Genomic DNA, 54,722 nt, shown 5'->3' with positions numbered 1-54,722 from the left:
TCGGCGACGGATGCCACGTCGATGTCGCGTTCGATGGGGGTGTCGCTGCGCGGCACGAGCAGCACGATGAGCGCGACGACGGCGACGCACGCGACGAGCGAGCCGATGAGGTTGCGCAGCGTCTGTCGCTCGCGGTGCTTGCGTGACTGCTCCGCCTTGCGGTCGGCGGTCTCCTGCGGGGTCTCCGGGCGGCCGAGCTCGGCCACGACCCTCGGGGCGCGCGCGGCCATCAGGCCTCGCCGCCGTCGAGGTCGAGCGCATCGGGCGCGGTGGCTGCGCCGGTGGCCCGGTTGCGGGACGTGCCGTCCGCCCCGGCCGCCGCGCCGGCGCGCGCCGCGTCGAGCCGTGCCTTGGCGCCGACGAGCCACTCCTCGCACCGCTGCGCGAGCGCTTCGCCCCGCTCCCAGAGCGCCAGCGACTGCTCGAGCGTCGCGGAACCCTGCTCGAGCTCGGCGACGACGCGCACGAGCTCGTCGCGTGCCTGCTCGTAGCTCAGCTCGGCGACATCCGTGGAGGTGGGGGGCATGGAGGGCATTCTATTCGGCGTCGCCGAGCGCTCCCCGAGATGTCGCCGCGAGACGGCCCTCGGCGAGAGTGATGCGCAACGCCGTGCCCTCCGGAGCCTGCCCGGGGTCGGTCAGCACGCCGTCGTGCTCGCGCTGCACGATCGCGTACCCGCGCTGGAGCGTCGCGAGCGGCGAGAGGGCTCGAAGCTGCGAACGCAGCTCGGCGGTGCGGACGGCGGCGCGTTCGATCGCGCGCTCGGCGAGTTCGCTGCCCCGTGCCACCCATCGGGTGACCTCCTCGGCGCGGCGGTCGATCATCCAGCCCGGGTCGGCGAGCGCGGGTCGGCTGCGCAGGTGCCCGAGCCGGTCGATCTCGTGGTTCACGAGTGTCGTCACGCGCATGCGGAGGCGCGCCCGCGCCTGTTCGACCCGGATGAGCTCCTCGGCGACGTCGGGGACGACGCGCTTCGCGGCATCCGTCGGCGTCGACGCCCTGAGGTCGGCGACCTCGTCGAGCAGCGGCCGATCGGCCTCGTGGCCGATCGCGCTGACGACGGGGGTGGATGCCGCGGCCGCGGCCCGCACGACGCGTTCGTCGCTGAAGCCGAGCAGGTTCTGGAAGTCCCCGCCGCCGCGCGCGACGATGATCACGTCGACCTCGGGGTCGACGTCGAGGCGACGGATGGCACCCGCCACCTCGGGAGCGCACCGGTCGCCCTGCACCGCCGCATACGCCATCCGGAACTCGACGGCGGGCCAGCGCAGGCGGGCGTTGCGCACCACGTCCTTCTCGGCGTCGCTGTCCCTGGCGGTGACGAGCCCGATCACCCGCGGCAGGAACGGCAGCGGTCGCTTGCGGTCGGCGGCGAACAGGCCCTCGGCCGCGAGCTGCGCCCGCAGCCGCTCGAGCCGTTCGAGGAGGTCGCCGAGCCCGACATGGCGGAGGTCGAAGACCTGCATGGTGAGCGAGCCCCCCTTGACCCACCAATTGGGCTTGACGAGCGCGACGGCGTGGTCGCCGGCCTTGAACTGCTCGGTGAGCTTCGCCCGCGTCGACGACCAGATCGTGAAGGACACCGTGGCATCCGTCTCGAGGTCCTTGAGCTTGCCGTAGACGTTGCCGGCGGACACACCCCACTGCGTGATCTCGCCCTCGATCCACACCGTGCCGAGGCGATCGAGGTACTCCTTCAGCTTCGCCGAGAGCACCGAGACGGGCCAGGGCCGCTCGCGGGTCGTCGGTCCCTCGGCCATGCGCCTCCCAGCAGCCCGTCATCATCGCCCGCGTAGGATGGCATCCGTGACGAGCTTGACGGATGCCCCGCGAATCGACCTCGGCATGCCTCGGATCCCGAGCGTGCGCGGCCGGCTCAAGGATATCCCCGTCCAGGGGCGCAAGAAGGTGCTGCTCGCGGCGCCGCGCGGCTACTGCGCGGGGGTCGACCGGGCCGTGATCGCCGTCGAGAAGGCGCTCGACCACTACGGCGCACCCGTGTACGTGCGCAAGCAGATCGTGCACAACATCCACGTCGTCACCGAGCTCGAGAAGCGCGGCGCGATCTTCGTCGACGAGGTCGACGAGGTGCCCGAGGGCGCACACGTCGTCTTCAGCGCGCACGGCGTCTCGCCCGCGGTCGTGAACTCGGCCGCCGAGCGGGGCCTGCATGCCATCGACGCCACCTGCCCGCTCGTGACGAAGGTGCACCGCGAGGCCGTGCGCTTCGCTCGCGACGACTACGAGATCCTGCTCATCGGCCACGAGGGGCACGAAGAGGTGGAGGGCACCGCCGGTGAGGCCCCCGACCACGTCACCCTCGTGAACAGCCCCGACGACGTGCCGAACATCGAGGTGCGCGACCCCGAGAAGGTCGTGTGGCTCTCCCAGACCACGCTCTCGGTCGACGAGACCATGGAGACCGTGCGTCGCCTGCGCGAGCGGTTCCCGAACCTCCAGGATCCGCCCTCCGACGACATCTGCTACGCCACGCAGAACCGCCAGGTCGCGATCAAGAAGGTCGCGCAGGGCGCCGACCTCGTGATCGTCGTCGGGTCGGCGAACTCGTCGAACAGCGTCCGCCTCGTCGAGGTGGCCCTCGAGTACGGCGCGAAGGCCGCGTACCGGGTCGACTACTCGACCGAGGTGAAGCAGGAGTGGCTGGAGGGCGTCGAGACGGTCGGCGTCACGAGCGGCGCGTCGGTGCCCGAAGGGCTCGTCAAGGAGGTGCTCCTCGAGCTCGCCGACGCCGGCTTCGGCGACGTCGAGGAGGTCAAGACGGCTGAGGAGGACCTGATGTTCTCGCTGCCGAAGGAGCTCCGCAAGGACCTCGCGGGAAACCGCGACACGCGCGCGCTCGGCGGTCGCAACCGGGCGGGCGCGACCGCCTGAGCCGGCGGCGCGGTCCGGCGCGACCGAGCGTCGACGCGCCGGGCGCCGCACCGGACCGGCGGCGTCAGCCGCCCGTCATCCGCTCCAGGTACGACTGGAACGTCGGGTCGGTGAAGAACACGATCGACGTGAGCACCATGGTCGCGAGGAACGCCACCGCGCCGCCGACGAGCGGCACCCAGAACGCGAGCTTGCGAGCACGCAGGCGCATGATCGACCAGCCGAGCACGGCCGCATAGAGCGCGAGCATGAACACGGTGCCGATGAGTGCGAGCGTCGGCAGCCACGGCTGCGGCGAGTAGGTGCCGACGCCCTGGTCGGTGTAGACGCTCTGGATGGCCCCGGGCAGCTGCTGCAGGCTCACCGACGTGTTCCACGCGCCGATCGCGCCGAGCGCGAGCAGCAGGATCGTGAAGAACCGGTCGGTCGTCCGCGGCGGCCGGGCGGTCGCGTCGACCGCGGGCGAGCCGGTCTCACGGGTCGGCGCGGGGGCCGCCGGCGGTGGCGGCGGTGCCGGGGCGGATGCCGCGGCATCCGTTCGCTCATCGCCCGGCGGTTGCCACGACCAGCCCTCGGGGGCGTACTCGCCGTACTGCGGGCGAGGCCGCTCGTCGCGCGGCGGGGGAGCAGCACCGTCGTCGGGCTGCCCCTGCGTCTCGTTCCGAGCGGCCTCGTCCTGCGTCATCCGTCGCCCTACGCCGTGAGCGAGTTGCCGGCCGAACCGAGCTGGCGGGTCGACTCGCCGACACGCACCGCCATGGCGGACTCGGCGACCTTGCCCCAGGCACGCGGGTCGTACTGCTTCTTGTTGCCGACCGAGCCGTCGACCTTCAGCACGCCGTCGTAGTTCTGGAACATGTAGCCCGCGATCGAGCGCGTGAAGGCGTACTGGGTGTCGGTGTCGATGTTCATCTTCACGACGCCGTTCGCGACCGCCTCGGCGATCTCGGCGTCGGTCGAGCCGGAGCCGCCGTGGAAGACGAGGTCGAGCGGCTTCTCGGCCGTGCCGTACTTGGCGGCGAGGCCGTCCTGGATCTCCTTGAGGAGCGCAGGGCGGAGCTTGACGTTGCCGGGCGCGTAGACGCCGTGCACGTTGCCGAACGTGAGCGCGGCCATGTAGCGACCCTGCTCGCCGAGGCCGAGCGCCTCGACCGCCGCGATCGCGTCGTTCAGGGTCGTGTAGAGCGCCTCGTTCGACCCCTCGTGCTTGACGCCGTCCTCTTCGCCGCCGACGACGCCGATCTCGACCTCGAGGATCGCGTTGATGTTTCGGAGCTTCGGGAGGATCGCCTTCGCGATCTCGAGGTTCTCGTCGAGCGGCACGGCCGAGCCGTCCCACATGTGCGACTGGAAGATCGGGTTGCGGCCCGCCTTGACCTCCTCTTCGGAGGCGGCGATGAGCGGGTACACGAAGTCGTCGAGCGCGTTCTTCGGGCAGTGGTCGGTGTGGAGCGCGACGGTCACGGGGTAGGACTTCGCGACCTCGGTGGCGAACTTCGCGAACGCGAGCGCGCCGGTCGCACGGGCCTTCACGGTGTGGCCGGCGAAGTAGTCGGCGCCGCCGGTCGTGACCTGGATGATGCCGTCGGAACCCGACTCGGTCAGGCCCTGCAGCACCGCGTTGAGGGTCTGCGAGCTCGAGACGTTGAATGCCGGGAAGGCGAACCCCTTGGCCTTGGCGGTGTCGAGCATCTCGGCGTACTGCTCGGGCGTTGCGATGGGCATACCTTGCTCCTTCGGAGGTGAGTGGGATCGGCACGAGTCTACCGACGTGTCGAGCACGCCTCAGGTGCGATGACGCAGGGGGTGACGGATGCCGCGGCGCGCGCGGCAGGATGGATCCGTGACAGAGGATGCAGAGCCCGTCGGCGGCGATCACGGGCCGGCCGCGGCGGTCGACGACGCGCTGGCCGACGGCGTCGCCGCAGCGGTGCGCGACGCCGCGCTCGCGGCGGTGCCGTTCGTCGGCCGCGGGGATCGCGAGGCGGTTGACGGCGCCGCCGTCGCGGCGATGCGCTCGGCGCTCGCGAGGCTCGCGGTCGACGGGCGTGTCGTCGTCGGCGAGGGTGAGAAGGACGAGGCTCCGATGCTGCACCTCGGCGAGCGGTTCGGCACCGGCGCCGGTCCGGCGGTGGATGTCGCGGTCGACCCCGTCGACGGCACGAGCCTCGCCGCGGCGGGGCGGCCCGGAGCCATGGCGATCCTGGCGGTCGCACCGCGCGACGCGTTCCTCGACATCGGCCCGGCGCACTACATGGCCAAGCTCGTGTCATGGCTGCCGGGCCTCGAGATCGACGCGCCGGTGTGCGAGACCGTCGCGCGGATCGCCGAGGCGCGGGGCGTGCCGATCGAGGAGGTGCGGGTCGCGGTGCAGGAGCGGCCGCGCAACTCGGCGGTGGCGGATGCCGCCGAGGCGACGGGCGCGCGGGTCGAGCGCTTCGAGCACGGCGACATCGAGCGGTGCCTGCGGGCGGCGCGCCCCGATGGCGACCTCGACCTCGTCGTCGGCATCGGCGGCGCGCCCGAGGGCGTGCTGACCGCCGCCGCGGTCCGGGCGCTCGGCGGGTGGATGCAGGCGCGGCTCGCCCCGCAGTCGGCCGGCGAGTCCGAGCGGCTCGCCGAGGCCGGCATCCCGCTCGGGCACCTGGCCGACCTCGCCGATCTCTGCGGCGACCGCGTTGCGGTGTTCCTCACGGCGGTGACGCCGTGCGATCTCGGCCCCGGCGTCCGGCTCGAGCCCGGGCAGTCGTGGCGCGCCGGGTCGGTCGCGTCATTCGGCTGAGCACGTGGGGTCCGCGCGCGCCGTTAAGAATGCACGAATTTTCACGCCGGATCGCGCTCCCACAGGTCCGGCCGGACGGCCCCGTCAGTAGGCTCGGAACAGGCGCCCCGGCCGTTCGGAGTCACGCGGGCGCAGCGCCCACGAACCAGGAGGACCCCTCGATGGCGAGCAGCGAACACGACAGCCTGTACCTGCACCCCGACCGCAACATCGCGCTCGAGCTGGTCCGGGCGACCGAGGCGGCCGCCATCCGCTCGTACCCGTGGATCGGTCGTGGCGACAAGCTCGCCGCCGATGGGGCGGCGGTCGACGCGATGCGCGCCTTCCTCGGCACGGTCAACTTCGACGGCGTCGTGGTCATCGGCGAGGGCGAGAAGGACGAGGCGCCCATGCTCTTCAACGGCGAGAAGGTCGGCAACGGGCGCGGTCCGGCGTGCGACATCGCCGTCGACCCGATCGACGGGACGTCGCTCACGGCAGCCGGCCGCCAGAACGCGCTCTCGGTCATCGCCGTCGCCGACCGCGGCACGATGCTCGACGCGTCATCCGTCTTCTACATGGACAAGATCGTGACGGATGCCTCGGGCTTCGGCGTCGTCGACATCCGCAAGCCGATCGGCGAGAACCTTCGGGCGCTGGCGAAGGCGAAGGGCAAGGAGGTGGGCGAGCTGCGCGTCGCGGTCCTGAACCGTCCGCGGCACGAGCAGCTCATCGCGGAGATCCGCGAGGCCGGTGCGGGCACGCGCCTCATCTCCGACGGCGACGTGGCCGGCGGCATCAACGCGGCCCGATACGAGTCTCGGATCGACATGTGCGTCGGCATCGGCGGCAGCCCCGAGGGCATCACGACCGCGTGCGCGATCAAGGCGCTCGGCGGGTTCATGCAGGGCCGCCTCGCCCCGAAGGACGACGAGGAGCGAGCGCGCGGCGAGGCCGCGGGCCTGGACTGCGACCAGGTGTACGAGCTCGACGACCTCGTGCGCAGCGACAACACCTTCTTCGTCGCCACCGGCGTGACCGACGGCGAGCTCGTCGACGGCGTCCGCAAGAAGGGCCCGATCATCCGCACCGAGTCGATCGTGCTGCGCGGCAAGTCGGGCACGATCCGTCGCATCGTCGCCGATCACCTCGTGGAGAAGTGGCTCGACGACGCCGACCGCTGACCTCTCGGTCGCGGTCGCGATGATCGCATCGCCCGCCGCACTGCCGTGAGCGGACGGGCCTGTCCGATTCCGGCGCGGTGCCGCAGACTGGTCGGGTGACCTCCGAGACCCGGATGCCGCGGGCGCTGCGGCCGTTCTCCTCGGCCCAGTACCGACGGCTGGTGGTGGCGCTCGCCGCATCGCTGCTCTCGGCGGGGGCGTGGATCGTCGCCGCCGCCTGGCAGGTCATCGAACTCGGCGGAACACCGATCGACCTGTCGATCGTGGCCGTCGGGGCGAGCCTCGGCCTCGTGCTGGCGGTGCTCGTCGGCGGCGTCGTCGCCGATCGCGTGCCGCAGCGGCGGATCCTCCTCGTCATCGAGTCGGCGCGAGCCGTGGTCTTCACGGTGGCGGGCCTGCTCGCCGCGTTCGGGGTCATCGAGGTGTGGCATCTCGCGATGCTCTCCTTCGTCCTCGGCGTCGCCGACGGGTTCTTCTATCCGGCGTACTCGGCCTGGCTGCCGGCGCTGCTGCCCGCCGGGCAGTTGCTCGCGGCCAACGGCGTGGAGGGCGTGCTCCGACCCGTGGCGCAGAACGCCGCGGGACCGGCGCTCGCGAGCCTGCTCATCGCGATGCAGGCGCCGTGGCTCGCGTTCGTCGTCGTCGGCGGGCTGCAGGTGGTCGCGATCGTCGCCCTCGCGGTCATGCAGACGACGCCGCTGCGGCGCGAACTCGAGGCATCCGAGGCGCACCCGTTGCGGCAGATGGCGGTCGACCTGCGCGACGGCTTCGCCTACCTGCTGCGCACGAGGTGGCTCTTCGCGACCCTGGCGTTCTCGATCCTGCTGGTGCTCGTCGTGATCGGCCCGATCGAGGTGCTGATCCCGTTCGCGGTGCGCGACCAGACCGGTGGTGGTGCGGGGGAGTTCGCGCTGGTGCTGGCGTCGTTCGGCATCGGCGGCGCGGTCGGGTCGTTGCTGGTGTCGTCCTTCCGGCTGCCGCGGCGCTACCTGACGCTGATGATCCTCGCGTGGGGATTCGGCTGCCTGCCGCTCGCCGTGATCGGCGTGACGCCCTGGCTCTGGGTGATGGTCGTCGCGACGTTCGTGGTCGGGTTCCTGTTCGACGCGGCCCAGGTCGTCTGGGGCACGCTGTTGCAGCGGCGCGTGCCGCCGGCGATGCTCGGGCGCGTGTCGAGCCTCGACTTCTTCGTCTCGCTCGCGCTCATGCCGTTGTCGATGGCGATCGCCGGGCCCGTCGGCGAGTGGCTGGGCCTCGCCCCCGCATTCCTCATCGCGGGCGTGGTGCCGCCGCTCCTCGCGATCGTGACGCTCGCGACGGCGCGACTCGGACAGGACGAACTCGCGCACCCCCTCGACGACGGGCCGATGGATGCCACCCAGACGACGGGTGCCGAGGCGGCCGCGGGGTTCGCACCGCCGGTCGACGAGCATCACGCGCCGCCGGAGCCCGAGCAGGCGCCCTGACCGCGCCGCGAGCGGCCGCCCGGGTCAGGAGGACGCCGAGCGACGGATGTGCTCGTCGAGGTCGGCGCCGTCGAAGTCGTCGTCGATCTCGAGCACGAACTCGTCGGTCGCACCCGCTTCATGGTCGGTCGCGTCGGTACCGCTGCCGGCCGCGTCGGTCGTCGGTGCATTCGTCGCGCCGGCATCGAACGGGTCGCCGTCGGTCAGCTCGGGCGCCGACAGGCGCCGAGGGGACTCGTGGATCGGCGTCGGCTCCTCGACGAGCGAGAGCTTGGTCTCGTTGATGCCCGGGAACTGGCGAGCGGTCACGAGCACGCGCGACTCGAGCGAACTGGCGAACTTGTTGTAGCTGTCGACGGTGCGCTCGATGGCCTTGCGCAACGAGTCGGCGTGGCCCGCGAGCACGCCGATCCGCTGGTAGAGCGTGGTGCCGAGGTCGAACAGCTTCTTCGCCTCGTCGGAGACCGCCTGCTGCTGCCACGCGTAGTCGATCGTCTTCAGGACCGCGAAGAGGTTCACGGGGGACGCGAGCGCGACCCGCCGTTCGAACGCGTAGTTGAGCAGCCCGGCGTCGGCTTCGAGCGCCGCCGAGAGCAGCGACTCGTTCGGGATGAACGCGATCACGAACTCCGGGCTCGCGGCCAGGCCCTCCCAGTAGGACTTCTTGCCGAGCGCGTCGATGTGCGACCGCATGGCCTTGACGTGCTTCTCGATGAGCGACGTGCGTCGCGCGCCCTCTTCGCCGGTGGCGGTCTCGGGGATGCTCGACGCCTCGAGGTAGTGCTCGAGCGGAACCTTCGAATCGAGCGGGATGTACTTGCCGCCGGGGAGGTTCACGACCATGTCGGGGCGGCCGCGGCCCCGGTCGGTCGTGACCTGGGTCTGCAGTTCGAAGTCGACGTGCTGGGTGAGGCCGGCGGCCTCGACGACGCGGCGGAGCTGGGTCTCGCCCCAGACGCCGCGCGTGCTGTTGTTCCGCAGGGCGCTGGCGAGGGACTCGGTCGTGGCACGGAGCTCGGCGTCGGAGAGCTGCGCGCGCTTCAGCTGCTCGGCGATCGAGCCGTACTGTTCGCTGCGCTGCTGCTCGAGTTCGGACACCTTGCGCTGCATCGTCGACAGCGTCTCGCGCACGGGGCTCAGCGCCTGCAGCACCGCACTCTCGCGGCGCTCGCGCTCGCTCCGCTCGGCCTGGTCGAGCCGCTGCTGCTCGAGGAGCTCTCGCTGACGCTGCCCCTGCTGCTCCACCTGCTCGCGCAGGCCCGCCGCTGCCGCCTCGGCGGCGGCGAGTTCGGCGCGCAGCGCCGACTGCACGGCCTGCTGATCGGCGAGCAGCCGAGCTCGCTCGGCGTCGGCGGCCGCGCGCTGCTCGAGCAGCGCGCGCTCGTGCCGTGCCTCGACGAGCGCCGGGTCCTCGATGGCGGACGACTCGTCGACCGGGCGACGCTGTGCGACGACGTGCATGACGAGGGCGCCGAGCGTGCCGCCGACGACGAGCCCGATGACGAGGAGGAGGAGGTCCATGTCGGCCAGTGTGGCAGCGGCCCCCGACATCCGTCGGCAGGTCGCCCGGCAGGGCGGCGAGCCGCCGGGCGAGCGGGCCGCCGTCTACTGGAGCGCCATCGGCCCGTGCACGGCGGAGCGCTCCCGCGACGCGCTCGCGCCGATCGCCCCGACGCGGACCCGCGTGACGTGCGCAAGTCGTTCGAGGTCGCCCGCCTCGTGCCGCTTCGCGGCGTGCACGACGATCGCCGCACAGGCCTCGGCGTCGGCCAGTGCGTCGTGGTGGGCGAAGTCGTCGAATCCCGCCGCCGCCGCGGCGGAGGTCAGCCGGTACGACTCGAGGTGGTAGGTGCGCCGCGCGATCTGGAGGCTGCACACGTACCGGAAGTCGGGCACCGGCAGGCCGATCGCCTCGGAGGTCGCCCGGATCACCCCCATGTCGAACCCGGCGTTGTGGGCCACGAGCCAGTCGTCGCCCGCGAACTCGCGGAGGAGGGGCAGGTGCGTCTCCCACCCGCCTGCGCGTTCGACCATCTCGGGCGTGATGCCGTGGATCCGGATGTTCCAGGGCGAGAAGTCGCCGTACGGGAACGGCGGACGGATATAGCGGTGCTCGCGCTCGACGACGCGGCCGTCGACCACCTTCACGAGTCCGATCGAGCAGGCCGAGGCGGCGGACGGGTTGGCGGTCTCGAAGTCGATCGCGGTGAAGCTGACGGGCACGCGGGCATCCTCGCACGCGCCGCCGACGCGTTCCGACGGCCCGATCGGCGCGCCGCGAGCACCACGGCATTGACGTGCGTGCCCGCAGGGCGTGGAATGTCGGGTGGGCGGCATCCGGGGGTGGGCGATGGCTGGCGAGGACGACACGGCGCACGTGCGTGGCGGGCTCGTCGTGGACCCGGCCGACCCCGACACCCGTCGGGCGGCGCGATCGTTCGGCGCCGTGGCATCCGTCTACGGATCGGCCCGGCCCGGCTACCCCCTCGAGGCCGTGGAATGGCTGGTCGGCGACGCCGGCCGCGTGCTCGATCTCGGCGCGGGCACCGGTCGACTGACGGAGGCGCTCGTCGCGCTCGATCGGGAGGTGGTCGCGGTCGACCCCGTCGAAGAGATGCTGGACGAGCTCGAGATCAGGGTGCCGGGCGTGCCCCGCATCCTCGGCACCGCCGAGGACCTGCCCGTCGCGGACGCCTCGTTCGACGCGGTCGTCGTGGGCCAGGCGTGGCACTGGTTCCTGCGCGAGCGCGCCGTGCCCGAGATCGCGCGCGTGCTCCGCCGCGGCGGCATGCTCGGTCTCGCCTGGAACCGGCGCGACGAGAGCCCGGACTGGCTGAGGGCGGCCGGGGCGATCATGCACGAGCAGGACGACCCGTCGGCGTCCTTCGCCTCCACGGTGCGCATCGGGGGGCCGTTCGGCGCGGTCGGATCGCAACGGGTCGAGTGGGTCCAGCGGATGTCGCGAGCGAGGTTCCTCGACCTGGTCCGGTCGCGCAGCCGGTGGATCACCGCGCCGCCCGACGAGCAACGGGCGATGATCGCCGCCATCGAGACGCTCCTCGTCACGCACCCGGATGTCGCCGGCGCCGACGAGCTCGCGATCCCGTACGTGACGCACTGCTTCCGTGCCGTCCGAGGCTGAGGTACGACCTTCGAGGGCCGCGGTCCCGGCCGTCCGTCCGAGCGTCGTCCGTCGGCGCCCGCGTGCTCAGGCCGCGAGCGCCCGCGCGTCGGGGTGGCCGTAGACCGCGTACGCGAGCGCGCACGCCTCGCCCGCCGCCCGGGCCGCCTCCCTGGCCAGCCGGGAAGCGTGGTCCACCGGCGACCCGCCCGCCAGTTCCGCCGAGAAAGCCGCCAGGAACGTCTCCGACAGCGCGCTCCGGCCGCCGCTGCCGCCGCACTCGACGACCACCCCCGCTCCGTTGCGCATCGCGGCGGCGGCGCCGCCGTCCGCGGCCCCGATCCAGCCCGAGCCGAGGGCGACGACGGACGCCGAGGCGACCCTCGTCGCCGCGCGCTGCGCCGGGGCATCCGTCGTCGACAACCGCACGGATGCCGGTGGCGAGACGTCGTAGAGCCAACGGGTGAGGCCGAGCTGACCGAGGAACGGGTCCGCGTCCGTCGGCGCCGCGCCGGGGCGGCGGACGACGAGCAGTTCCCACGGCAGTTCGACCTCGCCGGTGGTCTGGAGGACGAGTCCGTCGAGATCGGCACGACGGGACCAGAGCAGGTCGCGGGCGCGCCGGTCGAGCACCCGATCGGCGAGGCGGGCGCCGACCTCCCTGAGCGCCCGCTCGACGGCGGCCGCACGGTCGGCGGCGGACAGTTCCGCGCCGACCTCCTTGGCCCGGGCGAGCGAGGTTCGCACGTCGTGCACGAGGCGGGACTTGTCGGCGAGCCGGACGCGGAACCGGTGCACCTCGGGTCCGACGCGGAGCGCGAGATGGAGGATCGAACGGCCCCGGGCGTGTTCCTCGTCGACGCGCAGCGTCGGGCGAGCGGCGATCAGCGGGTCCGCGGTGCCGATGCGCACCGTCGCCCGGACCAGTCCGGCCTGGTCGTGGTCGTCGGACGTCACGACCTCGCTCGTCAGTCGAGCCGTCGCGAGCGGCAGTTCGCCGTCGCCGCGCACCAGCACGGTCACCTCGGCGGGACCGCGGTCGACGGCGAGCATCGGGAATCGGATCTCGGCGGGTGCCGTCGCGGAGAGCCGGACCTGCCGACTGCGCCGCCCGCCGACGAGGAATCGCAGGCCCCGCGGCACGACGGTGACGGTGACGGTGCTGCTGCCGTCGCCGACGGGACGCGCCGACGATTCCGAGCTCGTCGCGGCTGCGGCATCCGCCCTCGCGAGCCGGACCGTCAGGGTCGCGATCGACCCGACCGTCACGATCGGCGTGAGCTCCGCCTGCAGGTGCGCCGCTGCGGCCCCCTCTGCGACGACGCGCCCATCCTGCGGCATCCGTTCCCCCTTCGACGGCATGGTCGCCGTACAGACATCGGGGCACCCGAGTGGGCGCCCGCGGAGCGACACTACGCAGCGCGTTCCCCGCCCGCCTCAGGGCGTGCACCGAACCTCGACGACCCGGTTCGCGTCCTCCCGGCGTCCGCACAGCCTCCGAGGCCGTAGCATTCCCCGGTGCCACGTCGCCGCGCGTTCCTCCTGCTCTCCCTCGCCAACCTCTTCTGGGCGGGGAACTTCGTGTTCTCGGCGATCATCTCCGAGCAGGTCGATCCGGTCTCACTGACGTTCTGGCGGTGGTCGCTCGCGGCCGTCCCGCTGCTCGTCGTCGCGTGGATCGCGGAGCGGCCCGACTGGCGCGCCGCCGCACGCGAGTGGCGCTGGCACCTCGTGCAGTCGGTGTTCGGCCTGACCGGGTACGCGCTGCTCCTCTACGCGGGCATCGGCATGACCGGCTCGGTGACGGCATCCGTCATCAGCGCCATCAACCCGGCGACGATCGCGCTCGCCGCAGCGGTCGTGCTTGGCGAGCGGATGTCGCGGACGCAGGGCCTCGGTATCGTGCTGGCGTTCGTCGGCGTCGCGGTGGTGCTCACCGGCGGCGACCCGACCGCGGCCTTCGCGCAGGGCTTCGGGCTCGGCGACCTCCTGGTGCTCGGCGCCGTGGTCGCGTGGACCGTCTACTCGATCATCGCCCGGCGCCTGACGACGCCGCCGATCACGGCGACCGCGCTGCAGGCCGTGTTCGCCACGGTCACGATGCTGCCGGTGATCGCCGTGACCGGGGTCGCCGCGCCATCCGATCTCGGCGGCACGCTCGCCGTCGCCTACATCGTCCTGCTGCCGTCCGTCGCGGGCTACGCGCTCTGGAATGCCGGCTCGGCGAGCGTCGGGCCCGCACGCGCCGGGGTCTTCCTCAACCTGCTGCCGGTCTTCACGGTGATCATCGCCCTGCTGCTCGGCCGCCCCATCGACCCGGCCGCGATCGTCGGCGGCGCGGTCGTGCTCGTGGGCGTGTACCTGACGGTGCGCGTGAGGCGACCGCGCCTCGCGGACGCACCGGTCGAGCCTGCGCTCGGTGCGGCCACGGGACCGATCGATGCGCCTCCGACCGGGCCGGTCGGCGGGCCGTCGACCGGCCCGGTCGTCAGGCCGTCCTAGGACCGCGACCGCGATGGCGTCCGAACCGTCAGAACGGCGACCACGAGAGTTCGGGTGCCGCGAGCTTGACGATCGTCAGGTCGGCCGCGTCGGCGACGAGTCCGACCATGGCGACCGGCTCGGCGGGCGGCGAGAGCTGATCGAGTCCGAGCGACGCGTCGACCGCATCGACGCGATACACGGCCGGCGTCGCCGCGTCGACCTGCTCGCGGACCACGGGGTCCAGCGCCGCGACCTCCTGGACGCTCGAGCCGACGCCGACGCCGCTGCGGGACCGGACCGCGACCTCGCCGACGGCCGCCGTCTCGACGCGAACCCATGAGGGAAGGAAGTACTCCGCTCGAGGCTTCGACAGTCCGACGGCGTCTCCGAAGGCCAACCCGGGCCACGAGTACACGTCGTAATCGGCGAAGTGCGTGTTCGTGTTGTCCTCGAACGACGTGGTCGGCTCGGCGCCGAAGGCCTCCGTGAGTGCGTCGACCGCCGGGTCGGCCTCATCGGCCCATGCGTGCGCGAACGTCACGGCGCCCGTCGAGTCGACGATCTCGAACCCCCCGCCGTCGACCACGAGCGCCACGGCGACCGGACTCGTGTCGGGGGACGGGGTGGGCGTGGTCGCTCCCGTCGAGGGTGCCGCGGATGGCGTGGCCGTCGAGGTCGGCGCGCACGCGGCGAGCACGGCGGCGACCGCGAGCGCGATCCCGACGAGTGGCATGTGACGAGACATCCGCATGGCTACAGCATGGGGCAGCGGATGCCTCGGGGCGCGCTGCCGGACGTCACGAATGCGCAACGACCGGCGCGGGAGCGCAACGGCCCGCGCGTCGGCGCCGGTCTCGCCGCCGGTAGACTGGTCGCCCGTGGCACTCACCATCGGAATCGTCGGACTCCCGAACGTCGGCAAGTCGACCCTCTTCAACGCCCTCACCAAGAACACGGTGCTCGCGGCGAACTACCCGTTCGCGACGATCGAGCCGAACATCGGCGTGGTGAACCTGCCCGACCCCCGCCTCGAGACGCTCGCTGGCATCTTCGGCTCCGAGCGCATCCTGCCCGCGGCCGTGTCGTTCGTCGACATCGCGGGCATCGTGAAGGGCGCGTCCGAGGGCGAGGGACTCGGCAACAAGTTCCTCGCGAACATCCGCGAGGCCGACGCCATCGCGCAGGTGGTCCGCGGCTTCGAGGACTCCGACGTCGTGCACGTCGACGGCAGGGTCGACCCGAAGAACGACATGGAGACGATCAACGCCGAGCTGATCCTCGCCGACCTCGAGACGCTCGAGCGCGCCATCACGCGCTACGAGAAGGAGGTCAAGGGCAGGAAGCTCGACCCGTCGGTGCTCGCCGCGGCGAAGGAGGCGCAGGAGGAACTCCAGAGAGGCACGCCCCTCTCGGCCTCGAAGGTCGACCTCGCACCGATCGCCGAGCTCGGCCTGCTCACGGCGAAGCCCTTCATCTACGTCTTCAACGTCGACGAGGCCGTGCTGACGGATGCCGCCCGCAAGGCGGAACTCGCCGCACTCGTCGCTCCCGCGGAGGCGGTCTTCCTCGACGCCAAGATCGAGTCGGAACTGATCGACCTCGACCCGGAGGATGCCGCGGAGCTGCTCGCCTCGACCGGGCAGGAGGAATCGGGCCTCGACCAGCTCGCGCGCGTCGGCTTCGACACGCTCGGCCTGCAGACCTACCTCACCGCCGGCCCGAAGGAGTCGCGCGCCTGGACGATCCGCAAGGGCTGGAAGGCCCCGCAGGCGGCCGGCGTGATCCACACCGACTTCGAGAAGGGCTTCATCAAAGCCGAGGTCATCTCCTTCGACGACCTCGTCGAGACCGGTTCGGTCGCCGAGGCCCGCGCGAAGGGAAAGGCCCGCATGGAGGGCAAGGACTACGTCATGCAGGACGGCGACGTGGTGGAGTTCCGCTTCAACGTTTAGTCGCGTTGCGCTCTTGCATCTGATGCGTGGCGAGATCTCGATGGTGCGCACGGTGTCTGGGCCCTAGCGTTATCCCGTGTTGCTCTCAGCCTTGCCGCCGCGCCGCATTGGGGTTCCTGAAGACCGAGCGCCGTTGCGGTTCGGGCGTGCTGACTCAGAGTCCTCGTTGTCGGCCCGGTATCTCTACATGTCGGGTCAGCCTGCTTTCGAGCTGAGCCTCTGGTGCGGCACGTGCCCGTTCCTATTCGAGCGACAGGAAGGAGCGAACGGCACGCTGTCCTCGGCGGTTCCGCCCGTGGAGCGACTCGAGCGAGGCGTATCTGACGTCCCGGAAGCGGTTGTAGAGGCTTTCGCGGGTCTCATCCCTATGGGCGACTACCTGCCTCTGCTCCTTGAGGTCAACCCGGAGCTCGTAGCGCCGCATGACGAGCGCGACTACTTCACTCACGAGCAGGTAGCGACCTGGGGAGTGGACAGCTTCTGGGGTCTGCCCGAGAACCCGCGCACCTTCTACTACCGGACCTTTGAGACCGCGGTGGCCTCTGACGAGCACCTGTACGAGTTCGTGGTTCCGATGGTTCCTCCCCGCTGGAATGACCGTGAGCGGGTGGAGCACTACGCCGATCTCATGGCTGGAGGTGTCACGCCGACGGCGGTCGCGCTCTCGACCCTTGATGTCTGCCAGCCTGCGACGGATGACGAGTCGACGGACTACTACGCGCATTGGGGACTGACGCACTTCCTACTGGACGGGCACCACAAGATGGAAGCGGCCGCCAAGGCGGGGGAGAAGGTGCGCCTTATTGCGCTGGTCAGCATCCAAGGAAGCGTTGCCGGAGGGGACGACCTCATGCGGCTGCCTGAGGTGCTCTCGCGAGTTCCCCAGGCGCGCACACCTGCTGCGTGAGATGCCTAGCTCTGACGTAACGTGGTGGAGTTCCGCTTCAACGTGTGACCCGACCGGAAGGCGATCCCGGCGCAGGCGGCAGCCTCGGATGGTCCGTGGGGTAGATCCCGATGGCGAATCCGTACGTGGTGTCGCCCGCACGCGGCATCCGGTCGAATTCATCGACCAGCTCGGCCATCCGTCCCCAGAACTCCGACGCCTGCTCGTCTGAGATCCGCGCGTGGCGGATGAATCCCCGGAGCCGACCCTGCTCGAACGCGGTCGCGGATTCGCGCGCCGCCACCTCGAAGTCGTTGAAGTCGCCCGTCGCCGCATGGTTGCCCGACGGGTGCTCGAGCGCGATGGTGAACATGCGCGCCGTTCGGCCGTAGAAGCGCTCCTCGATCGCCCGCACCTTCCGGGTGCGGACGACGTGGAGCAGTCCGTTGCTGACCAGCACATCGACGTGATGAGCGACCGTGCTCTTCGGGCGCCCGACGGCGGCCGCGAGCTCGGTGACTGTGGCGGCCCGTTCGTGGAGGAGCTGCAGGATCGTCGTGCGGAGCGGGTGGCCGATCGCCTGCACCTGCGACGGCTGGGTCAGTACGATCCGATCCGCGAGCTCGTAGTCAGGGGGGTTGTCGGCCATGGTCGATCAGACTAGCATCGCGGAATGTTCGGGAATAGTCGATCAATGAGTCGAGGGGACGGCTGACGCATGGCCGAAGTACTGCTGTACCACCACATCCAGGGCCTGACCGACGGGGTGCGTGCCTTCGCCGACGAGCTGCGACGCGACGGCCACACGGTGCACACGCCCGACCTGTTCGGCGGCCGCACGTTCGGAAGCATCGACGAGGGATCCGCGTTCGTGCGGGAGACGGGCTTCGACGTCTTCTGGGAGCTCGGCAGCGCCGCAGCCGACGAGCTCGGCGAGGGGCTCGTCTACGCCGGTCTCTCGTTCGGTGTGATGATCGCCCAAGGGCTCGCGCAGACGCGACCGGGCGCCCGCGGCGCCCTGCTCCTGTACTCGTGCATCCCCGTCTCCGAGTTCGGGGAGGCGTGGCCGGAGGGCGTGCCGGTCCAGATCCACGGCAAGGAGGGCGACGAGTTCTTCGATGAGGACCTGCCTGCGGCCCGCGAACTCGTCGCCTCCACGTCGGACGCCGAGCTGTTCCTCTACCCCGGCGACCAGCACCTCTTCGCCGACTCCTCGCTCGACGCGTACGACCCCGAGGCATCCGCCCTGCTCATGGAGCGCGTACGGGCCTTCCTCGCCGCTCAGGTGCCCGCCTGAGAGGTCATTCGAGTGCGCGGACCACGGTCACCCGGAACGGCGCCGCCATGAGCTCGGTCAGCGGGCCGAAGGCATTCGTCGCCATCGCTTCCTCGAGATGCTCCATTCGCGCCTCGACCGAGTCCCAGTCCGCCATCTCGACGAGCAAGTCGGGGTCGTCGAGCACCTCGTAGCGGGTGCTGCCGATGAACCCGCGTCGATCGGTTCCACGAGTCGCGACGAGGTCGTCGAGCAGGCGCTTGAGGTCGTCCCGCCGACCCGGCTGGGCCTGCATCTCGATGATCACCTTGATGGGCATGTCGTACCGCCTTCTCCTGCTCGAGATCTGCGCCGACGGAGGCGCCGTCCAGAGGCTACGCCGGTCGCGCGCGGTCCGGCAGTGCCGATCCTCGGCGTCGCGTGCAAGACTCGCACCAGTCGCGACACAGACAGGGCGTGAGGATCGCCAGCACCGACGCCGCAGACGCCGACACGACCCGGGAGGTGGCGATGCCCGATGCAGCCGAGCCGCCCGCTGGGCCGGAGCGAGGCGATGACCTCGCCTGGTTCACCGACGTCGTGCACGAGCACTCGAGCGCACTGGTGAAGTACTTCGCCCGGCGCGGGCCCAGGCAGGACGCCGAAGACCTCGCCGCCGACGTGTTCGCGACCGCCTGGCGCCGCCGCGCCGACGTGCCGCGTGAGGCGGTACTGCCGTGGCTGTACCGCACTGCCGGGTTCACGCTCGCCAACCACCGCCGCAAGGTCGTCGACCTCCCCGTCGAGCACGTGCCCGACGCGGGCAGCTCACGTGTCGGCGACGATCCCGAGCTCAGCGCCCTCTTCGACGCGGAGCTCCGCGGGGCGCTGCAGAGCATCGGCGAACGCGACCGGCGCATCATCCTGCTCCACGCCTGGGAAGGCCTCGACGGCGAGGCGCTCGCCGCGGTGCTCGGCATCTCGCGATCGGGGGCGGATGCCGCGCTCTCACGCGCCAGGAAGCGACTCCGCGAGGCGTGGGGCGAGCGCACGACGTTCTGAGACTGCAAGGTTCCGCGGACGCGGGACACATGCAGGGTGAGACAGTCCGGCAGGAACACGAACGAGGTGGGCGACATGGACGAGCGCGAGGACCGCCGCGATCCGATGGATGAGCTTCGGGCCGCCGATCCGGCGGAGGGCGTCGAGCCGCACGCCGGCTTCGCCGACGAGGTCGTGGCGCGCGTCACCGGGGAGGTGACGGGGGAGACGTCGCCGACGACCGGGACATCCAGCGGGATCGACACGACGGATGCCGCGGCATCCGCCCGCCCGCCGGTCGCCGACCTCGCGGCCGAACGCACCCGCCGGCGCCCGCGCTGGCTCCCGGTCGCCGCTGTTGCGGCGTCGCTCGCCGTCGTCGGCGCGGTCGGCTACGGCGTCGGTGCCGCGACCGGGATGACGACGAATCTCGCGGATGCCGCCGCCCCGCCGATCTCGCTGCAGGGTCAGGCCGGCGCGGGGACGACCGAAGGCGGGCCCGTCGCGCCCGGTGCGGCGGCCGACTCGCGGATCGCCGGCGCCGGTGCCGCCGACCTGTCGTACCCGTACGGCTTCGGGCGCAACGCGTTCCACGCGAGCGGGCTGTCGACGGAGGGCGGCACGGCCGCCGCGTACGCATTCGACGCGCCCGCGGCATCCGACCCGGCCGCCATCGCGGCGCTCGCCGCCGCGCTCGGCGTCGAGGGGGAGCCCGTGCTCGCCGACGGGGCCTGGACGGTCGGCCCGTCGGACGGTTCGGCGCCGACGCTGTGGGTGTCGCTCGACGGCACGATGAGCTTCTCGTACAGCGATCCCGGGCTCGACCCCTGGGTCTGCGAGGAGGGCTCCGACGTGTGCGAGCCGTCCGGAGAGATCCCGAGCGAGCAGGTCGCGATCGACGCCCTCCGGCAGGTGCTCGCCGATGCGGGCCGCGACCCGGGCGCCTACGAGTACTCCTCGGAGACCTGGGAGGGAGCGGTCACCCGCACGGCGACCGCCTGGCCGGTCGTCGACGGTCAGCGCATAGACACGGGCTGGTCCGTCGAGGTCACGAACGACGGCCTCTACAGCGCCTATGGCGGGCTCGCCGAGCTCGTGCCGCTCGGGGACTACGCGGTGGTGAGTGAGCAGGAGGCGTTCGAGCGGCTCTCCGACCCGCGCTTCGGCGCGCAGATGACGATCATGCCGTTCGCGGTCCGCGAGCAGGTGAGCGACGAGATCGCGGAGTGGGTTCCGCCAACCGCGCCGCCCGCGGTGCCCACGGCGGGCACGTCCCTCGCCTGGCCGGTGAACGATGTCGAGATCGTCGAGGCGCGCCTCGGGCTCGCGAGCCAGTGGCAGCCCGACGGCAGCGTGCTCGTGGTCCCGGCGTACGAGTTCACCGACTCCGAGGGCGGAGCGTGGTCGGTCATCGCGGTCGCGGACGAGCAGCTCGACTTCTCGACGGAGTAGTAGGCCCGCGCTAGGGTCGAGGCATCCCGCGCCGGTGCGGGAGGGGGAGCCGAAGCACATGAGCGATCACGTCTACCGCGTCACCGAGATCGTCGGGAGCTCGCCGGAGGGCACCGACACCGCCATCCGCAACGCCATCTCACGAGCCACGTCCACGCTGCGTCACGTCGACTGGTTCGAGGTCGTGTCGACCCGCGGCGTCGTCGAAGACGGCGGCGTCGCGCACTTCCAGGTCACCCTGAAGGTCGGGTTCCGGCTCGAGGAGTAGGCGCCCCGGCGCCGGCCGCCGTCACGTCGTGACGGCCGTGCAGGCTCAACCGAGACCGGCGGTCGCGTCGTCGCTCGGCTCGTTCCGCAGTCGGGGCTCGGTGCGCAGTTCGGGCCGGACTCCGGCCTTGTCGGCGTAGAACGCGCGGACGCGGTCCATGTCGGACGCCACGTTCCCGGTGAGCTCGAACGTCGGGCCGAGGCCCGTGGTCATGGTCGTCCGGTCGACGAATCCCAGCGTGACGGGCATGCCGGTCTCGCGGGCGATGCGGTAGAAGCCCGACTTCCAGTACTCGTTCGAACCGCGCGTGCCGTCGGGCGTCACGACCAGGCCGAACACCTCGCCTGCGCGGATGCGCTCCACGACCTCGCCGACGACCCGGCTCGGGTCGTCTCGATCGACGGGGATGCCGCCGAGGCCGCGCATGATCGGACCGCGCCAACCTCGGAACAGGCTCTTCTTGCCGAGCCACCGCACATCGATCCCGTAGTGCCATGCGATCGCGAGCATGAGCACGAAGTCCCAGTTCGACGTGTGCGGGGCCCCGATCAGCACGGAGGGACGGCCTGGAGCGGACTCGCCCGCGAGGGACCACCTGCTGAGGGCCCAGTAGACGCGGGAGGCGAGTCGTCGGAGCATCCGGCAACCCTATGCGAACTCGCATGCGCCGATCGGCATGCGTCGACCGCCCGGGCTGCGGACGGCGGGTCGTGCTCGTTCGCCGACATATCGATCGCGTCTCGGTCGGCCGCGACGGACTCGCCGAGGGGTGCCGCATGCCTGCGCGATGCCTATGATCGCGCCGTGGACCCGAACGCCGCACGCACGATCCTGCAGATCCCGATCGACCAACCGCTGTCCCTCGACCTGATCGATGCCGCGTACCAGCGCGAACTCTGGCTGCGGCATCCGTCGCGGTATCCGGATGCCGAGGGCCGTCGCGCGGCGGAGGCGTGGCAGGACTCACTGGGTCGGGCGAGGGCCGTGCTCGCGGCCGAGGTCGCGGCACCGAGCTCGCCGTCTCCGCATCCGACGGCACCGATCGCGTCGACGTCGTCACCGCGGCGTCTTCCTGCGGCGGCGGTCGCGGGCATCGTGGCCGGTGGCGTTCTGCTCATCGGTGCGCTGGTCGCGGGTGGGATCGGGCTCTTCACGTTCGTGCAGGACGTGGCCGAGACGGCGATCGCGGAGTCCGAAGGGTCGGCGGGGCCCGGCGCGGGCGGCTCGGGTGACCAGGAGCCCGTCGTGCCCGGTACCGATGACATCGGCCGGTACGAGTCGTTCGAGACCGGCTACGAGTTCCCGGCAGCCCTCGAGATGTACGGCGACGGTCGCTACGACGACCGGTGTGCGACCGGATTCGTGGAGGGGTGCTGGCAGGCGGCACTGTTCACCGAGGCCGACTGCGACGCGCTCGAGATCACACTCGCGTTCAACGACGACGCCGAATCGTGGGTCGCCGACGAGACGGAGACGCGGACGATCGCGGACGTGCGTGCCGACGTGGCCGTGCCCGTGGTGTTCGGCAACGACGACCGGGAGTTCGGCTGGGTCGACCAAGTGCGCTGCACCGACGGCGCGAGCACGTGAGGCATCAGAGCGCCGCCGGCGGCCGGAGCGAGCGCCCATCCCGTTCGACCTGAGGCCGACCGAGGAGCCCGGCGTCGTCCTCAGGGACAGTGCAGGTGAGTGGGCGTCGTGGCATCGCCGCGATCGATGCGGTGATCGGCCATCAGCGCGCCGCAGAGCGGGCAGGTCGGGTCGGCGGGCGGCACGTAGGGCGCCTCGGGGCGGCCGATCCCGACCTGTGCCGGTCCTGCCACGGGGTAGAGGAACTGGTTGACCCGCGACCAGAATCCGGGAACGCCCTTCCACGGGTTCGGCAACTTCTGTTCGTGCACGAATGATTAGTGTACAGACTATTCTCGACGCATGATCGATCCGCTCGAGCTCGACCGACAGCTCTGCTTCGCGCTCGCGGCGACGAGCCGCGAGGTCGTGCGGCTCTACCGGCCGTCCCTCGAGCCGCTCGGTCTCACGCATCCGCAGTACCTCGTCATGCTCGCACTCTGGGAGCAGAGCCCGCTGCGGCTGCGCGAGGTCGCCGATCGCCTCCACCTCGAGCCCGCGACCGCGAGTCCGCTCATCGGCCGGCTCGAGTCGCTCGGGCTCCTCACTCGGCGGCGCAGCACCGCCGACGAGCGAGCCGTCGACATCGCGCTCACCGCCGAGGGGGAAGCGCTGCGGGAACGCGCACTCGCCGTTCCCGGCGAGGTCGTCGAACGACTCGGATACCCCGTCGAGCGGCTCGAACGCCTTCGCGATGAGCTCACCGCCCTCCTCCACGCCGCGCACCGCGTCGACTGAATCGGGGTACCCCGACAGGTGAACCCCGGGGAGGTATGCAGCACGAGGGCCTACCCCGTGTCAAGTCCCTCCCGCGATCCGTGAACAGTCCGTACAACTGACTTCGCGGGTCCCCGAAGCCCGCGACAGGCCGTCGGTCACCGCGCGGAGTTCGACCTCGCGGGCGTCCCGGGACCCCCGGGCGATCGGCGGCCTGACCCGTTCCATCGCCATGCCGGAAGGACCCTCGCCCGTTGGGAATGCTCCACGTCGGCCGCATCACGCGGATCGACCTCCCCGACGCCGTGCTCGCCCACGTGCACGCCGTCCTCATCGCCAAGCTCCGAGTCCACGAGCCGGTCCTCGTCGGATGGACCGGGCCCGACGGACGACGAGACGAGGTGTTCGTGCACCCGTCGATGTCGCTCGTCGTGCGGTACGACGCCGACGACGCGCTCGGCCTCGACCGCGCGTGGCTCGAGCGGCTCATGCGCTCCGCGAACGGCGTCGGCGGGCTGCAACTGACCGACGAGATGATCGACGCGATGCGCGCCCTGGGCGCCGACGTCGGCGCGAAGGGGAGTGCGGTCGAGCCTGCGGGCTGACGAGCGGGCATCGCGGATGTCGGCCGCGGATGCCACCATGGACGCGTGCCCGAGATGCCGGAGGTGGAGGCGCTCGCCGGGTTCCTCGCCGAGCGCACCGTCGGGCACGCGATCTCCTCCGCCCGCGTCGCCGCGATCGCGGCGCTGAAGACGTTCGATCCACCGCTGCACGCGATCGAGGGCCACCCTATCGTCGCGGTCGGTCGGCACGGCAAGTTCCTCGACGTCGAGCTGGGTGGGGTCGAGGGGCCGGCCGCGAGCTCGACCGACGGGTCGCTGCACCTCGTCTTCCACCTCGCCCGCGCCGGATGGCTGCGCTGGTACGACGAGCTGCCGACGACGGTGCTCCGGCCGGGCCGTTCCCCGATCGCGCTCCGCGTCCGGCTCGACGACGGCGCGGGCTTCGACCTGACCGAGGCCGGCACGAAGAAGTCGCTCGCGGTGTACGTGGTGCGAGACCCCGCGCAGGTGGCCGGCATCGCGCGACTCGGTCCGGATCCGATGGCCGACGATTTCACGCTCGAACGATTCGCCGAGATCCTCGGCGAACGTCGCACGCGGATCAAGGGTCTGCTCCGCGACCAGGCCGTCCTCGCAGGGATCGGCAACGCCTATTCCGACGAGATCCTTCACGCCGCGAAGATGTCGCCGTACAAGATCGCAGCGACCCTCGATGCGGCCGAGGTCGAGCGACTGTTCGCCGCGATGCGCGGCACCCTCGGCGAGGCGCTGGCCGAGGCATCCGGAAAGCCCGCCGCGGAGCTCAAGGATGCCAAGCGGCGTCACCTGCGCGTGCATGGGCGCACCGGGCAGGCGTGCCCGGTGTGCGGCGACACGATCCGCCAGGTCGAGTTCCACGACTCGACCTTCCAGTACTGTCCGACGTGCCAGACCGGCGGCACGCCGCTCGCCGATCGCGTGCGTTCCCGGCTCGTGAAGTAACTCCTCCGAGCGGGCTGTGGGGATGCCGCGAGGCAGCTGTGGTCGACGCGCGGCGCCCCGCTGGCGTGGTTGCATGCTGGCATGGGCTCGTTCGCGATGTTCCCGTTGGGCAGCGTGCTCTTCCCGCACATGCCGCTCGCCCTGCGCGTGTTCGAGCCGAGGTACCTGGTCATGATGTCCCGCGTCCTGGACCAGCAACCGTGCGAGTTCGGCGTCGTGCTGATCGAGAGCGGTCGCGAGGCGGCCGGTGCCGAGGCGCAGCGACGGTTCGGCGTCGGCACGGTCGCACGCGTGACCGAGCTCGGCGCGGCCCACGGCGACCTCGCGGTCATCGCTCGGGGCGGGCGCCGCATCGAGGTCGTCGAATGGCTGCCCGACGACCCGCACCCGGCAGCCGTCGTCCGCGACCTGCCCGAACTGGAGTGGGATGAGCGCCTGCGGCCGCTGCTCGAGAAGGCCGAGCTCGTGGTCCGCCGCACGATCGCACGGGCGAGCGAGTTCGTCGAACTCCCATGGGATGCCGACGCAGAGCTGAGCGAGGATCCGTCCGTCGCCGCGTGGCAGCTCGCCGGGATCGCGCCGCTCACGCCGCTCGACCAGATGCGGCTGCTCGCATCGACGAGCCTTCGCTCGCTGCTCACCGAGCTCGTCGAGCTCACGCTCGGCGCCGGTGAGGTCCTCACCACGTCCTGGGCGTCGACCGACGACCTGGACGCCGAGATCGCCGAGGCGCTCGACCGCCGGGACGAGGATCAGGCCGCATCGGGCGACGACCCGAGCGACCCGAGCGACGACCCCGAGGACGGCGAACCGTCGCCCGGGACCGAGGGGAGGGATCCGTGACCGACCGCTGGAACCGCATCCGCTGCCCGCGCTGCGGCGAGACGTCCGCCGTGCTCGTCACGGTCGTGCCGACGATGGGCGACGCGGGCCTGGCGGTGACCGACTACCGATGCCCGAGCGGATGCCGCCTCGACGACCTGCACGATGAGATCGACGAGGCGCTCGGCATCCGGCACGTCTTCGGCTGACTCGACCCGCTCAGGCCTCCCGGGCGTGGCGCGGAGCGTGCTCGTCGGTGTCGGCCCGGTCATCGTGTCCCGCGGCGACGGTCGTCGGAGGCGACGGCTCCGTACGGTCGGCCGCGTCGACCGCGTCGGCGCGCGGACGCCCCGGGAGCGAGTCGCCCTCGGCGGCGGTCGGCCCTGCCGGTGCCGCCGCCGGCTCCTGTGCCGCCGCCGGCTCCTGTGCCGGCTCCGTCGACGGTGCCGGTTCCGCATCGGCCCGCGTCGCATCCGGGTCGATCTCCATCGCGCGACGCTCCTGCTCGGCCTGGGTGTCGCGCAGTTCCGCGGCCTCGTCGCGGTGTTCGCGGCTGGACTCGGCCAGTCGCTCGGCCTCCAGTCGGGCCTTGGCGGCGTCGGCCTCGGCGGCGCGGGCCGCGGCATCCGCCTGCATCGCCTTCGCCTCGCGCTCGCGCGCCTCGCGATCGGTCTGCGCGGCCTGCTCGCGGATCTCCGCCGCGTGGGCGCGCTGAGCCTCGGCGCGGGCCTCGCGCCGTCGGCCCGCGGTCGCGACGAGCACGATCGCGGCGACCACGACCAGGAGGGCGATCACGCCCACGACGATCCAGATGGTGGTGCTGGTGTCCACGTTCGCACGTCCCTTCGTCAGTTGAGGTCACTCAACCGCAGGCCGCGGACCCGCGAACAGGGGTTGCGGTCGAGGGCGCGGTGTGGTTCGCGCGACCGGTGGATGCAGAATTCGCTGATCGCTCACGTTCGCTTACACTGGCAGCACCCTTCCCCCTGAACGGGGGAACCCGTTCAGACTGGGATCGGCGCCCCCCGACAGTGCCGGTCGGCTTGGAGTGTCCGTGGGACGTCATAGCGTCGCGGCTCCGGCGAAGGCGCCGAGCCGCAGATTCATCCTGTCCATCGTCGCCGGGGTGGCCGTCATCGGCATCGTCGCGTCCGGCGTGTACCTGTGGGTGGGGGGTCACCTCAATCCCATCTTCGCCTCGGCCGGCGAGCCGGCGTGCGACGAGATCGAGGAGCTCTCGATCGTGGCCGACACCTCGATCGCTCCGGCGATCGAGGAACTCGCCGCCGACTTCGACGCCGACCCGACGCGATGCGTCGAGACGTCGGTGCGCGCGCAGGACTCGGCCGACACCGCGGCCGAGCTCGCGTCGGGCACCCTGTCGGCCGATGCCTGGGTTCCCGACTCGAGCAGCTGGCTCACGCGGACCGCATCCACCGCGGCCTCACTCGGACTCGGCGAGCCCGACGCGACGGTGGGCGACTCCGTCGCGACGTCCCCCGTCGTGTTCGCGGCGCCCGCGAGCGAGGCGCAGGAACTCGCGGCCGAGCCGGTGAGCTGGGCGCGCGTGCTCAACGGCACGCTGCCCGCGCTCCTGCCCGACCCCGAGGCATCCGCGGCCAGCCTCGCGAGCCTCTACGCGCTGAAGGGGCAGTCGTCGCCCGACGACCCGCGGCAGTTCGCCGGCGCGCTCATCGCGCTCGGCAAGTCGATCCCGGCCTCGGCCGACGCCGCGATGACGACGGTCGCCTCGGCGAGCTCGCCGACCGTCGTGCTCACCAGCGAGGCGAGCGTCGCCGCCCACAATGCGGACTCCTCGGCGGAGCCGCTCGTCGCGGCCTACCCGCAGGAGGGCACGATCGCGCTCGACTACCCGTTCGTCCGCATCGGCGGCGCCGACTCGGCGAGCCTCGACAGCTTCGAGGCCGCGCTCGGCACGGCGACCGAGCACTTCCTCGAAGCCGGGTTCCGAGGCCCCGACGGAACGGGCGAGATCGACTCGCCCGGCGTCGCCGCGACGGCGCCGCCCACCCAGACCGAACTCGATGCCGCGGCCCAGATCGAGATCCTGCGCTCGTGGGGCGTCCTGACGCTCCGTTCCAGGATGCTCGCCGTGATCGACGTGTCGGGCTCCATGGAGGAACCGGCCGGGAACGGCCTGCGCCGCATCGACATCTTCCAGCAGGCCGCGGTCGGCGCCATGTCGAAGTTCTCGGGCGAGGTCGAGCTCGGCGTGTGGGTGTTCTCGACGGCGCGCAACGGCGACCTCGACTACGAGGACCTGTCGCCGATCGCACCGCTCGCCGATGCCTCGCACACCCAGCAGATCCAGCAGATCATCGGGTCGCTTCCCGCCCGTCTCGGCGGAGCCACGGGCCTGTACGACACGACGCTGGCCGCCTACAAGCGTGTGCAGGAGTCGTACGACCCCGACAAGGTCAACTCGGTGCTCGTCATCACCGACGGCAGGAACGAGGACGAGAACGGCATCGACCTCGACCAGCTCCTCGCCGAGCTGAAGAAGCTCGAGGACCCGACCAAGCCCGTCGCCGTCATCATGATCGGGTTCGGTCCTGACACCGACCTCGACGCCATGAAGAAGATCGCGAAGGCGACGAGGGGCGGTGCCTATTCGGCGACGAAGCCGGAGGACCTCGGGACGGTGCTCGTCGACGCGCTCTCGCAGCGGACGTGCCGGCCCGACTGCGGCTGAGCATCGACCGGACCAGACGACGAAGGGCGCCCTCCTCGGAGGGCGCCCTTCGCCGTCGGCCCGGCCCGGTCAGTGCGCGGGTGCCCCGCCCGCCGCCATGTCCGCCGGTCGTCGCACGAACGTCGCACCGACGATCGCGAACAGCGAGACGATCGCGCCGACGAGGAACGCGCTGCGCACGCCGGCGGCCTGCGCGACGATCGCCTCGGCGCCACCCGCCGAGGCGCCGACCGCGGTCGCGGTCATCACGGTGATGAAGAGCGCCGTGCCCGCCGCGCCGGCGACCTGCTGGAGCGTGCCCACGATCGCCGACCCGTGCGAGTAGAGGTGCGGCTCGACCGAACCGAGGGCCGTCGTGAAGAGGGGCGTGAACATGAAGGCCAGCGAGATCGAGAGCACGACGTGCGCGATGAGGATCAGCCACGGCGGCGTGGTCTCGGTGACGAGCGTCAGCGACCAGAGCACGGCGCTGACGCCGATGCTCGCCGGGACGAGCAGCGGTGTCGGGCCGACCCGGTCGTAGAGCCGGCCGACCGTCGGCCCGAGCAGGCCCATGACGAGGCCGCCGGGCAGCACGAGCAGGCCGGTCGCGAGCGGCTCCAGTCCGAGCACGTCCTGGAGGTAGATCGGCAGCAGGATGATCGTGCCGAACAGTGCGGCCATCATGACGGCCATGAGGGCGATCGAGACGGCGAAGTTCCGCGAGCGGAACGTGCGCAGGTCCAGGAGGGCGCGATCCCGGCGCTGCAGGAACAGCTGGCGGACGATGAACACCGCGATGCCGAGGGCGCCGACCGCGAGGGCGATCCACATGGGAACGGCGTCGCCGGGCGCGCGGCCGCTCGCGACCTCGCCGACCAGGCTGAGGCCGTACACGAGGCCGCCGAAGCCGAATGCGGAGAGCACGACCGAGAACAGGTCGATGGGGAAGACCCGCGTCTCGCTGACGTTCTCGACGCGTCGGAGCCCGATGACGAGCATCGTGACCGCGATCGGCAGTACCAGCCAGAACATGTAGCGCCAGCCGAGGGTGTTGAGGATCAGGCCCGAGATGGCGGGGCCGATCGCGGGCGCGACCGACATCACGATCGAGACCCGCCCCATGAAGCGGCCGCGATCGGCCGGGGCGACCACGGTCATGAGCGTGGTCATGAGCAGCGGCATCATGATCGCGGTGCCGGTGGCCTGGATGATCCGGCCCCCGAGGAGGACCTCGAATCCGGGCGCGAGCGCGGCGAGCAGCGTTCCCGCCGAGAAGAGCGTCATCGCCGCGCCGAAGATCGGCCGCGTCGGGAACCGCTGGAGCAGGAAGCCGGTGATCGGGATCACGACGGCCATGGTCAGCATGAACGCGGTCGTCAGCCACTGCGCCGCAGAGAGTGTCACCCCGAGGTCGTCGACGAGCTCGGGGATCGCGACGCTCATGATGGTCTCGTTGAGGAACACCGTGAAGGTCGCCGCGAGCAGCAGCCAGATCACGCGGGTGTTGCGCGCGCCGTGCTCGGGACGGGCGTCGACGATGTGCCGGTCGATCGCGCGGTCGGTCGCCTCGGCCTCGGCGGTCGCGGCGAGGTCGGGCTCGGGCACGGTGATCGAATCGGTGTGGGGTGCGGATCGTTCGCTCACGGTGCGTCCTGTCGTCTGTTCGTCTCGTCGTCGTTGCTCGATTCGCCGGGCGCGGCAGGGCCGCTCCCGGCTGGGCGAACGAGGAATGCAACCCGCGGTCACGCGAGCGCTATTCCCGATGCGCACGATGCATGCGAATGCATGCGGGGCGCAGTGGTTCCCCCGGATGAGCCGGCGGCGTCGCGCGGCCCGATCAGGGGACGATACCGCGGACCGCCGACACCGCCTCGGCGAGCGCGGACGCCGCGGTCGCGGCATCTGCGTCGGCGACCTCGCCGCCGAACGAGAACCGCACGGCCGTCTGTGCGACCTCGGGCGCGAACCCCATGGCGGTCAGGACGTGCGAGGGCTCGTCGCTGCCCGCGGCGCACGCCGATCCGCTCGAGACCACGACCCCCCGCCGCTCGAGCTCGAGCAGCACCGCCTCGCCGCTCGTGCCGGGGAAGACGTACGATACCGTGCCCGGCAGTCGCCGCGTCGGATGGCCCGTCGGAACGGCTCCGGGCACCGCCGCCGCGACGAGTTCGCGGAAGCGCGTCGTCGCCGCGGACACGCGCGCTGCGACCTCCGCTCGCTCATCGTCGGCGAGCCGCAGCGCGGTCGCGAACGCGACGGCACCGGCGACGTTCTCGGTCCCCGATCGGCGCCCGCGCTCCTGTCCGCCGCCGTGCAGCACCGGCTCGATCGCCAGTCGACCGCGCACGATCAGCGCGCCGGTGCCCTTCGGCGCACCCACCTTGTGGCCGGCGAGCGAGAGCGCGTCGACGCCGAGGTCGTCGATCGCGAGCGGGAGCCATCCGGCCGCCTGCACGGCGTCGGTGTGCATGAGCGCACCTGAGGCGTGCGCGATCGCCGCGAGTTCCGCGATCGGGTTCACCGTGCCGACTTCGTTGTTCGCGAGCTGGACCGAGACGAGCGTCGTATCCGGGCGGATGACACGGGCCAGCGCCTCGGGCGCGACGCAGCCCGTCGCGTCGACCTCGACCTCGTCGACCTCGAACCCGTGCAGGCGCCGGAGCGCGTCGGCGGACGCGAGCACGGCCTCGTGCTCGACGGGGGAGACGACGACGTGCCGGCCGCGCGGGTTCGCGAGCGAGAGGCCGAGCACGGCGAGGTTGTCCGCCTCGGTGCCGCCGGAGGTGAACACGACGTCGCCGGGGCGGCATCCGACGACCGACGCGACCTCGTCGCGCGCCCATGCGAGCGCCCGCGCGGCCTCCTCGCCGACCCCGTGCCGACTCGACGGGTTGCCGAACGCGCCCGTGAGGTACGGCCACATCGCCTCGAGCGCCTCGCGGCGGACGGGCGTCGTGGCGGCGTGGTCGGCGAAGATCACTCGGGCTCCCGTGTGGCCGTCGCCGCGCCGGCCTCGATGACGACGTCGAGTCCGAGGTCGAGCGCGCGCGCCGAGTGCGTGAGCGCGCCCACCGAGATGACGTCGACGCCCGTCGCGGCGATGCCGGCGACCGTGTCGAGGTTCACCCCGCCCGACGCCTCGACGATCGCGCGCCCGTAGATGAGGGCGACGCCCTCGCGCAGCGCGTCGAGGTCGAAATTGTCGAGCATGATCGTGTCGGCGCCGCCCGCGAGCACGGCGGGGATCTGCTCCACGCGGTCGACCTCGACCTCGAGGTGGGCGGTGTGCGGCATGCGCTCGCGCGCTGCGCGCAGCGCCTCGGCGAGGTCGGCGCCGCCCGCGGTGAGCACCGCGAGGTGGTTGTCCTTGGCCATGATCGCGTCGGAGAGCGAGCGCCGGTGGTTGCGGCCGCCGCCGTCGCGCACGGCCTGCCGCTCGAGGCTGCGCAGGCCCGGCGTGGTCTTGCGTGTGTCGACGATGCGCGCACGGCTGCCCGCGACGGCGGCGACGTAGCGGGCGGTGAGCGTCGCGACGCCCGACATGCGCTGCACCAGGTTGAGCGCGACTCGCTCGGCGCGCAGGATGCCGCGGGCCGGCCCGGACACGCGCGCGAGCACGTCGCCCGCGCTGAACCGGTCGCCGTCGGCGACGAGCACCTCGACCGCGATGCGCGGGTCGACGAGTCGGAACGTCGCCTCGACGACGCGTGCGCCGCTGAACACGCCGGGTTCGCGCGCGACGAGCTCGGCCGTCGCGGTCGCGAACTCGGGGATCAGCGTCTCGCCCGTGAGGTCGCCCCAGGGTGCGTCCTCGTCGAGCGCCATCAGGACGATCCGCTCGATCTCGCGGGTCTCGGTCATCAGGCGGCCTCTCGGGTCTCGGTGACGGATGTCGCGTCGGTGCGCGTGTGCGCGCCCACGCTCTCGCTGCGGGCGAGCGCGGCGGCGACGGTGAGTCGCGCGACGTGGAGCAGGTTGCGGTCCTCGACGCTCGCGCGGTCGATGGCCTCGGGCGCGCGCCATCCGTCGAGCAGGGCGGATGCCTCGGCGAGGCCGGCCGCGTCGCGCTCGAGCCCGACGCGGTCCCACATGAGCTGCTGCAGCGCGACCCGGTCGACGCGTGTCCCCGCGCCCCAGGTGCCCACCTCGGCGGATATACGATCCGACTCGCCGCTGACGCCCCGGCCTCCGTCGGTGAGGCGGATCGTATATCCGCCGTCCTGGACGTGGCGGATCGGACGGGTGACCGGTGCGGGCGCGGGGGCGGATGCCGCGTGCGCGATCGACGCGGCGGCGCGCTCGGCGAACACCGCGCCCTCGAGGAGCGAGTTCGAGGCGAGCCGGTTGGCGCCGTGGACCCCCGTGCGTGCCGCCTCGCCCACGGCCCACAGTCCGGGCAGGCTCGAGCGTCCGTCGAGGTCGGTGACGATCCCGCCCATGGCGTAGTGCGCGGCGGGAACGATCGGCACGGGCTCGCGCGACCAGTCGAAGCCGGCGGCGCGGCAGGCCCGGTCGATCGACGGGAACCGCCGGGCGAGGAACTCGGCGCCGAGCGCGGTCGCGTCGAGCCGGACCGGTTCGCCGCCCTGCTCGGCCATCCGTCTCCACACCGCCCGGGCGACGACGTCGCGCGGGGCGAGTTCGCCGCGGGGATCGACCTCGAGCAGGAAGCGGCGGCCGGCGGCATCGCGGACGACGGCGCCCTCGCCGCGCACCGCCTCGGAGATGAGTGGGGTGCCGGGTACGGCGAGCGCCGTCGGGTGGAACTGCACGAACTCGAGGTCGGCGACCTCGGCGCCGGCGCGGGCCGCGGCGGCGGCCCCATCGCCGGTCGCGACATCCGGATTGGTGGTGTGCGCGTAGAGCATCCCCGCGCCGCCGGTCGCGAGCACGACGGCATCCGCCCGGAGTTCGCGCATCGCCGGGCCGGCGGTCGTGGTTGCGGGCGCGTCGAGCACGAGCGCGCCGACCACCCGCCCGGCCTCGACCACGAGGTCGACGAGCGTCGCCTGCTCGAGCACCCGGATGCCGCGCCGTCGCACGGTGTCGACGAGCGCCGACTCGATCGCCGCGCCCGTCGCATCGCCGCCGGAGTGCAGGATGCGCGCGCGCGAGTGCGCGGCCTCGAGCCCGCGCGCGAGCCCCGACTCGTCGCGGTCGAACGCGACGCCGAACCGGATGAGGTCGCGGATGCGCGCGGGCCCCTCATCGGTGAGCACGCGAACCGCGTCGGCGTCGCCGAGTCCGGCGCCCGCGGCGAGCGTGTCGGCCGCGTGCCGCGCGGGCGCGTCGCCCGCGAAGATCGCCGCGGCGATCCCGCCCTGCGCCCACGGCGTCGAGCCCTCGCCGATCGTCGCCTTCGTGACGATCGTGACGTCGCACCCGCTTTCGGCGGCGCGGATCGCCGTCCACAGCCCGGCGATGCCGGAGCCGACGACGAGCACGGCGGTCATGTCAGGCTCCGGCAGCCGCGGGTGCGGGGGTGGCGGCAGGGACCGGGTCCGTCGCCGGGCGCGCGGCCGCGGCATCCGTCGCCTGCGCGATCGTCGACCCTGCCGGAACGGGCACCGAGGCCGGGGGCTTCGCCGCGAGCATGCGCTCGAGCGCGAGGCGTGCGGGCTCTGCGACGTCGTCCGGGACCGAGATGCGGTTCACGACCCGGCCGGCCACGAGCTCCTCGAGCACCCACGCGAGGTAGCCGGGGTGGATGCGGTACATCGTCGAGCACGGGCAGACGACCGGGTCGAGGCAGAAGATCTCGTGCTCCGGGTGCTCGGCGGCGAGCCGCTGCACGAGATTGATCTCGGTGCCGATCGCGAACGTCGAGCCGGCGGGCGCCGCCTGGATGGCCTTGACGATGAAGTCGGTCGAGCCCGCGGCATCCGCCGCGTCGACGACCGGCATCGGGCACTCGGGGTGCACGATGACCTGCACGCCGGGGTGCTCGGCGCGGGCGCGCTCGATCTGGTCGACCGTGAAGCGCTTGTGCACCGAGCAGAAGCCGTGCCAGAGGATGACGCGGGCGTCGGCGAGCTCGGCCGCGGAGTTGCCTCCGAGGGGCTTCCGCGGGTTCCACATCGGCATCTGCCCGAGCGGCACGCCCATGGCCTTCGCGGTGTTGCGACCGAGGTGCTGGTCGGGGAAGAACAGCACGCGCTGCCCGCGTTCGAAGGCCTGCTCGAGCACGACCCGGGCGTTCGACGAGGTGCAGACGATGCCGCCGTTGCGGCCGACGAATCCCTTCAGGGCCGCCGACGAGTTCATGTAGGTGACCGGGATCACCGGCACGCGACCCGACTCGTCGGTCGCGGCCAGGTCGCCGTAGACCTCCGCGAGCTGCTCCCAGCACTCCTCGACGCCCGACTCGTCGGCCATGTCGGCCATCGAGCAGCCCGCGGCGAGGTTCGGCAGGATCACGGCCTGGTCGGGCCGCGAGAGCATGTCGGCGGTCTCGGCCATGAAGTGCACGCCGCAGAACACGATCGCCTCGGCCTCGGGGCGGGTCATCGCGGCGTTCGCGAGCTGGAACGAGTCGCCCGTGAAGTCGGCGTGCTGCACGACCTCGTCGCGCTGGTAGAAGTGGCCGAGGATCACGACCTTCTCGCCGAGCGTCGCCTTCGCGGCGCGGATGCGGTCGTGCAGCTCGGCGTCGGAGGCCTCGCGGTACTCGGCGGGCAGCGCGCCCTGGCGCGGCGCGCCGGTCGGGATCACGTCGCCCATCGACGAGCCGGGGCCGTACCCGGCGGGGCCGGCGTCGAACTCCCACGGGCCCTTCGCGAGGTCGGGCGCGCAGGTCTCGCCGGCGGCCTTCCCGGTCGTGATGAGCCGGACGGTGCGGTCGACGGATGCCGCGAGGCGGACCTCGCGCTCGGGCGCGGTTGCTGTGGTGCTCATTGCGGTTCCTTGCTGTGCGTTCCGGGCCTGGAGGGGGATGCGGCGACGGATGCCGCGGGCGGCGGCGCCGCGAGCGGCGAGCCCGACGGCGCCGGTGAGGGCGACGCCACGGGCGAGTGGGCGGGATCGAAGCGGTAGAGCGCCGGAGGGCGGTGGCGCGTGCCGGCGAGGCGCTCGCCGGTGTCGATGAGGGTTCCCGACGCCTCGATCGTGCGGCGGAAGTTCGCGGGATCGAGGCGGCGCCGGAGGACGGCCTCGTGCACGCGGCGCAGCTCGGCCATCGTGAAGCGCTCGCCGAGCAGCGCGTGCGCGATGCGCGAGTAGACGAGCTTCGTGCGCAGTCGTCGCAGTGCGTAGTCGATGATCGCGGCGTGGTCGAACGCGAGCTCGGGCAGTGCGTCCTCGTCGAACCAGCGGACGTTCTCGTCGGAGACGGCGCGCTCGACCTCGTCGGAGTGCACGAGCGCCCAGTACACGACGGAGACGACGCGCTCGCCGGGGGAGCGGTCGGGGTCGCCGAACGTGTACAGCTGTTCGAGGTACTTCGGAGCGAGGCCGGTCGTCTCGTGCAGGGTCCGGGCCGCAGCGCCGTCGAGCGCCTCGCTGACGGGCAGCCAGCCGCCCGGGAGCGCCCACCGGCCGAGGCCCGGTTCGCGGAGACGGCGGACGAGGGGGATGCGCAGGCTCGCGGGGCGTTCGCGGTCGTCGGCGACGCCGTCGGCCTGATCGGGGGCGAGGGCGAAGATGACCGTCGAGACGGCCAGGCGCGCGTGCGCGACGTGCTGCGACATCCGCTTCTCCCTCCGGTCGTCGACGACTTAGAGTCACTGTGACGCGAAGTCGATGGAAGCCAGCTTACAGTCACCATGACACGAACGCGAATCGGGTGACGCGCGGACCGCGTCGCACGCGCGACGCGCGTGCGCCGGCGGGCGCACGGACCCGGGCGCCCGCATTGGGTAGACTTCCCCCGACAACCGCATACCGGGCCATCGACGCATCGCGGGAGAGCCGGCCGTTCCCTCACCGGAACCGGACGGCACCGAAGGAGCAAGCCTCCCCGCCAATCTCTCAGGTCGCATCACCGCGATGAGGAGGCCGACTCTGAAAAGCGGATGCCGCAACGGCGGCTTCCCGCCGAAGGTGAAAGCACAGCTCCCCCGGAGCGTCGCGAAGCTCTCAGGCCCATGACAGAGGGGGAGTTCTTCCGCGGCGACCGCCGCGTGATCCGCGCGATCCTGGAGAACTCGTGACCGACGCACCCGGAACCACCGACACCGGCACCACCGAGCGCCGCAGCCCCCTCGACGAGGTGCACCGCGCCGCAGGGGCGTCGTTCACCGACTTCGCCGGCTGGCAGATGCCGGTCCGCTACTCCAGCGACCTCGCCGAGCACCACGCGGTGCGCGAGCACGCCGGGCTCTTCGACCTGTCGCACATGGGCGAGATCGTCGTCGTCGGGCCCGAGGCATCCGATGCCCTCGACTACGCGCTCGCCGGCAAGCTGTCGGCGATCGTCGAAGGCCAGGCGAAGTACTCGCTCCTCCTCGCTCGCGACGGCGGTGTCATCGACGACCTCGTCGTCTACCGCACCGGGCCCGACCGCTACATGGTCGTGGCCAACGCCGCGAACCGCCACGTCGTCGCCGAGGAACTCCGCGCACGCACCGCGCCGTTCGAGGCCGACGTCTTCGACGAGTCCGACGACATCGCACTCGTCGCCCTGCAGGGACCCGACGCGCTCGAGGTGCTCCAGCAGACCCCGGGCTTCGGCATCGCGGGCCCCGGCAACGACGAGGAGGACTTCGTCGCCGCCGTCGCCGAGCTGAAGTACTACCGGGCGATCGCCGCGACCTGGGAGGGCATCCCCGTGCTGGTCGCCCGGACGGGCTACACCGGCGAGGACGGCTTCGAGCTGTACGTCGCCCCCGAGCGCGCGGCGGCGCTGTGGGAGGCGCTGCAGGAGACCGGCGGCCCCCGAGTGGTGCCGTGCGGCCTCGCGAGCCGCGACACGCTCCGCCTCGAGGCGGGAATGCCGCTCTACGGGCACGAGCTCTCGCGCGACATCCTGCCCGTGCAGGCCGGCCTCGGGCGGGTCGTCGCCATGACCAAGGAGGGCGACTTCGTCGGCCGCGCCGCGATCGAGCAGGGCCCCGCCGAGGGCGCTCCGGTGCTCGTCGGCCTGACCGCCGAGGGCCGCCGCGCCCCGCGTGCCGGCTACGCGGTGTTCGACGGCGAGGGCGACGACGCCCGCAAGGTCGGCGAGATCACGTCCGGCGCGCTCTCGCCGACGCTCGGCCACCCGGTCGCGATGGCCTTCGTCGCCCCCGACGTCTCCGACGCCGGCTCACCGCTCTTCGTCGACGTCCGCGGCACGCGAGTCGCGGCATCCGTCACCGCCCTGCCGTTCTACAAGCGCGGCGCCTGACCCACGATCCCTCCGGCGGCGCACCGCCGGGCCCGCACCACACGACCATCACGAGGAGCACTCCATGACCGACCGCAGCGAACTGCAGTACACCGCCGAGCACGAGTGGGTGAAGGTCGACGGCGACACCGTCACCGTCGGCATCACCGACTACGCCGCCCAGAAGCTCGGCGACGTCGTCTACGTCGACCTGCCCGACGCGGGCAGCACCGTCGTCGCCGGAACCGTCGTCGGCGAGATCGAGTCGACGAAGTCGGTCGGCGAGCTGTTCGCCCCGGTCGACGGCGAGGTCGTGGAGTCGAACCAGGCCGTCGTCGACTCGCCCGAGCTCGTCAACAGCGACCCGTTCGGCGACGGATGGCTCCTGAAGCTCACGACCACGTCGCTGCCCGCCCTGCTCAGCCACGACGAGTACCGCGCCCTCACGGGCGAGTAGTCCCATACCGAGGAACACGATGACCAGCAGCACCTCCCCGGCCTTCGACGTCGACGCCTTCGGGCGCCGCCACATCGGCACCACCCCGCACGACCACGAGTGGATGCTCGCCGCGCTCGGCTACGACTCGCTCGACGCGCTCATGGACGCGGCGGTGCCGAGCGCCATCCGCATGCACGAGGTGCTCGACTCGGTCATCCCGGCCGCGGCGACCGAGCGCGAGGCGCTCGCCGAGCTGCGCACGCTCGCCGACGCCAACACGGTGCGCACGTCGATGATCGGACTCGGCTACTCGGGAACCATCACGCCGGCCGTGATCCAGCGGAACGTGCTCGAGAACCCGAGCTGGTACACGGCCTACACCCCGTACCAGCCCGAGATCTCGCAGGGCCGGCTCGAGGCGCTGATCAACTTCCAGACGATGGTCACCGACCTCACGGGTCTCGACACCGCCAACGCGTCGATGCTCGACGAGGGCACCGCGGTCGTCGAGGGCATGCTGCTCGCGCGTCGCGCTTCCAAGTCGAAGTCGAACCGGTTCGTCGTCGACGCCGACGCGCTGCCGCAGACGCACGCGCTGCTCGCATCGCGCGCCGAGGCGGTCGGCATCGAACTCGTCGTGTCCGACCTCGACGAGACGACGGATGTCGCCGCGCTCGGCGAGCACTTCGGCCTCTTCGTGCAGTACCCCGGCGCCTCGGGCCGCGTGTGGAACCCCGCGTCGGTCATCGCCGCGTCGAAGGAGCAGGGCGCGCTCGCGGTCGTCGCGGCCGATCTGCTCGCGATGGCGCTGCTGACGAGCCCGGGCGAACTGGGGGCGGATGTCGCGGTCGGCACCTCGCAGCGCTTCGGCGTGCCGATGGGCTTCGGCGGCCCGCACGCCGGCTACATGGCCGTGCGGAAGGGCCTCGAGCGCCAGCTCCCGGGCCGGCTCGTCGGCGTCTCGCAGGACGCAGCGGGCCACCCCGCCTACCGGCTCAGCCTCCAGGCGCGCGAGCAGCACATCCGCCGTGAGAAGGCGACGTCGAACATCTGCACCGCCCAGGTGCTCCTCGCCGTCATGGCGTCGATGTACGCCGTGTACCACGGGCCGCGAGGCATCCGTCACATCGCGGTGACCACCGCGGCGAAGGCGAAGGCCCTCGCCGACGCGCTCACCGGATTCGGACTCGCCCTGGCCCACGAGGCGTACTTCGACACCATCCGCGTGCACGTGCCGGGGCTCGCCGCCAACGTGGTCACCCGCGGCCGCGAGCTCGGCCTGAACCTCTGGGAGGCCGACGAGGCGACCGTGCACGTCGCCGTCGACGAGACCACGACCGCCGCCGAGCTCTCGCTCGTCGTCGAGGCGTTCGGATTCGATCCGCGCACCGAGGTGCCGGTCGCGCTGCGCGAGCTCCCCGCGAGCCTGCCCGAATCGATGCGGCGGACCTCGCCGTACCTCGAGCACCCGGTGTTCAACACGCACCAGTCCGAGACGCAGATGATGCGGTACCTGAAGACGCTCGCCGACCGCGACTACGCGCTCGACCGCGGCATGATCCCGCTCGGCTCGTGCACCATGAAGCTGAATGCCGCGACCGAGATGCAGGCCGTCACGTGGCCCGAGTTCGCGAATCTGCACCCGTTCGCGCCCGAGGCCGACGTGGTCGGCTCGCTCGGGCTCATCGAGCAGCTCGAGAGCTGGCTCGCCGAGGTCACCGGCTACGACACCGTGTCGCTGCAGCCGAACGCGGGCAGCCAGGGCGAGCTGGCGGGCCTCCTCGCCATCCGCGGCTACCACCTCGCGAACGGCGACGACGAGCGCGACGTCTGCCTCATCCCCTCGAGCGCCCACGGCACGAACGCCGCATCGGCGGTGCTCGCGGGCATGAAGGTGGTCGTCGTCGCGACCGACGAACTCGGCAACGTCGATCTCGACGACCTGCGCGCGAAGATCGCGGCGAACGCCGAGCACATCGCCGCGCTCATGATCACCTACCCGTCGACGCACGGCGTCTACGAGCACGAGGTGAAGGCGATCACGCAGGCCGTGCACGACGCCGGCGGGCAGGTCTACATCGACGGCGCGAACCTCAACGCGCTGCTCGGGTTCGCCCGCTTCGGCGACGTCGGGGGCGACGTGTCGCACCTCAACCTGCACAAGACCTTCTGCATCCCGCACGGCGGCGGCGGCCCGGGCGTCGGCCCGGTCGCGGCGAAGGCGCACCTCGCGCCGTTCCTGCCCGGACACCCCATGGCGCAACGCGCCGACCACGCGGGCGGCGTCACGCACGGCGGCGGACCGGTGTCGGCCGCGCCGTACGGCAGCCCGTCGATCCTGCCGATCTCGTGGGCGTACGTGCGGATGATGGGCGCGGAGGGCCTCAAGCAGGCGACCGCGACCGCGGTGCTCGCGGCGAACTACGTCGCGGCTCGCCTGCGCGACCACTTCCCGGTGCTCTACACGGGCGAGAACGGGCTCGTCGCGCACGAGTGCATCCTCGACCTGCGGCCGCTGACCGCCGAGACCGGCGTGACCGTCGACGACGTCGCCAAGCGCCTCATCGACTACGGTTTCCACGCCCCGACCATGTCGTTCCCGGTCGCGGGCACGCTGATGGTCGAACCGACGGAGTCGGAGGACCTGGCGGAGCTCGACCGGTTCGTCGAGGCGATGATCGCGATCAAGGCCGAGGCCGACGCCGTCGGGCGCGGTGAGTGGCCCGCGGAGGACAACCCGCTCCGCAACGCCCCGCACACCGCCGAGTCGGTCATCGCGGGGGAGTGGACGCACCCCTACTCGCGCGAGCAGGCCGTCTACCCCGTGCACTCGCTCGTGCGCAACAAGTACTGGGCGCCCGTGCGCCGGATCGACCAGGCCTACGGCGACCGCAACCTCGTGTGCGCCTGCCCGCCGATCGAGGCGTTCGCGTAGCGGACGCCTCGATGGGAAGCGCAGCGGCATCGCGCCGAGACGTAGTCGAGGCGTTCGCGTCGGCGCTTCGTCGCGTCGCGGGCGGTCGTCAGGCCGTCCGCGGCGCGACGTGCCGGCCGCGCTCGGCGTAGGGGACCGAGCGGCGCTCGACCGCCGCGGCGCGTCGACGTGCGACCCGCCGTTCCGCCTCGCGGATCTCGGTCTCGTCCGCCGTGAAGCGGTGCTCGGTGCGGCGGCCGGCGAGGCCGCCGGCGTTGACGGCGTGTGCGAGGTCCATGCTTCCTTCTCCCGAGGTCGGACCGGGCGGTCTCCGGCCCGGCATCGACCATGTTCCGCGCGGCCTCGGGTCGCGTCATCCGGGCCGCCCCCTCGACCGCCCCCGGGAGTACACTGAGGATCACTCGCACAATGGGGGTGCGCATGATTCCGATGGATGTCGTGGCCCTGCTCGCCACGCTCGGGTTCGCGGGGCTCATGGTCGGCTGCACGCTCGCCGGTGCACGGGGGTTCGGGCTCGAACAGCGCGCCGGCCTGCTCGACCGGCGGAACCCGCAGCTGGCCGACGCGCTCCGCCGGGCCGAGTCCTTCAGCGATCTCTCGCGCGGCGGGTTCTACGGAGGCGCGGAGCAGTTCTCCGCGGTCTGCACGCCCGGCCGCCGCAGCTGGATCGACGGTGCACTCGTCCGATCCAACGACTCGGACCTCCGCGTCGAGCCGCCAGAGGAGACGCTGCCGCCGATGCCCGCGACCGTGGTCGCGCTCGCCGGGTCGCGCCACGTGGCCGACGCGCCGCGACCGCGGCATCCGTCGACGCTGCCCGTGCGGCCGGACGCACCCGTCGGTCAGTCGGCGGTCGGCGCGAAGAGCCCGGGCCACCAGCCGACCGCGAGCGGGTAGCCGACGAAGCTCACGATGTCGAGCAGCCAGTGCGCGATGACGAGCGGCATCGTGCGGCCCCACCGCGTGTAGGCCCAACCGAAGACGACGCCCATGACGGCGTTGCCGATGAATCCGCCGAATCCCTGGTACAGGTGGTAGCTGCCCCGCAGCAACGCGCTCGAGATGATCGTCGCCCAGGGGCCGACGCCGAGTTCGCGCAGGCGGGTGAAGAGGTAGCCGACCGCGATGAGCTCCTCGGTGAGCGCCGCCTTCAGCGCGGCCAGCACGAGGATCGGGATCGTCCACCAGTACGTGTCGAGCGGCTGCGGAACCACCGCGACGGTGAACCCGAACGCGCGTCCGGCCGCGTACAACGCGAGTCCGGGCACGCCGATGACGGCAGCGAGCAGCAGGCCGGATGCCGCGTCCCGGCCCGGTCGCGTCAGGTCGAAGCCGATGCGGCGGAACGGGCTGCGGCCCGGCTGCCAGAGCAGGTAGAGCACGAGGGCGACCACGGCGAGGCCGAAGACGACGTCGAGGAACTGGTAGGTGAGGTCGAGCCACTCGCGTGCGGACCGCGACTGGTTCAGTGCGGCGCTCTGCTCGCCGAGCGGGCGCTCCGCCGTGAGCCGGGCGATGATCGCCACGATCGAGTACACCGCCGACGCCCCGAGCGAGAGCGCGAGCACGATGGCAACCTCGATGCGGAGACGTCGTGCCGCGGGCATGCGGCAATCCTCGCACGGGCGCTCTTCGCGCAAGAATCGTGCGTCGGCGCCTGCTCATCTGCGCACTGAACCGTCGCAAGATTGCGCCTCGGTAACGGTTCCGCCGTGAAGTTTGTTCGGCGAACACCCGCTTATAGTCTCGATTCACCTACCAGCGCCCCCTGCTCGACCACGAATCGCGCAGTCGTGCGCTCATCTCACAGGAGGAACATTGAAGATCAAGAGAATCGGCGTCGCCGCCATTGCTCTTGCGGCGGCCGGTGCGCTCACGCTCGCCGGTTGCTCGTCCAGCAACGAGCCGGCCGCGCCCGAGGGCGACTCGACCGCGATCATCACGACCAACGGCTCTGAGCCCCAGAACCCGCTGATCCCGACCAACACGAACGAGACCGGTGGAGGCAAGATCCTCGACTCGATCTTCGCCGGCCTGGTCTACTACGACGGCGAGGGCGCTCCGCACAACGACATGGCGGAGTCGATCGAGACCGACGACGCGCAGACGTACACCATCACCATCAAGGACGGCCAGACGTTCACGAACGGCGAGGACGTCACCGCCGAGTCGTTCGTCAAGGCCTGGAACTACGGCGCCGCGCTCGACAACGCGCAGCTCTCGAGCTACTTCTTCGACTCGATCGAGGGCTTCAGCTACGACGAGAACGTCGACGAGCTGTCGGGCCTCGAGGTCGTGGACGACAAGACCTTCACCGTGACCCTGAAGCAGCCGGAGTCCGACTTCCCGCTGCGACTCGGCTACTCGGCGTTCTTCCCGCTGCCCGAGGCGGCGTGGGAGGACCTCGAGGCCTTCGGTGAGAACCCGATCGGCAACGGCCCCTACATGCTCGACGGTGAGGGTGCCTGGAAGCACAACGAGCGCATCGACCTCGTCGTGAACGAGGACTACCAGGGCGACCGCCAGGCCGTCAACGGTGGTCTCTCGATCATCTTCTACGCCACGCAGGACGCGGCCTACGCCGACCTCCAGGGCGGCAACCTCGACGTCCTCGACGCCATCCCGGACAGCGCGCTCTCGACCTTCCAGGACGAGTTCGGCGACCGCTCCGTCACCCAGGGCGCGGCGATCTTCCAGTCGTTCGTCGTTCCGGACCGTCTCGCTCACTTCGGTGGCGAGGAGGGCAAGCTCCGCCGCGCCGCGATCTCGCACGCGATCAACCGCGAAGAGGTCACCGACGTGATCTTCTCGGGCACCCGTACCCCGGCCCACGACTTCACGTCGCCGGTCATCGACGGCTACTCGGAGGACATCCCCGGTAGCGAGGTCCTCGAGTACGACCCGGAGAAGGCCAAGGAGCTGTGGGCCGAAGCCGACGCCATCAGCCCGTGGGAGGGTTCGTTCCAGATCGGCTACAACGCCGACGGCGGCCACCAGGGCTGGGTCGACGCAGTGACCAACCAGATCAAGAACGAGCTCGGCATCGACGCCTCGGGTGCTCCGTACCCGACGTTCGCGGAGTTCCGCACCGCCATCACCGACCGCACCATCCAGACGGGCTTCCGCACCGGTTGGCAGGCCGACTACCCGTCGCTCTCCAACTTCCTCGGACCGATCTACGTGACCGGCGCCGGTTCGAACGACGGTGACTACTCGAACCCCGAGTTCGACGCCCTCATCGACGAAGGCCTCAGCGAGACCGAGGTCGAGGCGGGTATCGAGAAGTTCCAGCAGGCGCAGGAGATCCTCTTCGAGGACCTCCCCGCGATCCCGCTCTGGTACTCCACCGTCAACGGCGCGTGGGGCGAGCAGGTCGAGAACGTCCAGTTCGGCTGGAACTCGGTGCCGCTCTACTACGAGATCACCAAGAGCGAGTAATTCTCGATCAGGGGTTTCAGGGGGTTAGACTCTCTGACGCCCGTGGGGCGGCGGTCCAGTGGATCGCCGCCCCACTCCCACGTATCCGGGGTGCGCCGAGGCGCGTAACATCGTGTGTGCGCACTCCCATAACGGTGAGGTTTCTCCACAACATGTCAACACACGCAGAACGCGGGGCCTGATCCATGGCCGGCTACATCGCGCGCCGACTGCTCCAGGCGATCCCTGTGCTGCTCGGCACCACCTTCCTGATCTACTTCATGGTCTTCGCCATGCCGGGCGACCCCGTCGTCGCCCTCTTCGGCGACAAGACCCCTCCGCCCCAGGTGCTCGAGGCCGTCCGCGAGCGGTACAACCTCGACAAGCCGTTCATCGTCCAGTACCTCCTCTTCCTGGCCGGCATCTTCCAGGGCGACTTCGGCGTCTCGTTCTCCGGCCAGCCGGTGTCCGAGATCCTCGCCGAGACCTTCCCGGTCACCCTTCGACTCGCGATCCTCGCGGTGCTCATCGAGATGGTCTTCGGCATCACGATCGGCCTCATCTCCGGCCTCCGGAAGGGCGGGATCTTCGACGCGAGCTTCCTCGTCGTCAGCCTGATCCTCATCTCGCTGCCGGTGTTCGTGGTCGCCTTCGTGGCGCAGTACGTCTTCGGCATCCAGCTCGGATGGTTCCGGACCACGGTCGGCCCGGGCGCGCCGATCCAGGACCTCATACTCCCAGCCATCGTGCTGGCGACGATCAGCTTCGCCCAGATCGTTCGACTGACAAGGGCGTCGGTCATCGACACGGGAGGCCAGGACTTCGTTCGCACCGCCGCGAGCAAGGGCCTGTCCCGCAACCGCATCGTCCCCGTCCACATCCTCCGCAACTCGCTGATCCCCGTCGTGACCTACCTCGCCGTCGACTTCGGCGTGCTCATGGTCGGCGCGACGGTCACCGAGGGCATCTTCAACGTCCCCGGCGTGGGACGAACCCTGTACCAGGCCATCATCCGCGGCGAGGGACCGACCGTCGTCTCGTTCGTGACCGTCATGGTGCTGATCTACCTCGTCATCAACCTGCTGGTGGATCTGCTGTACGCCGTTCTCGACCCGAGGATCCGCTATGCCAAGTAACACCAGACCCGCTCAGGCGCACTACGTCGCGCCCATCGAGGAGACTCCGCTCGTCGCGATCGACTCGGTCAAGGCCGAGGGCAAGCCGACGAACCTCTGGACCGACGCATGGCGCGACGTGCGCAAGCGGCCGATGTTCTGGATCTCGTCGGCGCTGATCGTGCTCATCGTGATCGTGGCGCTCTTCCCGACCCTCTTCACGAGCGTCGACCCGCGCTACTGCCAGCTCTCCCTGAGCAACCAGGGCCCGGGCGACGGCAGTGTGCTCGGCTACAACCGCCAGGGCTGCGACATCTACTCGCGGATCATCCACGGCACGTCGACCTCGCTGTCGGTCGGCCTCATCGTGACCTTCCTCGTCGCCTCGCTCGGCATCTTCTTCGGTGCGCTCGCGGGCTTCTACGGCGGATGGGTCGACGCGGTGCTCTCGCGCCTCGGCGACATCTTCTTCTCGATCCCCTACATCCTCGCGGCCGTCGTCATCATGTCGGTGCTCTCGCAGTACGCGAGCGTCTGGACGATCTCGCTCGCGATCGGCATCTTCGCGTGGCCGGCCACGGCCCGTGTGCTGAGGGCCGAGATCCTCAGGGTGAAGAACTCCGACTTCGTCATGGCGGCGACCGCCGTCGGCGTCACGCGGCTCCGGATCCTGATCCGCCACGTGCTCCCGAACTCGATCGCACCGGTCATCGTGATCACGACGATCTCGCTCGCCTCGGCGATCGTCGCGGAGGCCACGCTGTCGTTCCTCGGCGTCGGCCTGCCCTCGAGCACCATGTCGTGGGGCAATGACATCAGCCAGGCGCAGGTCGACCTGCGGACGAACCCGCAGACGCTCATCCTGCCGTCCATCGCGCTGTCGGTGACCGTCCTGAGCTTCATCATGCTCGGCGAGGTCGTCCGCGACGCACTCGACCCGAAGGCGAGGGCGCAGCGATGACCTCCACTGTGAACGGAAACGACGTGAAGCACACCACGCCCGATGGCGAGGAGCGCCCGCTCCTCGACATCAAGGACCTCAAGGTCGAGTTCACGACCCAGGAGGGCAAGGTGACGGCGGTCGACGGCGTCAACATCACGCTGTACCGCGGGCAGAGCCTTGCCATCGTGGGCGAGTCCGGTTCGGGCAAGTCGACCACGGCGCACGCGATCATCAACCTGCTGCCCGGCTCCGGCCGGATCGCGGACGGCCAGATCCTCCTCGACGGCCAGGACATCTCGAAGGCGTCGAAGAAGGAGATGGAGTCGATCCGCGGACGCAAGATCGGCTTCGTCCCGCAGGACCCGATGTCGAACCTGAACCCGGTCTGGTCGATCGGGTTCCAGGTCGAGGAGGCCATCAAGGCGAACGGGATCGCGAGCGGCCGCAAGGAGATCCGCGCGCGGGCCATCGAGGTGCTGAAGCAGGCCGGACTGCAGGACGCGGACCGTCGCCTCAAGCAGTTCCCCCACCAGTTCTCCGGCGGCATGCGCCAGCGCGTGCTCATCGGCATGGGCCTTTCGGCAGACCCGCAGCTGCTCATCGCCGACGAGCCGACCTCGGCGCTCGACGTGACGGTGCAGCGCGTCATCCTCGACCACCTCGAGTCGCTGACGCGCGAGCTCGGCACGACCCTGCTGTTCATCACGCACGACCTCGGCCTCGCGGCCGAGCGCGCTGAGCAGCTCGTGGTCATGTACAAGGGTCGGGTCGTCGAGTCCGGTCCCTCGCTCGAGATCCTGCAGAACCCGCAGCACCCGTACACGCAGCGCCTCGTGGCGGCAGCGCCGAGCCTCGCCTCGCGCCGCATCCAGTCGACGGCGCACACCGGCGACGCGACGCAGGAGCACGGCACCGAGCCCGCGACGACGACCGACACGATCGACCTGATCGCGACGGCCGAGGCGCGGGCCGAGGCTCACGAGGCGGCGGCGGCGCACCCTCCGGCGATCGTGGTGGAAGACCTCACCAAGGTCTTCAAGATCCGCGGTTCGGGCGACTTCACCGCCGTCGACAAGGTCTCGTTCGAGATCCCGAAGGGAACCACGACCGCCCTCGTCGGCGAGTCCGGTTCGGGCAAGTCGACCGTCGCGAAGATGCTGCTGAAGCTCGAGGATGCCACGAGCGGCAAGATCCTCGTCGGTGGCAAGGACCTGGCGAAGCTGACCGGCAAGGAGCTCTTCGACCTCCGCAGCCGGATGCAGCCGGTGTTCCAGGACCCGTACGGATCGCTGAATCCGCTGCGCAACATCGGGAACACGATCTCGGAGCCGCTGGTCACGCACGGCGTCGGCGACCGCGCGTCGCGTCGTGCGCGCGTGATGGAGCTCCTCGATCAGGTCTCGCTTCCGCGAACGCTCGTCGGCCGCTACCCGAACGAGCTCTCCGGCGGCCAGCGGCAGCGCATCGCCATCGCCCGTGCGCTCGCGCTGAAGCCCGAGATCGTCGTGCTCGACGAGGCCGTGTCGGCGCTCGACGTGCTGGTGCAGGCGCAGATCCTGCGGCTGCTCGCCGACCTGCAGGCCGAACTCGACCTCACGTACCTCTTCATCACCCACGACCTCGCGGTCGTGCGCGTGATCGCAGACCAGGTCTGCGTGATGCAGAAGGGGCGCATCGTCGAGGCCGCGACGACCGACGAGGTGTTCGAGGACCCGAAGGAGCAGTACACGAAGGATCTCCTCGCGGCGATCCCCGGTGCGAACCTCCAGCTCGGCGCGTAGCTGCCGTCGCTCACGGACGCCCGGTCTCCCTCGCGGAGGCCGGGCGTCCGCCGTTTCCGCCGGACGGGGTAGGCTGGTCTGGCGCGAACCGTGACATCGGCTGCTCGCGCTCCCACCGACTCACATCCAGCGCCTCGGCGCTGCCGATCCGCGCCCCGGAGCCGTACGGCGACCGGAGGCCACGCGAGGACCACACCATGGCGAAGGCCACCCGCAACGATCTGCGCAACGTCGCGATCGTCGCTCACGTCGATCACGGCAAGACCACGCTCGTCGACGCGATGCTGCAGCAGACCAACTCCTTCGAGGCGCACGCGCACGTCGAGGAGCGCGCGATGGACTCGAACGAACTCGAGCGCGAGAAGGGCATCACGATCCTCGCCAAGAACACGGCGATCTCGTACAACGGAGCGCACGCGGGCGGATCCCCGGTCACCATCAACGTCATCGACACCCCCGGCCACGCCGACTTCGGCGGCGAGGTCGAGCGCGGGCTGTCGATGGTCGACGGCGTCGTGCTCCTCGTCGACGCGAGCGAGGGGCCGCTCCCGCAGACGCGCTTCGTGCTCCGCAAGGCGCTCGAGGCCCGCATGCCGGTGATCCTCCTCGTGAACAAGACCGACCGCCCCGACGCCCGCATCGACGAGGTCGTCGCCGAGAGCCAGGATCTCCTCCTCGGCCTCGCCTCCGACCTGGCCGACGACGTGCCCGACCTCGACCTCGACGCGATCCTCGACGTGCCCGTGGTCTATGCCTCGGGCCGCAACGGCGCGGCGAGCCGGACCCAGCCCGAGAACGGCGCGCTGCCCGACAATGACGACCTCGAGCCGCTCTTCGAGGCGATCCTCGAGCACATCCCCGCGCCGACGTACGATGACGAGCACCCCCTCCAGGCCCATGTCACCAACCTCGACGCCTCGCCGTTCCTCGGCCGCCTCGCGCTGCTCCGCGTCTTCCACGGCACGATCAAGAAGGGCCAGACCGTCGCCTGGGTCAAGCACGACGGCACCGTCCAGAACGTGCGCGTGACCGAGCTCTTCCTGACGAAGGCTCTCGACCGGTACCCCGCCGAGAGCGCCGGCCCCGGCGACATCGCGGTGGTCGCGGGCTTCGAGGACATCATGATCGGCGACACGCTGGCCGATCCCGAGGACGTGCGCCCGCTGCCCGTGATCGAGGTCGACGAGCCCGCCATCTCGATGACCATCGGCACCAACACCTCGCCGCTCGTCGGCAAGGTCAAGGGGCACAAGCTCACGGCTCGCATGGTCAAGGACCGCCTCGATCGCGAGCTGGTCGGCAACGTCTCGCTGAAGGTGGTCGACATCGGCCGCCCCGACGCATGGGAGGTGCAGGGTCGTGGCGAGCTCGCGCTGGCGATCCTCGTCGAGCAGATGCGCCGCGAGGGGTACGAGCTCACCGTGGGCAAGCCGCAGGTTGTCACCAGGCAGGTCGACGGCAAGCTGCACGAGCCGTACGAGCACCTCACGATCGACGCCCCCGAGGAGTACCTCGGCGCGATCACCCAGCTCCTGGCCGCCCGCAAGGGCCGCATGGACAACATGTCGAACCACGGCACCGGTTGGGTCCGCATGGAGTTCATCGTGCCGAGCCGCGGTCTGATCGGCTTCCGCACCGAGTTCATGACGACCACGCGCGGAACCGGCATCGCGAACGCGATCTCGCACGGCTACGACGAGTGGGCCGGCCAGATCGTCACTCGGAACAACGGTTCGATCGTCGCCGACCGCGCGGGCGTCGTGACGCCCTTCGCGATCATCGCACTGCAGGAGCGCATGACCTTCTTCGTGAACCCCACCGAGGAGGTCTACGAGGGCATGGTCATCGGTGAGAACTCGCGCAACGACGACATGGACGTCAACATCACGAAGGAGAAGAAGCTCACGAACATGCGTTCGTCGACGGCCGACACCTTCGAGTCGATGACCCCGTCGCGCCAGCTCTCCCTCGAGGAGTGCCTCGAGTTCGCCCGTGAGGACGAGTGCGTCGAGGTCACCCCGACCGCGGTGCGCATCCGCAAGGTCGAACTCGACGCCACGGCGCGCGCGCGGGCCGCGTCGCGCCTGAAGAAGCAGGGCTGACGCCGAGACGGAGGGGGATGCCGCGGAGACCCGGCGGCATCCCCCTCCGACGTCTCTCGGCGGCGCGTTCGACCGCGCACGCGGTGGTGGAGGAACCTCACAGAAACGACCTCGTATGGTTGTCGGGTTCTTCGAAACCCGTGTTTGTCGTTACGCAACCGTTACCTGAGTATCAACTTCCCCCACTTATGAACTTCCCCCAGCCCCAGCATGGCCGTCGTGCGGCCGGACGCCCCCGCTACCGCCGCACCGCCCCCGCAGCCCCCGTCACCCCCGATGTCCCGCAGGAGACCGGGGGCACCGCACGTCGGTCTGGCCGTCGTCGCGCCGCGGCGGCACTGCGCCCCGTCATGACGATCGGCGCCATGACCTTCGCCGGAGGAATGCTGCTCTCCACGAGCGTCCCCGCGCTCGCGGTCACGGCCACCGACACCGAGCCGCGCGCCTCGGTCTACGCGCCCGCCGAGGACACGATCTCGCTCCGCTCGCAGACCCTCGAGGTCGGCTCCGAGGTCGCACTCGAGCCCATCGACGTCGGCGGCTTCGACGTCGAGGCGGCCCCGCCGCCCATCCAGTCGAGCGTCGCCGGTCTGGGCGACGTCTCGCTCGTGCAGGCGGACCGCGTCGTGTGGCCGGTCGACCCCTCACGCACCGCGTCGGGCTTCGGGCCCCGCATCGCGCCCTGCGGCGGCTGCTCGACGTTCCACGACGGCATCGACTTCAACCCGGGCGTCGGTGCGACGATCGGCTCGGTCGCCGACGGCGTCGTGATCACGGCCACCGAGGCAGGCGGCGGCCTCGGCGTCTACGTCGAGGTGCAGCACAACATCGGCGGTGCGGTCATCACGTCGCTCTACGCCCACATGCAGTACGGCTCCCTCGCCGTAGCCCCCGGTCAGCGGGTCACCGCCGGTCAGCCGCTCGGCGCGGTCGGCACGACCGGCCAGTCGACCGGACCGCACCTCCACCTCGAGATGTACGGCGCCGACGGGGTCCGCTTCGACGGCATGTCCTGGCTCAGCACGCACGTCACCGGCTGAGCCCGGCGCCTACCCGCAGCCCGGCGCGCCGCGGCATCCGTCGCCTCAGCGTCCGGCGAAGTCGGGCTCGCGCTTCTCGATGAACGCGGCGACGCCCTCCCGCATGTCGTGGGTGCGGAACGCATCCGCGAATCCGGCGATCTCGAGCCGGGTCGCGGTCTCGGTGGGGGTTCCCGCCGCCTCGACGAGGACGCGCTTGGCGAGGGCGACCGCCGTCCAGGCGTTCGCCGCGACCTCGTCGATCGTCGCGCGCGCGCCGGCGAGGAGCGCCTCGCGGTCGGCGAAGCGCCGTGCGACGAGTCCGGCCGCCTCGGCCGTCTCGGCGTCGATGCGCCGCCCGGTGAAGATGAGCTCCTTCGCGAGCGAGAGCCCGACGGCACGCGGCAGGCGGACCGTGCCGCCGAAGCCCGGGATGAGGCCGAGGCGGACCTCGGGCTGACCGAACGACGACGCATCGGTCGCGTAGACGAGGTCGCACGCGAGCGCGAGCTCGAGCCCGCCGCCAAGGGCGAACCCGTCGACGCACGCGATGACGGGTGCAGGGAAGGCCTCGATCATTGCGGCGACCCGATGTCCGAGACGGGAGGCCTCGGCGCCTTCGTCGGGCGTGAGGGTCGCGAGCGAGCGGATGTCGGCGCCGGCGACGAACGCGCGTCCGCCCTCGCCGACGACGAGGACGCCGCGGACCGCGTCGCCCTCGGAGCGGAGCTCGTCGAACGCGTCGGCGAGCGCGCGGAGCACCTCGGGGGAGAGCGCATTGAGCGCCTTCGGCCGGTCGATCACGACGGTGGCGACGACGCCGTCGCGCTCGATGCGCACGGGTGCGCGGTCCACGTCGGTTCCGGGCTGTTCGGTCATCCTCGATCGTCCTTCCCGCGGCGTCCGGCCGCACCGCCGACCACGCTACGGCATGGCGCCGACGCGTCGCGCCGAGGCCGTCGGCACCGACCCGGCCTCGACGGATAGACTCGCGCCATGCCTCTCATCTCCGGGCGCGCACGCGCCCTGGCCCTCGTGGCGAGCCTCGCGACGGCGGCACTGCTCGCCGGATGCACGGGCACCGTGCAGGAGTCCGTCGAACGCAGCGTCGAGGAGGCGGTCGAGGGCGCGACGGGCGGTCAGGTCGACCTGAGCGGCGAGCTCCCGACCGACTTCCCGACGTCGGTCCCGATCATCGACGGAGATGTCGAGCTCGCCGGCGGTGCGGCGGATGCCGAGGGGTGGGTCGTGGTCCTGAGCTCCGAGGCGACGGACCCGCTGGGCGACGCCCGCGCCGCGAGCGAGGGCGCCGGGTTCCGCGAGGACCCGACGCTGGCACAGGCCGCGGCCGGCGCGGTGTTTACCGACGGCGAGTACCTCGTCATCCTCGCCGGGGAGGGCGGAACGGTGACCTACACCGTGACGCCGGCGCCATGAGCGCCGCCGCCGAGCGCGGCTCGCTCGGATCCCGCATCGGGACGCTCGCGATCGCGTTCGCGGTCGGCGTCGTGTACGGCACCATCGCCACGATCGGGCACCGCCACGCGCTCGAGATCGCCGGGACCTCGATCCCGTGGGGGCTCGTCGCCGGACTCGTCGGCGTCGCCGCCCTGCTCGTCGGCATCCGGCTCGTCGCGGGCGGGCGGGGGGCCGCCACGGCGGCCGCGGTCGGCGTCGTCGCCACCGTGGCCGTGCTCTCGCTGCCCGGTCCCGGCGGATCGGTGCTCGTGGCCGACGGCGTCGTGGGCATGATCTGGGCGATCGGCCCCGCGATCGTTTCGGTATTGGTCGTCGCGTGGCCCTCGCTGCCGTCGCGCGAGGCTCGGCGCGCATAGACTGGCAGTCCAGCATCACCGAAGGGACAGCGACCCACCGTGACCTATGTCATCGCCCTGCCGTGCGTCGATGTGAAGGACCGTGCCTGCATCGACGAGTGTCCCGTCGACTGCATCTACGAGGGTGAGCGCTCGCTCTACATCCACCCCGACGAGTGCGTCGACTGCGGAGCCTGCGAGCCGGTGTGCCCGGTCGAGGCGATCTACTACGAGGACGACCTCCCCGACGAGTGGGCCGACTACTACAAGGCGAACGTCGAGTTCTTCGACGAGGTCGGCTCGCCCGGCGGCGCCGCGAAGGTCGGCGTCATCCGAAAGGACCACCCGCTGATCGCCGCGCTGCCTCCGCAGGGTCACTGACCATGGCGCTCGGGGCCCTGCCCGAGTACCCCTGGGACCTCATGGTCCCGTACCGAGATCGTGCGGCCGCGCACCGCGACGGCATCGTCGACCTCTCGATCGGATCGCCCATCGATCCGACGCCGCGGCTCGTGCGGGACGCCCTCGCCGCGTCGACCGATGCGCACTCGTATCCGACGACGGTCGGCACGACCGCACTGCGACGCGCGATCGTCGACTGGTTCGCACGCCGCCGCGGCGTCGAGGGCCTCGAGACGGATGCCGTGCTGCCGACGATCGGCTCCAAGGAACTCGTCGCGCTGCTGCCCTTCTTCCTCGGCGTGGGCGCCGGTGACGCGGTCGTGCACCCGCGTGCGGCGTACCCGACCTATGAGATGGGCGCGGTCTTCGCGGGTGCCGACGCGGTGGCATCCGACGAGCCCGACGAATGGCCGGAGAACACGCGGCTCGTCTGGCTGAACTCGCCGGGCAACCCCGACGGTCGAGTGCTCGATGTGCCCGCCCTCCGTCGCGCCGTCGCGCGCGCTCGCGAGCTCGGCGCCGTCATCGTGGGCGACGAGTGCTACGCCGAGCTCGGCTGGGAGGCGCCGTGGGAGGACGGCGCCGTCCCGAGCGTGCTCGATCCTGCGGTGACCGGCGGCGATCCGCGCGGCGTGCTCGCGATCTACTCGCTCTCGAAGCAGTCGAACATGGCCGGATACCGGGCGGCGTTCGTCGGCGGCGACCCGGCGCTGATCGCGCGCCTCACGACCGCGCGCAAGCACGCCGGGCTCATGGTGCCGGCTCCGCTCCAGGCGGCGATGGCGGTCGCGCTCGCCGACGATGCGCACGTGCAGGAGCAGAAGGCGCGCTATCGCGCGAGACGCGAGCAGCTGCTCCCCGCCCTCGAGGACGCCGGCTTCCGCATCGACCACAGCGAGGCGGGGCTCTACCTCTGGGCGACCGAGGGGCGTGATGCGTGGGAGTCGATCGGACGGCTCGCCGACCTCGGCATCCTCGGCGGACCCGGGCACTTCTACGGACCGCACTTCCCGCAGCACGTTCGCCTGTCGCTCACCGCCACCGACGAGCGGATCCGTCAGGCGGCCGACCGACTGCGGGCGACGGCGGTGCGCTGAGCGCGGCGTGCGCGCCGATCGCAATCGAATCGTCACGATGGCTGTGGCATGACTCCAATCGATCGTGCGATCCGTTGGCGGATGCGACAGTGTGCGCCGGACCCGTCTAGGCTGTAGTCGGGCCGCGCGCGCCGACCGGTGCCGGACCGGAGAGCAGGGAACCGCGAGACAGTGACGATCACAGG

At 71.4% G+C, this 54,722-nt stretch carries 56 protein-coding genes and 2 riboswitches (1 of these 58 cut by a window edge); of the genes, 33 read left to right on the top strand and 23 right to left on the bottom strand.

Annotation, left to right across the window (positions count from 1 at the left end):
• The 3 genes in view from ACIQH8_RS13980 to xseA are tightly spaced (at most 1 nt apart) and all read right to left on the bottom strand, a layout consistent with a single transcriptional unit that may run on beyond the window.
• Positions 1–230: the start of a DUF4245 domain-containing protein gene (locus tag ACIQH8_RS13980; protein WP_400999615.1), read on the bottom strand. 412 nt of this gene lie to the left of the window's left edge; 230 of the gene's 642 nt are visible here — the first part of the coding sequence; its start codon is at positions 228–230; its stop codon lies off the left edge, out of view.
• The gene (locus ACIQH8_RS13975) at positions 230–535 is read right to left on the bottom strand and encodes an exodeoxyribonuclease VII small subunit (RefSeq protein ID WP_400999613.1); all 306 of its coding nucleotides are present in this window, start codon (positions 533–535) and stop codon (positions 230–232) included. The genes ACIQH8_RS13980 and ACIQH8_RS13975 overlap by 1 nt, the downstream gene beginning before the upstream one ends.
• A 1-nt stretch (position 536) precedes the next feature.
• Complete coding sequence (gene xseA, locus ACIQH8_RS13970) at positions 537–1,760, bottom strand: exodeoxyribonuclease VII large subunit (protein WP_400999611.1); 1,224 nt, start codon at positions 1,758–1,760, stop codon at positions 537–539.
• 85 nt (positions 1,761–1,845) lie between these two features.
• On the opposite strand from xseA, the gene ACIQH8_RS13965 reads away from it, so the two are divergent.
• Positions 1,846–2,892, top strand: coding sequence for a 4-hydroxy-3-methylbut-2-enyl diphosphate reductase (locus tag ACIQH8_RS13965; protein WP_400999849.1), 1,047 nt, complete (start codon positions 1,846–1,848; stop codon positions 2,890–2,892).
• 64 nt (positions 2,893–2,956) lie between these two features.
• On the opposite strand, the gene ACIQH8_RS13960 is transcribed toward ACIQH8_RS13965, so the two are convergent.
• Together ACIQH8_RS13960 and fbaA are read right to left on the bottom strand one after the other, a co-directional pair.
• On the bottom strand, positions 2,957–3,577 hold the full coding sequence (locus tag ACIQH8_RS13960) for a DUF6264 family protein (protein ID WP_400999609.1): 621 nt from the start codon (positions 3,575–3,577) through the stop codon (positions 2,957–2,959).
• An 8-nt stretch (positions 3,578–3,585) separates the two neighbouring features.
• On the bottom strand, positions 3,586–4,617 hold the full coding sequence (gene fbaA, locus ACIQH8_RS13955; RefSeq protein ID WP_400999607.1) for a class II fructose-bisphosphate aldolase: 1,032 nt from the start codon (positions 4,615–4,617) through the stop codon (positions 3,586–3,588).
• 118 nt (positions 4,618–4,735) lie between these two features.
• Between fbaA and ACIQH8_RS13950 the strand changes: the two genes are divergently transcribed.
• The 3 genes from ACIQH8_RS13950 to ACIQH8_RS13940 all read left to right on the top strand — a co-directional run bounded on the left by ACIQH8_RS13950 (position 4,736) and on the right by ACIQH8_RS13940 (position 8,303).
• Positions 4,736–5,674 (top strand): fructose-bisphosphatase class II family protein, encoded by a 939-nt coding sequence (locus tag ACIQH8_RS13950; RefSeq protein ID WP_400999605.1) that lies wholly within the window; start codon positions 4,736–4,738, stop codon positions 5,672–5,674.
• A gap of 161 nt (positions 5,675–5,835) precedes the next feature.
• Positions 5,836–6,837, top strand: a complete 1,002-nt coding sequence (glpX, locus tag ACIQH8_RS13945) for a class II fructose-bisphosphatase (RefSeq protein WP_400999603.1) — start codon at positions 5,836–5,838, stop codon at positions 6,835–6,837.
• Between the two features lie 95 nt (positions 6,838–6,932).
• On the top strand, positions 6,933–8,303 hold the full coding sequence (locus ACIQH8_RS13940) for an MFS transporter (protein WP_400999601.1): 1,371 nt from the start codon (positions 6,933–6,935) through the stop codon (positions 8,301–8,303).
• Positions 8,304–8,327: 24 nt separating this feature from the next.
• Here the strand turns inward: ACIQH8_RS13940 and ACIQH8_RS13935 are convergent, their stop codons facing one another.
• Together ACIQH8_RS13935 and ACIQH8_RS13930 are read right to left on the bottom strand one after the other, a co-directional pair.
• Positions 8,328–9,824 carry a DNA recombination protein RmuC gene (locus tag ACIQH8_RS13935; protein WP_400999599.1) on the bottom strand — a complete coding sequence of 499 codons (1,497 nt, stop codon included), beginning with the start codon at positions 9,822–9,824 and terminating at the stop codon, positions 8,328–8,330.
• An 84-nt stretch (positions 9,825–9,908) separates the two neighbouring features.
• Positions 9,909–10,526 (bottom strand): exonuclease domain-containing protein, encoded by a 618-nt coding sequence (locus tag ACIQH8_RS13930; RefSeq protein WP_400999597.1) that lies wholly within the window; start codon positions 10,524–10,526, stop codon positions 9,909–9,911.
• Positions 10,527–10,653: 127 nt separating this feature from the next.
• Between ACIQH8_RS13930 and ACIQH8_RS13925 the strand changes: the two genes are divergently transcribed.
• The gene (locus ACIQH8_RS13925; protein WP_400999595.1) at positions 10,654–11,445 is read left to right on the top strand and encodes a class I SAM-dependent methyltransferase; all 792 of its coding nucleotides are present in this window, start codon (positions 10,654–10,656) and stop codon (positions 11,443–11,445) included.
• 66 nt (positions 11,446–11,511) lie between these two features.
• Here the strand turns inward: ACIQH8_RS13925 and ACIQH8_RS13920 are convergent, their stop codons facing one another.
• Positions 11,512–12,765, bottom strand: a complete 1,254-nt coding sequence (locus ACIQH8_RS13920; RefSeq protein ID WP_400999593.1) for a hypothetical protein — start codon at positions 12,763–12,765, stop codon at positions 11,512–11,514.
• A gap of 177 nt (positions 12,766–12,942) precedes the next feature.
• Between ACIQH8_RS13920 and ACIQH8_RS13915 the strand changes: the two genes are divergently transcribed.
• Entirely contained in the window at positions 12,943–13,926 is a 984-nt protein-coding gene (locus ACIQH8_RS13915) for a DMT family transporter (RefSeq protein WP_400999591.1), read from the top strand.
• A gap of 28 nt (positions 13,927–13,954) precedes the next feature.
• Here ACIQH8_RS13915 and ACIQH8_RS13910 read toward each other — a convergent pair whose 3' ends face one another.
• Positions 13,955–14,641: a hypothetical protein gene (locus ACIQH8_RS13910; RefSeq protein ID WP_400999589.1), complete on the bottom strand. Its 687-nt coding sequence runs from the start codon at positions 14,639–14,641 to the stop codon at positions 13,955–13,957.
• A gap of 145 nt (positions 14,642–14,786) precedes the next feature.
• On the opposite strand from ACIQH8_RS13910, the gene ychF reads away from it, so the two are divergent.
• Both ychF and ACIQH8_RS13900 read left to right on the top strand, forming a co-directional pair.
• Positions 14,787–15,860, top strand: coding sequence for a redox-regulated ATPase YchF (gene ychF, locus ACIQH8_RS13905; protein WP_400999587.1), 1,074 nt, complete (start codon positions 14,787–14,789; stop codon positions 15,858–15,860).
• 367 nt (positions 15,861–16,227) lie between these two features.
• Positions 16,228–16,767 (top strand): hypothetical protein, encoded by a 540-nt coding sequence (locus ACIQH8_RS13900; protein WP_400999585.1) that lies wholly within the window; start codon positions 16,228–16,230, stop codon positions 16,765–16,767.
• Positions 16,768–16,804: 37 nt separating this feature from the next.
• Here ACIQH8_RS13900 and ACIQH8_RS13895 read toward each other — a convergent pair whose 3' ends face one another.
• A complete protein-coding gene (locus ACIQH8_RS13895) occupies positions 16,805–17,395 on the bottom strand; it encodes an ArsR/SmtB family transcription factor (RefSeq protein WP_400999583.1) in 591 nt (196 codons plus the stop codon).
• A gap of 69 nt (positions 17,396–17,464) precedes the next feature.
• Between ACIQH8_RS13895 and ACIQH8_RS13890 the strand changes: the two genes are divergently transcribed.
• Positions 17,465–18,043 carry a dienelactone hydrolase family protein gene (locus ACIQH8_RS13890; RefSeq protein WP_400999581.1) on the top strand — a complete coding sequence of 193 codons (579 nt, stop codon included), beginning with the start codon at positions 17,465–17,467 and terminating at the stop codon, positions 18,041–18,043.
• A 4-nt stretch (positions 18,044–18,047) separates the two neighbouring features.
• Here the strand turns inward: ACIQH8_RS13890 and ACIQH8_RS13885 are convergent, their stop codons facing one another.
• Positions 18,048–18,341, bottom strand: coding sequence for an antibiotic biosynthesis monooxygenase (locus tag ACIQH8_RS13885; protein ID WP_400999579.1), 294 nt, complete (start codon positions 18,339–18,341; stop codon positions 18,048–18,050).
• 137 nt (positions 18,342–18,478) lie between these two features.
• Here ACIQH8_RS13885 and ACIQH8_RS13880 point away from each other — a divergent pair, with 137 nt between their 5' ends.
• From ACIQH8_RS13880 to ACIQH8_RS13870, 3 genes are all read left to right on the top strand, one after another.
• Positions 18,479–19,063: an RNA polymerase sigma factor gene (locus tag ACIQH8_RS13880; protein ID WP_400999577.1), complete on the top strand. Its 585-nt coding sequence runs from the start codon at positions 18,479–18,481 to the stop codon at positions 19,061–19,063.
• A 75-nt stretch (positions 19,064–19,138) separates the two neighbouring features.
• On the top strand, positions 19,139–20,494 hold the full coding sequence (locus ACIQH8_RS13875) for a hypothetical protein (RefSeq protein ID WP_400999575.1): 1,356 nt from the start codon (positions 19,139–19,141) through the stop codon (positions 20,492–20,494).
• 58 nt (positions 20,495–20,552) lie between these two features.
• On the top strand, positions 20,553–20,762 hold the full coding sequence (locus ACIQH8_RS13870) for a dodecin (RefSeq protein ID WP_400999573.1): 210 nt from the start codon (positions 20,553–20,555) through the stop codon (positions 20,760–20,762).
• 45 nt (positions 20,763–20,807) lie between these two features.
• Here ACIQH8_RS13870 and ACIQH8_RS13865 read toward each other — a convergent pair whose 3' ends face one another.
• Positions 20,808–21,401 carry a 1-acyl-sn-glycerol-3-phosphate acyltransferase gene (locus tag ACIQH8_RS13865; protein WP_400999571.1) on the bottom strand — a complete coding sequence of 198 codons (594 nt, stop codon included), beginning with the start codon at positions 21,399–21,401 and terminating at the stop codon, positions 20,808–20,810.
• Between the two features lie 165 nt (positions 21,402–21,566).
• On the opposite strand from ACIQH8_RS13865, the gene ACIQH8_RS13860 reads away from it, so the two are divergent.
• Positions 21,567–22,352, top strand: a complete 786-nt coding sequence (locus ACIQH8_RS13860; RefSeq protein WP_400999569.1) for a hypothetical protein — start codon at positions 21,567–21,569, stop codon at positions 22,350–22,352.
• A gap of 80 nt (positions 22,353–22,432) precedes the next feature.
• On the opposite strand, the gene ACIQH8_RS13855 is transcribed toward ACIQH8_RS13860, so the two are convergent.
• Complete coding sequence (locus tag ACIQH8_RS13855; RefSeq protein WP_400999567.1) at positions 22,433–22,663, bottom strand: hypothetical protein; 231 nt, start codon at positions 22,661–22,663, stop codon at positions 22,433–22,435.
• A 31-nt stretch (positions 22,664–22,694) separates the two neighbouring features.
• Here ACIQH8_RS13855 and ACIQH8_RS13850 point away from each other — a divergent pair, with 31 nt between their 5' ends.
• The 5 genes from ACIQH8_RS13850 to ACIQH8_RS13830 all read left to right on the top strand — a co-directional run bounded on the left by ACIQH8_RS13850 (position 22,695) and on the right by ACIQH8_RS13830 (position 25,686).
• Positions 22,695–23,129, top strand: a complete 435-nt coding sequence (locus tag ACIQH8_RS13850) for a MarR family winged helix-turn-helix transcriptional regulator (RefSeq protein ID WP_400999565.1) — start codon at positions 22,695–22,697, stop codon at positions 23,127–23,129.
• Positions 23,130–23,362: 233 nt separating this feature from the next.
• A complete protein-coding gene (locus ACIQH8_RS13845) occupies positions 23,363–23,713 on the top strand; it encodes a hypothetical protein (protein ID WP_400999563.1) in 351 nt (116 codons plus the stop codon).
• Between the two features lie 45 nt (positions 23,714–23,758).
• Complete coding sequence (locus ACIQH8_RS13840; RefSeq protein WP_400999561.1) at positions 23,759–24,655, top strand: Fpg/Nei family DNA glycosylase; 897 nt, start codon at positions 23,759–23,761, stop codon at positions 24,653–24,655.
• An 81-nt stretch (positions 24,656–24,736) separates the two neighbouring features.
• Complete coding sequence (locus ACIQH8_RS13835) at positions 24,737–25,498, top strand: LON peptidase substrate-binding domain-containing protein (protein ID WP_400999559.1); 762 nt, start codon at positions 24,737–24,739, stop codon at positions 25,496–25,498.
• Positions 25,495–25,686, top strand: a complete 192-nt coding sequence (locus ACIQH8_RS13830) for a hypothetical protein (RefSeq protein ID WP_400999557.1) — start codon at positions 25,495–25,497, stop codon at positions 25,684–25,686. The genes ACIQH8_RS13835 and ACIQH8_RS13830 overlap by 4 nt, the downstream gene beginning before the upstream one ends.
• A 10-nt stretch (positions 25,687–25,696) precedes the next feature.
• Here ACIQH8_RS13830 and ACIQH8_RS13825 read toward each other — a convergent pair whose 3' ends face one another.
• Positions 25,697–26,308 (bottom strand): hypothetical protein, encoded by a 612-nt coding sequence (locus ACIQH8_RS13825; protein ID WP_400999555.1) that lies wholly within the window; start codon positions 26,306–26,308, stop codon positions 25,697–25,699.
• A gap of 223 nt (positions 26,309–26,531) precedes the next feature.
• On the opposite strand from ACIQH8_RS13825, the gene ACIQH8_RS13820 reads away from it, so the two are divergent.
• Complete coding sequence (locus ACIQH8_RS13820; RefSeq protein ID WP_400999553.1) at positions 26,532–28,190, top strand: VWA domain-containing protein; 1,659 nt, start codon at positions 26,532–26,534, stop codon at positions 28,188–28,190.
• A gap of 69 nt (positions 28,191–28,259) precedes the next feature.
• On the opposite strand, the gene ACIQH8_RS13815 is transcribed toward ACIQH8_RS13820, so the two are convergent.
• From ACIQH8_RS13815 to ACIQH8_RS13790, 6 genes are all read right to left on the bottom strand, one after another.
• Entirely contained in the window at positions 28,260–29,816 is a 1,557-nt protein-coding gene (locus ACIQH8_RS13815) for an MDR family MFS transporter (protein ID WP_400999551.1), read from the bottom strand.
• 193 nt (positions 29,817–30,009) lie between these two features.
• The gene (locus ACIQH8_RS13810; protein ID WP_400999549.1) at positions 30,010–31,152 is read right to left on the bottom strand and encodes a cysteine desulfurase family protein; all 1,143 of its coding nucleotides are present in this window, start codon (positions 31,150–31,152) and stop codon (positions 30,010–30,012) included.
• On the bottom strand, positions 31,149–32,033 hold the full coding sequence (gene nadC / locus ACIQH8_RS13805) for a carboxylating nicotinate-nucleotide diphosphorylase (RefSeq protein WP_400999547.1): 885 nt from the start codon (positions 32,031–32,033) through the stop codon (positions 31,149–31,151). Before nadC ends, ACIQH8_RS13810 begins: the two co-directional genes overlap by 4 nt.
• Positions 32,033–33,625, bottom strand: coding sequence for an L-aspartate oxidase (nadB, locus tag ACIQH8_RS13800; protein WP_400999545.1), 1,593 nt, complete (start codon positions 33,623–33,625; stop codon positions 32,033–32,035). The genes nadC and nadB overlap by 1 nt, the downstream gene beginning before the upstream one ends.
• Before the next feature lies 1 nt (position 33,626).
• Positions 33,627–35,066, bottom strand: coding sequence for a quinolinate synthase NadA (gene nadA, locus ACIQH8_RS13795; protein WP_400999543.1), 1,440 nt, complete (start codon positions 35,064–35,066; stop codon positions 33,627–33,629).
• Positions 35,063–35,857 carry an NrtR DNA-binding winged helix domain-containing protein gene (locus ACIQH8_RS13790; protein WP_400999541.1) on the bottom strand — a complete coding sequence of 265 codons (795 nt, stop codon included), beginning with the start codon at positions 35,855–35,857 and terminating at the stop codon, positions 35,063–35,065. Before ACIQH8_RS13790 ends, nadA begins: the two co-directional genes overlap by 4 nt.
• Before the next feature lie 202 nt (positions 35,858–36,059).
• Positions 36,060–36,163: riboswitch (glycine riboswitch) on the top strand.
• Between the two features lies 1 nt (position 36,164).
• Positions 36,165–36,270: riboswitch (glycine riboswitch) on the top strand.
• A gap of 45 nt (positions 36,271–36,315) precedes the next feature.
• On the opposite strand from ACIQH8_RS13790, the gene gcvT reads away from it, so the two are divergent.
• From gcvT to gcvP, 3 genes are all read left to right on the top strand, one after another.
• A complete protein-coding gene (gene gcvT / locus ACIQH8_RS13785; protein ID WP_400999539.1) occupies positions 36,316–37,494 on the top strand; it encodes a glycine cleavage system aminomethyltransferase GcvT in 1,179 nt (392 codons plus the stop codon).
• Positions 37,495–37,558: 64 nt separating this feature from the next.
• Positions 37,559–37,930, top strand: coding sequence for a glycine cleavage system protein GcvH (gcvH, locus tag ACIQH8_RS13780; RefSeq protein WP_400999537.1), 372 nt, complete (start codon positions 37,559–37,561; stop codon positions 37,928–37,930).
• A 19-nt stretch (positions 37,931–37,949) separates the two neighbouring features.
• A complete protein-coding gene (gcvP, locus tag ACIQH8_RS13775; protein WP_400999535.1) occupies positions 37,950–40,847 on the top strand; it encodes an aminomethyl-transferring glycine dehydrogenase in 2,898 nt (965 codons plus the stop codon).
• Between the two features lie 88 nt (positions 40,848–40,935).
• On the opposite strand, the gene ACIQH8_RS13770 is transcribed toward gcvP, so the two are convergent.
• Positions 40,936–41,124 carry a hypothetical protein gene (locus tag ACIQH8_RS13770; protein ID WP_400999533.1) on the bottom strand — a complete coding sequence of 63 codons (189 nt, stop codon included), beginning with the start codon at positions 41,122–41,124 and terminating at the stop codon, positions 40,936–40,938.
• A gap of 143 nt (positions 41,125–41,267) precedes the next feature.
• Between ACIQH8_RS13770 and ACIQH8_RS13765 the strand changes: the two genes are divergently transcribed.
• Complete coding sequence (locus tag ACIQH8_RS13765; protein WP_400999531.1) at positions 41,268–41,744, top strand: hypothetical protein; 477 nt, start codon at positions 41,268–41,270, stop codon at positions 41,742–41,744.
• Here the strand turns inward: ACIQH8_RS13765 and ACIQH8_RS13760 are convergent.
• Positions 41,690–42,454 carry a CPBP family intramembrane glutamic endopeptidase gene (locus ACIQH8_RS13760; protein WP_400999529.1) on the bottom strand — a complete coding sequence of 255 codons (765 nt, stop codon included), beginning with the start codon at positions 42,452–42,454 and terminating at the stop codon, positions 41,690–41,692. The two genes, ACIQH8_RS13765 and ACIQH8_RS13760, sit on opposite strands and share 55 nt — an antisense overlap.
• A 211-nt stretch (positions 42,455–42,665) precedes the next feature.
• On the opposite strand from ACIQH8_RS13760, the gene ACIQH8_RS13755 reads away from it, so the two are divergent.
• The 6 genes from ACIQH8_RS13755 to ACIQH8_RS13730 all read left to right on the top strand — a co-directional run bounded on the left by ACIQH8_RS13755 (position 42,666) and on the right by ACIQH8_RS13730 (position 51,245).
• A complete protein-coding gene (locus ACIQH8_RS13755; RefSeq protein WP_400999527.1) occupies positions 42,666–44,285 on the top strand; it encodes an ABC transporter substrate-binding protein in 1,620 nt (539 codons plus the stop codon).
• Positions 44,286–44,470: 185 nt separating this feature from the next.
• Complete coding sequence (locus ACIQH8_RS13750) at positions 44,471–45,400, top strand: ABC transporter permease (protein ID WP_400999525.1); 930 nt, start codon at positions 44,471–44,473, stop codon at positions 45,398–45,400.
• On the top strand, positions 45,390–46,340 hold the full coding sequence (locus ACIQH8_RS13745; protein ID WP_400999524.1) for an ABC transporter permease: 951 nt from the start codon (positions 45,390–45,392) through the stop codon (positions 46,338–46,340). The genes ACIQH8_RS13750 and ACIQH8_RS13745 overlap by 11 nt, the downstream gene beginning before the upstream one ends.
• On the top strand, positions 46,337–48,103 hold the full coding sequence (locus ACIQH8_RS13740) for a dipeptide ABC transporter ATP-binding protein (RefSeq protein ID WP_400999523.1): 1,767 nt from the start codon (positions 46,337–46,339) through the stop codon (positions 48,101–48,103). The genes ACIQH8_RS13745 and ACIQH8_RS13740 overlap by 4 nt, the downstream gene beginning before the upstream one ends.
• A 197-nt stretch (positions 48,104–48,300) precedes the next feature.
• On the top strand, positions 48,301–50,205 hold the full coding sequence (typA, locus tag ACIQH8_RS13735; RefSeq protein WP_400999521.1) for a translational GTPase TypA: 1,905 nt from the start codon (positions 48,301–48,303) through the stop codon (positions 50,203–50,205).
• A 365-nt stretch (positions 50,206–50,570) separates the two neighbouring features.
• Complete coding sequence (locus tag ACIQH8_RS13730; RefSeq protein ID WP_400999519.1) at positions 50,571–51,245, top strand: M23 family metallopeptidase; 675 nt, start codon at positions 50,571–50,573, stop codon at positions 51,243–51,245.
• A gap of 45 nt (positions 51,246–51,290) precedes the next feature.
• Here ACIQH8_RS13730 and ACIQH8_RS13725 read toward each other — a convergent pair whose 3' ends face one another.
• Positions 51,291–52,103, bottom strand: a complete 813-nt coding sequence (locus ACIQH8_RS13725) for an enoyl-CoA hydratase/isomerase family protein (RefSeq protein ID WP_400999517.1) — start codon at positions 52,101–52,103, stop codon at positions 51,291–51,293.
• 117 nt (positions 52,104–52,220) lie between these two features.
• On the opposite strand from ACIQH8_RS13725, the gene ACIQH8_RS13720 reads away from it, so the two are divergent.
• Genes ACIQH8_RS13720 through dapC form a run of 4 tightly spaced genes read left to right on the top strand, consistent with a single transcriptional unit; the run spans position 52,221 to position 54,537 of the window.
• The gene (locus tag ACIQH8_RS13720) at positions 52,221–52,661 is read left to right on the top strand and encodes a hypothetical protein (protein ID WP_400999515.1); all 441 of its coding nucleotides are present in this window, start codon (positions 52,221–52,223) and stop codon (positions 52,659–52,661) included.
• The gene (locus ACIQH8_RS13715; protein ID WP_400999514.1) at positions 52,658–53,059 is read left to right on the top strand and encodes a histidinol dehydrogenase; all 402 of its coding nucleotides are present in this window, start codon (positions 52,658–52,660) and stop codon (positions 53,057–53,059) included. Before ACIQH8_RS13720 ends, ACIQH8_RS13715 begins: the two co-directional genes overlap by 4 nt.
• A 39-nt stretch (positions 53,060–53,098) precedes the next feature.
• Entirely contained in the window at positions 53,099–53,419 is a 321-nt protein-coding gene (gene fdxA / locus ACIQH8_RS13710; protein ID WP_400999512.1) for a ferredoxin, read from the top strand.
• Positions 53,420–53,421: 2 nt separating this feature from the next.
• Complete coding sequence (gene dapC / locus ACIQH8_RS13705) at positions 53,422–54,537, top strand: succinyldiaminopimelate transaminase (RefSeq protein ID WP_400999510.1); 1,116 nt, start codon at positions 53,422–53,424, stop codon at positions 54,535–54,537.
• The last annotated feature ends 185 nt before the right edge of the window (positions 54,538–54,722 follow it).

This window comes from Agromyces sp. GXQ0307 (assembly GCF_044769845.1).
In the GTDB taxonomy this organism is placed as follows: domain Bacteria; phylum Actinomycetota; class Actinomycetes; order Actinomycetales; family Microbacteriaceae; genus Agromyces.
Note: the sequence above shows the minus strand (reverse complement) of the source record. Positions and strands in the feature narration are given on the sequence as shown.

What these genes read in the sequence shown, in the direction of transcription:
- ACIQH8_RS13850 (WP_400999565.1), top strand. Translation starts at nt 22,695, where the DNA reads ATGATCGATCCGCTCGAGCTCGACCGACAGCTCTGCTTCGCGCTCGCG.
- gcvP (WP_400999535.1), top strand. Translation starts at nt 37,950, where the DNA reads ATGACCAGCAGCACCTCCCCGGCCTTCGACGTCGACGCCTTCGGGCGC.
- ACIQH8_RS13925 (WP_400999595.1), top strand. Translation starts at nt 10,654, where the DNA reads ATGGCTGGCGAGGACGACACGGCGCACGTGCGTGGCGGGCTCGTCGTG.
- ACIQH8_RS13975 (WP_400999613.1), bottom strand. Translation starts at nt 535, where the DNA reads ATGCCCTCCATGCCCCCCACCTCCACGGATGTCGCCGAGCTGAGCTAC.
- glpX (WP_400999603.1), top strand. Translation starts at nt 5,836, where the DNA reads ATGGCGAGCAGCGAACACGACAGCCTGTACCTGCACCCCGACCGCAAC.
- ACIQH8_RS13885 (WP_400999579.1), bottom strand. Translation starts at nt 18,341, where the DNA reads ATGCCCATCAAGGTGATCATCGAGATGCAGGCCCAGCCGGGTCGGCGG.
- ACIQH8_RS13725 (WP_400999517.1), bottom strand. Translation starts at nt 52,103, where the DNA reads ATGACCGAACAGCCCGGAACCGACGTGGACCGCGCACCCGTGCGCATC.
- ACIQH8_RS13715 (WP_400999514.1), top strand. Translation starts at nt 52,658, where the DNA reads ATGAGCGCCGCCGCCGAGCGCGGCTCGCTCGGATCCCGCATCGGGACG.
- ACIQH8_RS13835 (WP_400999559.1), top strand. Translation starts at nt 24,737, where the DNA reads ATGGGCTCGTTCGCGATGTTCCCGTTGGGCAGCGTGCTCTTCCCGCAC.
- nadC (WP_400999547.1), bottom strand. Translation starts at nt 32,033, where the DNA reads ATGACCGAGACCCGCGAGATCGAGCGGATCGTCCTGATGGCGCTCGAC.
- ACIQH8_RS13900 (WP_400999585.1), top strand. Translation starts at nt 16,228, where the DNA reads ATGGGCGACTACCTGCCTCTGCTCCTTGAGGTCAACCCGGAGCTCGTA.
- ACIQH8_RS13745 (WP_400999524.1), top strand. Translation starts at nt 45,390, where the DNA reads ATGCCAAGTAACACCAGACCCGCTCAGGCGCACTACGTCGCGCCCATC.
- ACIQH8_RS13890 (WP_400999581.1), top strand. Translation starts at nt 17,465, where the DNA reads ATGGCCGAAGTACTGCTGTACCACCACATCCAGGGCCTGACCGACGGG.
- ACIQH8_RS13935 (WP_400999599.1), bottom strand. Translation starts at nt 9,824, where the DNA reads ATGGACCTCCTCCTCCTCGTCATCGGGCTCGTCGTCGGCGGCACGCTC.
- ACIQH8_RS13910 (WP_400999589.1), bottom strand. Translation starts at nt 14,641, where the DNA reads ATGCCACTCGTCGGGATCGCGCTCGCGGTCGCCGCCGTGCTCGCCGCG.
- ACIQH8_RS13750 (WP_400999525.1), top strand. Translation starts at nt 44,471, where the DNA reads ATGGCCGGCTACATCGCGCGCCGACTGCTCCAGGCGATCCCTGTGCTG.
- nadA (WP_400999543.1), bottom strand. Translation starts at nt 35,066, where the DNA reads ATGAGCACCACAGCAACCGCGCCCGAGCGCGAGGTCCGCCTCGCGGCA.
- ACIQH8_RS13770 (WP_400999533.1), bottom strand. Translation starts at nt 41,124, where the DNA reads ATGGACCTCGCACACGCCGTCAACGCCGGCGGCCTCGCCGGCCGCCGC.
- ACIQH8_RS13895 (WP_400999583.1), bottom strand. Translation starts at nt 17,395, where the DNA reads ATGGCCGACAACCCCCCTGACTACGAGCTCGCGGATCGGATCGTACTG.
- typA (WP_400999521.1), top strand. Translation starts at nt 48,301, where the DNA reads ATGGCGAAGGCCACCCGCAACGATCTGCGCAACGTCGCGATCGTCGCT.
- ACIQH8_RS13875 (WP_400999575.1), top strand. Translation starts at nt 19,139, where the DNA reads ATGGACGAGCGCGAGGACCGCCGCGATCCGATGGATGAGCTTCGGGCC.
- dapC (WP_400999510.1), top strand. Translation starts at nt 53,422, where the DNA reads ATGGCGCTCGGGGCCCTGCCCGAGTACCCCTGGGACCTCATGGTCCCG.
- ACIQH8_RS13765 (WP_400999531.1), top strand. Translation starts at nt 41,268, where the DNA reads ATGATTCCGATGGATGTCGTGGCCCTGCTCGCCACGCTCGGGTTCGCG.
- gcvH (WP_400999537.1), top strand. Translation starts at nt 37,559, where the DNA reads ATGACCGACCGCAGCGAACTGCAGTACACCGCCGAGCACGAGTGGGTG.
- xseA (WP_400999611.1), bottom strand. Translation starts at nt 1,760, where the DNA reads ATGGCCGAGGGACCGACGACCCGCGAGCGGCCCTGGCCCGTCTCGGTG.
- ACIQH8_RS13730 (WP_400999519.1), top strand. Translation starts at nt 50,571, where the DNA reads ATGACCTTCGCCGGAGGAATGCTGCTCTCCACGAGCGTCCCCGCGCTC.
- ACIQH8_RS13865 (WP_400999571.1), bottom strand. Translation starts at nt 21,401, where the DNA reads ATGCTCCGACGACTCGCCTCCCGCGTCTACTGGGCCCTCAGCAGGTGG.
- ACIQH8_RS13790 (WP_400999541.1), bottom strand. Translation starts at nt 35,857, where the DNA reads ATGTCGCAGCACGTCGCGCACGCGCGCCTGGCCGTCTCGACGGTCATC.
- ACIQH8_RS13740 (WP_400999523.1), top strand. Translation starts at nt 46,337, where the DNA reads ATGACCTCCACTGTGAACGGAAACGACGTGAAGCACACCACGCCCGAT.
- ACIQH8_RS13870 (WP_400999573.1), top strand. Translation starts at nt 20,553, where the DNA reads ATGAGCGATCACGTCTACCGCGTCACCGAGATCGTCGGGAGCTCGCCG.
- ACIQH8_RS13720 (WP_400999515.1), top strand. Translation starts at nt 52,221, where the DNA reads ATGCCTCTCATCTCCGGGCGCGCACGCGCCCTGGCCCTCGTGGCGAGC.
- ACIQH8_RS13960 (WP_400999609.1), bottom strand. Translation starts at nt 3,577, where the DNA reads ATGACGCAGGACGAGGCCGCTCGGAACGAGACGCAGGGGCAGCCCGAC.
- ACIQH8_RS13920 (WP_400999593.1), bottom strand. Translation starts at nt 12,765, where the DNA reads ATGCCGCAGGATGGGCGCGTCGTCGCAGAGGGGGCCGCAGCGGCGCAC.
- ACIQH8_RS13760 (WP_400999529.1), bottom strand. Translation starts at nt 42,454, where the DNA reads ATGCCCGCGGCACGACGTCTCCGCATCGAGGTTGCCATCGTGCTCGCG.
- fbaA (WP_400999607.1), bottom strand. Translation starts at nt 4,617, where the DNA reads ATGCCCATCGCAACGCCCGAGCAGTACGCCGAGATGCTCGACACCGCC.
- ACIQH8_RS13965 (WP_400999849.1), top strand. Translation starts at nt 1,846, where the DNA reads ATGCCTCGGATCCCGAGCGTGCGCGGCCGGCTCAAGGATATCCCCGTC.
- nadB (WP_400999545.1), bottom strand. Translation starts at nt 33,625, where the DNA reads ATGACCGCCGTGCTCGTCGTCGGCTCCGGCATCGCCGGGCTGTGGACG.